This window comes from Puniceibacterium confluentis, from assembly GCF_007923445.1.
In the GTDB taxonomy this organism is placed as follows: domain Bacteria; phylum Pseudomonadota; class Alphaproteobacteria; order Rhodobacterales; family Rhodobacteraceae; genus Puniceibacterium; species Puniceibacterium confluentis.
The window spans coordinates 1-55,755 of the sequence record NZ_VOJI01000005.1 but is presented as its reverse complement, the minus strand read 5'-3'; the positions used below and the strand labels follow the sequence as shown (position 1 = coordinate 55,755).

Sequence of the window (55,755 nt, the reverse complement as noted above, 5' to 3'; positions counted from 1 at the left end):
CCGGGTGATCGAAGGCTTCATGGCTCAGACCGGCGATGTGCAGTTCGGCAAGGACGGCGCGGATGCCGGCATGGCCGGCATGGGCGGATCGGATCTTCCGGATGTGGCTGCGGAGTTTTCCGACATTCCGTTTGCACGCGGTGTGGTCGGCATGGCGCGTTCGCAGGATCCGAACTCGGCCAATTCGCAGTTCTTCATCATGTTCGCGCCCGGCGACTTTCTCAACGGGCAGTACACGGTTGTCGGCGAAGTGACGGACGGCATGGACGTGGTCGATGCGATCAAGCTGGGCACCGGTGGCAATGGCGCCGTGGTCGGCGCGCCCGACCGGATGGTCGCGGTACGCGTCACCGACTAGGTCGTCGCAGCCATGGCGGCGTCCCGTTGGGGGCGCTGCCCCGTCGCCCCGTTGAGGGCGACTCCCCGGGATATTTTTTGCCCCAACGAAGCAGGGGGCAAGAGCCGGACCTCGCGACGCTGTCACGATGGCGTGCGCCACCCTGTTCAGACCGCCCTGACTTGGGCACACTCTCCACCTGACTTCGGGGAGGATGCAGGGATGTTCAAGGCGCTTCTGATTTTTCTGACGATTTTGACCGGCGCGGTGGCACAAGCCGAACCGGCGTATTGGCAACAGGAATGGCCACGGACAGATTTTGAGCGCAACAGCGTGAAAAGCTGGGCGGAGATCATCTCGGGCGGGCCGGGCAAGGATGGTATTCCGGCGCTGACCTCCCCGGGATTTCATCCGGTTGCGCAGGAACGCCGGCTTGAGCCGCGCGAACCGGTGATCACTCTGGCGCTGGGCGGCCAGACCCCCCGGGCCTATCCGATCCGCTATCTGACCTGGCACGAGATCGTCAATGACACCGTCGGCGGCGTGCCTGTGGCGGTCACCTACTGCCCGCTGTGCAATTCGGCGATGACCTTTGACCGGCGCGCGGGTGGCGGCGTGCTGAGCTTTGGCGTCACCGGCAAGCTGCGCAATTCCGACATGATCATGTACGACCACGAGACCCAGAGTTGGTGGCAGCAGGCCATCGGCACCGGCATCGTCGGCAAGATGACCGGGACCGAGCTGAGGCAACTGCCGAGCTGGATGGAAAGCTGGGCCGAGTTCAGGCAAGCCAACCCGCAGGGGCTGGTGATGGATGAACCCGCCTACAACCGGAGCTACGGCACCAATCCCTACCGCAACTACGACAGTTCCAAGCGGCCTTTCCTGTATTCCGGTGCGCCGCCACCGCACGGCATTGCGCCACTGGAACGGGTGGTGCGGGTCGGTGACCGGGCCTGGCCGATGACGCGGCTGGCGCGCCTGGGCACATTGCGCGAAGCCGGGGTCGAGATTTCATGGACTGCCGGGCAGGCGTCGGCGCTGGATTCCGCGACCATCGCCAAGGGGCGTGACATCGGCGCGATCCGTGTGCGCGACGGACGCGGGCGGGATGTTCCGCATGACGTTCTGTTCGCCTTTGCCTTTCACGCCTTCTGGCCCGACGGGCAATGGATGCTGGGCCGCTAGCTGCGCGGTTGCGGCTTTGGGACCATCGGTTGCGGTTGATGCGATCTGGCCGCGAGGGACAGGTTTTGCGGCGGATTGCACGCGGGGCGCGGCTATTCGGCGAATTGTGTCGTCGCACGGCATCGTCGGTGGACAGGATGCCAAGGAGGCGCGCGCACGGCGGATCGCGGCGGTGATCCTAGCGCGATAGCCCCGGCGCCGCTGCTGCCTGGCATCCGCCTGAAACAACCAGTGATCCTGGTCTCCGCGCGGGGGCCGCCAGCGCAGTTCGAACCGCCCTGTTTCGGAGCGGATCAGCCGGTTGCGCCACTCTTGCCGCACTGCGGCGCACATGTCCTGCGGAAGGTCACGCGGCAGCAGGCGGCGTGGCCACACCAGCCAGACAGCCGTCACCCGAGCCTCGCTTGTTTCCATGTGGCGTCGCCCGGGCAGTCCCGGCAAAGTGGCGGCAGTTCATCCAATTGCAGATCAACCCCCGGACAACTTCATGGTGGGTTAATGACGACAACGCCCCGTCAGTGTCCGCCGCTTGTGCCGCGCCCGCGCTTTGCGTTCACCGCAGCGCTGCTGCCGGCCCCGGTGCTGGCACCGCCCTTTGCGCTGCTGGCGCTGGTGGAGGTGATGCCGGGAACGCGGTGCATCAGGCCCGCGCGTGTGACCGGTGGCAGCGTCGCGACAGTGAGTATTTGGAAAGAGAAGAAGCCGGACCCCGGTGCCATGTCTTCCGGCAACGGTGTCGGGATGGCGGGCGGAGGCCGGGCCCCCGCCCCGCGATGTTTCAGTCGGTCAGTTTGACCAGCGCATGGCGTTTCTTGCCGGCACTCAGCTTGAGCGGTTGCGCCAGCGTGGCGCTGTCGAGAATCAGGCCGGCATCGGTCAGTGGCGCATCGTCGAGCCGTGCACCGTTCTCGGCGATCAGACGTTTGGCCTCTTTGCCGGACTTCGCCAATCCGGCGCGCACCAGAACCTGCACGATGGAGATGCCTTGGGACACCTCACCCGGGCTCAGTTCGAGGGTGGGCAGGTCGTCTCCCGTGCCGCCGTGTTCGAACACCTCGCGCGCGGTCTTCTCGGCAGTGGCGGCGGCCTCTGCACCGTGGCACAGGGTGGTGACGGCGTTGGCCAGCACGATCTTGGCTTCGTTGATTTCCGCTCCGTCAAGGGCGCCCAGACGGGTGCACTCGTCCACCGGCAGTTCGGTGTAGAGCTTCAGGAAGCGGCCGACATCCGCATCGGTGCTGTTGCGCCAGAACTGCCAGAACTCGTAGGGGCTGCGCATGTCGGCATTCAGCCAGATCGCACCATCGGCGGTCTTGCCCATCTTCTTGCCGTCCGAGGTGGTCAGCAGCGGGGTGGTCAGGCCGTAGATCTCCTGATCCAGCACCCGGCGCGTCAGGTCGATGCCGTTGACGATGTTGCCCCACTGGTCCGAGCCGCCGAACTGTACCGCGCAGCCGTAGCGGCGGTTGAGCTCAAGAAAATCATAGGCTTGCAGGATCATGTAGTTGAATTCGAGAAAGCTCAGCGACTGTTCGCGGTCAAGCCGGGACTTCACCGATTCAAAGCTCAGCATCCGGTTGATCGAGAAATGCCGTCCGATGTCGCGCAGAAAATCGAGATAGTTCAGCTGATCCAGCCATTCGGCATTGTTGAGCATGAGCGCCGGTGTCTCGGCCCTCTCGTAGTCGAGATATTTGGCGAAAACCTGTTTGATCCCGGTGATGTTGTCGTCGATCTGTGCGGCTGTCAGCAACGGGCGTTCGTCGGCGCGAAAGCTGGGGTCGCCCACCTTGGTGGTGCCGCCGCCCATCAGGGTGATCGGCTGGTGGCCTGTCTTTTGCAGCCAGCGCAGGGTCATGATCTGGATCAGGCTGCCGACGTGCAGCGATTTCGCCGTCGCGTCGAACCCGATATAGCCCGGCACCACGCCCTGCATCAGCGCCTCGTCAAGGCCCTGATAATCGGTGCAGTCGGCCAGAAAGCCACGCTCCATCATGACATGCATGAAGTCCGATTTGGGATGGTAGGTCATGGTTGGTCCCCTTTAAGAATGCGGGTAGCTATAAAGCGCGTTCCGAAAAGTGGGAACCGGTTTTCGGACCAAAACGCGCGTGAGGAAAAAGAGCGCGTTCCGAAAAGCGGGAACCGGTTTTCGGATCAAAACGCGCGTGAGGAAAAAGAGCGCGTTCCGAAAAACGGGAACCGGTTTTCGGATCAAAACGCGCGTGAGGAAAAAGGACGCGTTCCGAAAAGTGGGAACCGGTTTTCGGATCAAAACGCGCGTGAGGAAAAAGGGCGCGTTCCGAAAAGCGGGAACCGGTTTTCGGATCAGAACGCGGGACGACGGGATCGACGTTTTTGGCAAGGAAAAAGAACATGTTGGGCAAGGATCCGGTCTGGGCGCTCGGGGCGATGTCGGGGACGTCACTGGACGGCGTGGATGCGGCGTTGTTGCAAACCGACGGCGAGCGGATTGTCGCCTTTGGTGCCACCGGCTACCGCGCCTACAGCGATGGCGAACGCGAGGTGCTGCGCGCCGCCCTGGGCCGCTGGCCGGGCGAGGGGCTCGAGGCGGCACTGCGGGTGGTGCAGTCCGCGCATGTCGAGGTGCTGAGCCGGTTTCCCGGCGCCGGTGTCATCGGCTTTCACGGCCAGACCCTGGCCCATGAGCCCGAGGGCCGCGGAACGCATCAGCTGGGCGACGGGGCGGCGCTGGCCACGGCTTTGGGGGTTCCGGTAGTCTGGGACTTCCGCACTTCGGACGTGCGGCTGGGCGGGCAGGGCGCGCCGCTGGCGCCTTTTTACCATTTTGCCTGTGCCAAGTGGATCGGCGCCTCCGACCCCGTGGCCTTTCTGAACCTCGGGGGCGTCGGCAACCTGACCTGGGTCGACCCCGCGCGGGCGCAGCCCGAGGACGCGGGTGCCCTGCTGGCGTTCGACACCGGTCCGGCCAATGCGCCGATCAATGACCTGATGACGCAGCGGCGCGGGCTCGACTGCGACCATGACGGGGCGCTGGCGGCGACCGGGCAGGTGGTGGACGGGGCGCTCGAACTGTTCCTTGAGGAAAGCTATTTCCTGAAGATGCCACCCAAGTCTCTGGACCGGGATGATTTTTCCCTGATGCTGGATCTGGTGCGCGAGCTGGACGATGCCGATGCGGCGGCAACCATGACGGCGATGGCGGCAGCGGCGGTGATGCGCGGCATGGAGCATTGTCCGACACCGCCCGCGCGCCTGCTGGTGACCGGGGGCGGGCGGCACAATCCGGTGATGATGGCGATGTTGCAGGCCGGACTGGATTGCGAAGTGGCTCCGGTCGAGGCGGTGGGGCTGGACGGCGACATGCTCGAAGCGCAGGCCTTTGCCTATCTCGCGGTGCGGGTGGCACGCGGGCTGGCAACGTCATGCCCCAGCACGACGGGGGTGCGGGCTCTGGTCGGCGGCGGAGAGATCAGCCGACCCTGAGCGGACCGGCGGGGACGGTTCCGCGGTCAGCCGCCGGTATGGCTCATGTGGCGGGACACACGGCCATCCACCGACTGGCGCGAATAGTCGAAATCGTGCCCCTTCGGTTTATGCCGGATCGCGTCGCGAATGGCGTCTTCCAGCGGAGCGTCGGACCCGGGATGGTTGCGCAGGGCAGAGCGCAGGTCGGCGTTGTCCTCCTGCCCGAGGCACATGAACAGCTCACCGGTGCAGGTCAGCCGCACCCGGTTGCAGCTTTCGCAGAAATTGTGCGTCAGCGGCGTGATGAAACCGATTTTCTGGCCGGTCTCTTCCAGCCGCACATAACGTGCCGGTCCGCCGGTGCTTTCGGGCAGGTCGGTCAGGGTGTAGTGCTGACCCAGCGTTTCGCGCAGATCGGAAAGTTTCCAATACTGGCCCAGCCGGTCCTCGTTGCCGATGTCGCCCATCGGCATGACCTCGATCCAGGTCAGGTCCATGTCACGGCTGGCGCACCAGCTTGTCAGCGAGACCAGTTCGTCTTCGTTGAAGCCCTTGAGCGCCACCGTGTTGATCTTGACCCGCAGTCCGGCGTTTTGCGCCGCATCTATGCCGCGCAGCACCTGTGGCAGGCGCCCCCAGCGGGTGATATCGGCAAATTTCTGTTGATCCAGCGTGTCGAGCGAGATGTTCACCCGCCGCACCCCTGCCGCATACAGGTCAGTGGCAAAGCGTTCCAGCTGCGACCCGTTGGTGGTCAGCGTCAGTTCCTTCAGTGCGCCCGAGTCCAGATGCCGGGTCATGGCGCGGAAGAAGGTCATGATGTCGCGGCGTACCAGCGGCTCTCCGCCGGTGATGCGCAGCTTTTCCACCCCGAGACGGACAAAGGTCGAACACATGCGGTCCAGTTCCTCGAGCGTCAGCAGCTCTTTCTTGGGCAGAAAGGTCATGTTTTCCGACATGCAGTAGACACAGCGGAAATCGCAGCGATCGGTGACCGACACGCGGAGATAGCTTATGGGGCGCTGGAACGGGTCTATCAATGGGGCTGTCATGTCACAGAACCTAGTATTCCCGCACGCAATGAGCAAGTATCCTGCACAGAGTTATGCTGAGACAAAGGTCGGGGACGATAGATGATGAAATGGCTTATCCTGACGGCAATGCCGCTGGCGCTTGCCGGATGTGGTGACGGAATTTCCTTTAAGCCCAAAGAGGTGGCGCCGCCGGTGCAGGCGGCCGTGCCGACCCCGGACCCCGCACCCGCCGTCGCGGCAGCGCCCGTGCGCAAGCCGCCGACCGCGGCCCGCACCGCGGCGCAGTTCGATGCGACCACAGCCGAGGAACGCGCGCAGGCAGCGGCCCCGGCCAAGCCCGCAGGCGAAAAGTCGCTGGGCAGCACTGTCGCCTCACTGGGCGATCCGGCGCGCGTCGGTTTCTGGCTCGAGACGCCGCTGGTCAAGGCCGCAGGCAAGGGACGGGTGGTCTACAATGGCAAATCCGCCAACGTCGACCTGATCCCGATCGCCGGACCCGCTACCGCAGGCAGCCGGATCTCGTTGTCGGCGATGCGCCTGATCGAGGCACCGCTGACCGATCTGCCGACGCTTGAGGTCTTTGCCGACGGCTGAAGTCCCGGTGCAAGGCGCCGGTTGTACCGCCGGATTTCGAGTATTTGCAAAGAGAAGAAAGCCTCAGGTCGGCGGCAGATGGCGCTGTGCCTCTTTCAGCGCGTAGGCTTTCATCTGTGGTCCGTGTTCGGCCAGAAACGCGCGGGCGCGGTCGGGGGCGTGTTTCGACAGATCGCGCAGCCACCATGCCACGGCTTTCTGCAGGATGCCGTTCCTGGCCGTGGTATAGCCTGCTGCCCAGCCGAGGATGCGTTCGCGCGCCGCAAGGTCCTGATCCGATGGAAAATTCTGCTTGGTCCAGGGCAGGGTGATCACCAGTGCGGCGCGGCGGGTCCACAGGTGCGGGCTCTGGGTCCAGAGTTCCACCTGGTCCAGCCGACGGGGATCGGCCAGCAGCCGCCGCTGTCCGGCCATGCAGGCGTGATCGGCGATGGCCCAGCTGTCAAAGTCGGGCACCCAGGACTGGATCAGCGTCCAGACATCCGCGTCCTCGCGGATGCGGGCCTGGGTCAGCACCTTGGCAGCGGCGAGCCGGGCCTCGAACACGTCGGTCTGCCAAAGGTCCCGCGCCAGCGCAACACGCGCGGGAATGTCGAGATCCTGCCGCCAGACAGCGGTCAACGCGTTGATCGCCGGATTGGGCACCCCGAGATAGGTGCGGGGCATCTTGTGATAACCGGCCATCTGTGCCGCGCGCCCGGGTTGGGCGGCGGCCTTCAGGGCGTCCAGCGCTGCGTCAGGTGTCATCGGTTCAGGTTCGCCTCGATGCCGGTGGGCGCCCCGTCTATGGTGGTGCGGTTGCGCTCGGACCAGTAGGTTTCGACCCCGTCGGGGCCCTTGTCTTCCGCCCATGACTTCAGGGTGTCGCGATCTGCGACATGGTCGAAGAACGGGATGGAATAGCCGCAGGAGGTCTGCACGGTCTCGACCGTCAGGTCATAGATCTGTCGCGAGCCCGGCCGCGCGCCGAACAGCGCGATCCGCGCCTCCCACTCCGGGTGGTTGCGGTGCAGTGTCCTGGCAGTGCCATAGGCCCGCAGGATCATCGGCCGAGTGGTGAAGGAACACCACATCAGCGTCATCCGGGGATCCTGCGCCAGGTGACCGGCGGTTTCGTTGCCCGAACCGGTGAAATTCAGCCAGAGAATGCGGTTCTCGTCGATCACCCGCAGCGAATCCATCCCCTTGGGCGAGATGTTGACCCGGCCCGACGGCCCGGCAGTGCCGGTGAAGAACACATGCTGCGCGGTTATGAAGGCGCGGTGATCGGATCCGATCCGGTCAAACTGTTTGGCCATCTGCGACTTCTCCCGGGGTGTGACAGTCTATTCGACGGTGACGGATTTCGCCAGATTGCGCGGCTGGTCGACATCCGTGCCCTTGGCGACGGCGGTGTGATACGCCAGCAACTGGGCGGGAATGGCATAGAGCAGCGGGCTGAGAACCGGGGGCACCTCGGGCAGGATCACCGTTTGCCAGACATCCTGCCCGGCCTCTGCGGCACCCGCCGCATCGGTGATCAGCAGCACCTTGCCGCCACGGGCCATGACCTCCTGCATGTTCGACACCGTCTTGTCGAACAGGGTGTCGCGCGGGGCCATCACCACCACCGGCACCGATTTGTCGATCAGGGCGATGGGGCCGTGCTTGAGTTCGCCCGATGCATAAGCTTCGGCGTGGATGTAGCTGATTTCCTTGAGCTTCAGGGCGCCTTCGAGCGCGAGGGGATACATCAGTCCCCGGCCCAGGAACAACACATCGCGCGACTCGGCGATGCGGCGTGCGGCCTTGCGGATCACACCGCCCCGGTCGAGTGCCACGTTCAGGATGCCGGGCAGCGCCCGCAGCGACGCCAGAGTGTCGGACAGGGCTTCGGGCGACAGGCGGCCGCGGTCCGCCGCCGCCTTGAGCGCCAGCAGCAGCAGCACGTTCAACTGGCAGGTGAACGCCTTGGTCGAGGCGACACCGACCTCGACGCCGGCATGGATCGGCAGGGCAAGGTCGCTTTCCCGGGCGATCGAGGATTCGGCAACGTTGACCACCGAGACGATCCTGTCGGCCTTTTCGCGGCAATAGCGCAGCGCGGCCAGGGTGTCGGCGGTCTCACCCGACTGGCTGACAAACAGCGCGACGGTGTTGGCGGTGATCGGCGGCTCGCGGTAGCGGAATTCCGAGGCGACATCGACTTCGACCGGAAGGCCGGCCAGCTGTTCGAACCAGTATTTTGCGGTCAGGCAGGCATAAAAGGCGGTGCCGCAGGCCACCATGGTCATCCGCTCGATCTTGGTGAAATCGAGCGGTTCGCCGGGCAGGATGATGCTGTCGCCGTCGAGATAGCCGCGCAGGGCATCGGCCAGAACGGTGGGTTGTTCGGCGATTTCCTTGGCCATGAAGTGTTTGTAGCCCGCCTTGTCGATCCGGGCCGCATCCATCTGAATCTGCTTGATTGCGCGGTTGGCCAGCCTGCCCTTCGCATCGCGGATTTCGACCGATGTGCGGGTGATCACCGCGCGGTCACCTTCGTCAAGATAGGTGATCCGGTCGGTCAGCGGTGCCAGCGCGATGGCATCCGAGCCGACGTACATTTCTCCGTCGCCATGCCCGATGGCCAGAGGCGAGCCGCGCCGCGCCGCGATCATCAGATTATCCTGGCCTTCGAACAGGAATACCAGGGCAAAGGCGCCGTTGAGCCGGTCGATGGTCTTGCCCGCCGCCTCGACGGGGGACAGCCCTTCGGACATGTGGTGCTGGGTCAGCATGGCGACCGTCTCGGTGTCGGTCTCGCTGCTCGGGGTCAGGCCATGCGCGGCCAGTTCGGTGCGCAGTTCGCGGAAATTCTCGATGATGCCGTTGTGCACGACAGCGACAGGGCCCGCCTGGTGGGGGTGGGCATTGATGGTGGTCGGCGCGCCGTGGGTGGCCCAGCGGGTATGGCCGATGCCGGATTTGCCGGCCAGCGGTTCGTGCACCAGCAGATCGCTGAGATTGACGAGCTTGCCCACCGCGCGGCGCCGGTCCAGCTGACCGTCGTTGACGGTGGCGATCCCGGCGCTGTCATAGCCGCGATACTCCAGACGTTTTAGCGCTTCGACCAGTGTCGGAGCGACTTCGTGGTTACCAAGGACCCCTACAATACCGCACATCAAATAACCCCTTTTCGCAGGTTTTCTTTCTTTTTCTTCAACATTTCGAACAATCTTTTTGCGTGACCGTCTTTGGTCACCTGCGGCGCGCGCGCCAGTGCAAGCGCGCCGTCCGGCACGTCGCGGGTGATCACCGAACCGCTTGCGGTCAGGGCGCCGTCACCGACGGAGACCGGGGCCACCAGCATGGTGTTGGACCCGATGAAGGCGTCCGCGCCGATGGTGGTCCGGTGCTTGAACACGCCGTCATAATTGCAGGTGATCGTGCCTGCGCCGATGTTGCTGCGCTCGCCGATGTCGGCGTCACCGATATAGGTCAGGTGGTTGGCTTTGACGCCTTCGGCAAGTTGCGCGTTCTTGACCTCGACAAAGTTGCCGACGTGCACATCTTCGGCCAGTTCGGCTCCGGGGCGCAGGCGGGCAAACGGCCCGACCACCGCGCCGCGGGACACATGACAGCCTTCAAGGTGCGAAAAGGCGCGAATGCGGGCGCCGGATTCGATGGTGGCGCCGGGACCGAAAACCACATTGGGCTCGATCTCGGCGTCGCGTCCAATCACCGTGTCGAACGACAGAAACACCGTTTCGGGCGCCTGCATGGTCACGCCGTCCGCAAGCAGCGCGGCGCGGGCGCGGGACTGAAACGCGGCCTCGGCGCGGGCAAGTTCGGCGCGGGAGTTGATGCCCAGCGTCTCGGATTCGTCGCAGGTGACGGCGGTGGCGGACAGGCCGCGGGCGCGGGCGATGCCGATGATGTCGGTCAGGTAATGTTCTTCGCCGGCGTTGTCGTTGCCGACGGCGTCGATCAGGTCGAACAGAGTTTCGGCCTGTGCTGAAATCACCCCCGAATTGCACAGGGTGATCGTGCGCTCGTCGACCGATGCGTCCTTGAACTCGACGATCCGTTGCAGCGACTCGCCCTGCATCACCAGGCGGCCATAGCGGTCCGGGTCGGTGGCCTCGAAGCCCAGCACAACGACGTCATGCTGTGCCCGGGCGACAGCCATCGCCTCGAGCGAGGCGTGGCTGATGAACGGCGTGTCGCCATAGAGCACCAGCACGTCACCGTCGAAACCGTTCAGGGCGGGCCTGGCCTGCGCCACGGCATGGGCGGTGCCCAGCTGTTCGGTCTGGATCACCACTTCGGTGTCGGGGTCGTGCGCCTGCGCGGCGATGCGTACCCGGTCGGCGCCGTGACCCGCCACAACGATGATGCGCTCGGGCGACAGAGCGATGCCTGACTGCATCGCATGCAGCAGCATCGGTGCGCCGCCGATCTTGTGCAGGACTTTGGGCAGGTGCGATTCCATCCGTGTGCCTTTACCTGCGGCCAGAATGATCAGTGCGATGCTCATGCCATTTCTCTTTGTTATTTTCCCGCCACCGTTTTATCGGTCCTGTGGCGCAGGGCAAGGTGAGTGTGGTTCACGTTGGATTGCGGGTTATGACAGGTCCAGCAGGGCGGCGGGAGTTTTTATGCGTACAGTGATCTTCGACCTAGACGGAACGCTGGCCGACACCAGCGGCGATCTGATCGCCGCCGCGAACCATTGCTTTGTGGCAATGGGGGCGGGTGAGGTGCTGGACCCGGTCACCGATGCGGCGACCGCCCTGCGGGGCGGGCGGGCCATGCTGACGCTGGGGTTGACGCGCATGGGCCGGATCGACGAGGTGGTGGTGGACCGCTGGTATCCCGAACTGCTGAGCGCCTATGGCGCGGCGATAGACGTGCATACGGTGCTGTACCCCGGCGCGGTCGAGTCGATCGAGGCGCTGCTGGCCGGCGGCTATCGCACCGGAATCTGCACCAACAAACCCGCCGCTCTGGCCGAGATGCTGCTGCAACGGCTGGGGGTGCGCAACCTGTTCGGATCAATGGTTGGCGCCGATACGCTGCCGGTGCGCAAACCCGACGCCGCGCCCTACGTCGCGGCGGTGACTGCGGCGGGCGGCGCCGTTGGGCAAAGCTGCCTGATTGGCGATACCGCGACCGACCGCAAGACCGCTGCGGCCGCGGGGGTGCCCTGTGTGCTGGTGACCTTCGGACCGTCAGGCGAAGACATGGCGGCGCTGGAGCCAGAGGCGCTGATCGGACATTTTGACGAACTGCTGCCGGTTGTGGGGCGCCTGCTGGCATAGCGGTGCCCTGTTCGGACCCTCGGCCGATTCTGTGCTGATTCTTCAGAGGGGCCTTGCAGGATGCGCCTGCGGTGCGGGCGCGCGGATCAGCCCCGGGTGTCGGGCAGCGAGATATTCGCCACCTGTTCCGCGATCGGATCGGTCGAAAGCGGATGGGTATCGGCGGCATATTCCTCGGGCGCGCGCATTTTCTGCCAGCGGCCGTGCCGGTAAACCTCGATTCCTGAAAAACCGGATTTGTAGCCCATTTTGGGTGATCCGGGCACCCAGTAGCCCAGATAGACGTAGGGAAGACCGGTTTCCCGGGCGATCGCCACGTGGTCCAGAATCATCCAGGAGCCCAGACTTTGCTGCGCCAGGTCCGGTTCGTAAAAGGAATAGACCATCGACAGCCCGTCATCGAGCACGTCCGTCAGGCAGACAGCCGTCAGCCTGCCCTCGGCGTCGGAGTACTGAACGACCCGGCTGCGGATCGGCGTTTCCTCGATCATGGCCGCAAATTCAAAGACATCCATGTCGGCCATGCCGCCATCCGCATGGCGGTGGTCCAGATAGCGGCGGAACAGGCTGTACTGATCCTCGGTGGCCCAGGGGCTGGCGGCGTAGCGCTTGAGATAGGCGTTGCGCTTCATCGTGCGGCGCTGGCTTTTGCTGGGTCTGAACGCCGCGACGTCGATCCGTGCCGACAGGCAGGCGGCGCAGTCGGCGCAGGATGGCCGGTACAGCACGTTCTGCGAACGCCGGAACCCCTGCTTGGACAGGCTGTCATTCAGCTTTTCCGCCTGTTCACCCTGCAGGGCGGTGAACAGTTTCCGCTCCATCCGCCCGGCAAGATAGGGGCAGGGCTGAGGCGCGGTCACATAGAACTGCGGCGCAAGAGGCAGCGAGTGGCGCATGAAGATCTTGTCCTGACGAAGGTTTTGCAAAAACTTAGCAACAGATGGCGGGCAGGCCAAGCCCCGCTGAAAGTCTCGGCTTTCGTGGCCACCTGAACCGGTTGCCCGATGACCGGAACGCGCAAGCGCCCGGCAGTGTGTGCCGGGCGGAAGTGCATCGCTGTGCGGGTCTAGCCGCGGCGGTTGATCATCACCGTTCCCAGGGCCATGTCGGTGACACCCTGACCACGTTCGGTCGCGCACATGAAGATCACCGAGGCAAGTTGCACCGGCATGAAGGAAAGCGAGAGCGCATATCCCAGCGTGTGCAGAAAGGCCTGGCCAAGATTCAGGCGCGCGCCCGCTGCATCGCGCAGTTCGATCGACATCAGGCGCATCCCCCAGGTGGCGGAGCCGTTGGCGATGGTGATCGTGCGGTACATGAAGCTGAGCACCAGATACAGCGGCGCCAGAAAAAACAGACCGATGAAGGCGGTGAACACCACGACGGGCACCAGAAAGGCCGCAACGACGAGAACGTCGACGACCCATGCCAGGGCACGTTTCACCGCGACATCGGCATAGAATTCCCGGTTCTGCACCGGATCAGGCAGGTAAGAAGCAGTGCTGTACATGGTGTCCTCTCGGTATCTCGATATATATTGGCACGGCCCCTGTCGGGACCATGCCGTCGTGATTGCCGTGATCAGGCGTCGGCGTCGGCGTTGGTCGCCTTGGCACGTGCGGCGCGGTCGTCCATGAACTGGTCAAACTCGGCCTTGTCCTTTGCATCGCGCAGCCGCTTGAGGAAGGCTTCGAAGTTTTCCTGTTCCTCCTCGAGGCGGCGCAGCGTGTCGGCCTTGTAGGAATCGAACGCCGAGTTGCCGCTGGATTTCAGGTGACCGAAACCGGTGGTCTTGAAGGCCTTGCGGCAGGAAGTGCTGAACATTTTCTTGCTCCAGAACATGTAGAAGAGAAGGGCGAGGCCGACCGGCCAGAAGAAGATGAAGCCAAGGACCGTTGCCGCGATCCAGGCAAACTTGCCCCGTTGGTCAAGCCATGCTTCGGCGCGCGAAAACCAACCGGCGTTGGCGGGAAGCGCGGCAGTGTAGGTGGCAGATGTCATGTTGGTCTCCGTTGTCTGCGTTGTCATGTGAATGTCTTTCACATCGAATAGATCGGGACGCAGGCCGGAGTCTTCAAGGGGTGATGTGAAGGTATTTTACATTTTGCGGCCGCGCGCCTGCGGTGGGTCTCTGTCAGGCGGTAAAGTGCGCCTGGTCCGCCCCGGTCAGGCGTTCCAGCGTTTCAGGATCCAGCGCAAAGACATGCCGGGGCGTGCCGGCCGCCGCCCAGACCACCTCAAAGGCACACAGGCGCGGGTCCAGCCAGGCGCGGATCGGGTTCAGGTGTCCGACAGGGGCAACGCCGCCGATGGCAAATCCGGTCTGCGCGCGAATCAGTGTGGCATCCGCCTTGCCCAGGGCTTCGCCCGCGACTGCGGCAGCGAGATCGGCATCCACCTTGTTGCCGCCCGCCGTCAGGAACAGCAGCGCCTCGCCCGACACCTCGCCGCGAAAGATGATCGATTTGGCGATCTGGTCCAGCGCGCAGCCCACTGAATCGGCCGCCTCCTGTGCGGTTCGCGCCTGCCCCACCTCGCGGATATCCGGCGTGATTCCGGCGGTGGTCAGCGCGGTGCGGACACGGGTCAGGCTTTTGCTCATGGTCGCGGCTTTCGTCTGGGGGGCATCGGCGCAGTGCTATTGCAGCCAGCGATGGCAGACAAGGCGTCTGCCCATTGCGCTTGTCCCCGGCTCATGGCCAAGTAGGCGCCATGGCCTTTGAACATCGCATCACCCGCACACCCCGCCCCTACGAGACGGATCAGGCCGCCGATGCCCTGCAGGCGCTGCCCTGGGCCAGCGGTCCGGTCGCGGATCTTCTGTCGGGAACCGCAGGCTGCAGCCCGTTCCTGCGCGGTCTCATGATCCGCGAAAGCGACTGGCTGGAGGGGGCGCTGAACGACCCCGAAGCAGCGGTGGCAGCACTGTTCGCAGCGCTGGGCGCGGCGCCGCTGGACCAGGTGGCCAGCGATCTGCGCATCGGCAAGCGGCGCATCGCATTGCTGATCGCGCTGGCCGATCTTGGCGGTGTCTGGCCGCTGGAAACCGTGACGCGCACCCTCAGCGACTTTGCCGATCTGGCCTGCGCCCGGGCGCTGCATGGGGCAATGGCACAGGAACTGCGGCGCGGCAAACTGCCCGGCCTGACCGAAGACGACCTGGACTCTGCCGGCGGCATGGTGGTGCTGGCGATGGGCAAGATGGGCGCCAGAGAGCTGAATTATTCTTCGGACATCGACCTGATCTGCCTGTTCGACGACAGCCGTTACAAGCGTGACGATTTCCACGAGGCCCGTGCCGGGTTCATTCGGGCCACCCGGCGGATGGCGGCGACGATGAACGATCCGACCGGTGAAGGGTACGTGTTTCGCACCGACCTGCGACTGCGCCCCGACCCGTCGGTGACGCCGGTCTGCATGGGGATGGAGGCGGCAGAGCGCTATTACGAAAGCCTTGGCCGGACCTGGGAGCGCGCGGCCTACATCAAGGCGCGCCCCTGTGCCGGCGATCTGCAGGCGGGGGCGCGGTTTCTCGACGATCTCCGACCTTTCGTGTGGCGGCGACATCTGGACTTTGCCGCCATCCAGGACGCCCATGACATGCGCCTGCGAATCCGCGCGCACAAGGGGTTGGGCGGTGCGATCACCCTGCCCGGGCACAACATGAAACTGGGGCGCGGGGGCATCCGCGAGATCGAATTCTTCACCCAGACCCGCCAGATCATTGCTGGCGGGCGGGATCCGGACCTGCGGGTGCGAGGCACGGTGCAGGGGCTGGAACTGCTGGCGCAAAGGGGCTGGATCACACCAGAGGTGGCGGGCGAGCTGACCGCGCATTACCGCCATCACCGGGAAGTCGAACACCGGCTGCAGATGATCCATGACCAGCAGACCCATGATCTGCCGGACCAGCCGGACGGTTTTGCCCGGCTGGCCTGTTTCATGGACATGGACGAAGCCGCGCTGCGCCAGGATCTGACATGTCGGTTAAGCGCGGTGCACGAGTTGACCGAGGGTTTCTTTGCCACCGAGTCCGGGCCCGCGCCGGAACCGACCCTGTTGGAGGACAGCGCCGTCATTGCCCGCTGGCCGCGTTATGCGGCGCTGCGTTCAAACCGCGCCGTTGAAATTTTCAAGCGACTCCGTCCCGAGATCCTGAGCCGTCTGGAACGGGCCGCCAAGCCCGAAGAGGCGTTGCTGGCCTTTGACGGCTTTCTTGCGGGATTGCCCGCCGGGGTACAGCTGTTTTCCCTGTTCGAGGCCAACCCGCAGTTGATTGACCTGATGGTGGACATCACCGGCACTTCGCCGGATCTGGCGCGGCATCTGTCGCAGAATGCACAGGTATTTGACGCCGTGATCGGCGGCGGGTTCTTTGCCGACTGGCCGGGGCGCGACGCGCTTGCGGCGGATCTGGCTGCCGTGTTCGAGCGTGAGGAAGATTACGAACGCAGGCTGGACGCCGCCCGGCGCTGGAAGAACGAATGGCACTTCCGGGTGGGCGTCCACCTGCTGCGCGGTCTGACCGATGCCGACGAGACCAGCGTCCATTATGCCGATCTGGCCTCGGTGACCCTGGAAGGCCTCTGGCCGGTGGTGCAGGCGGAATTTGCCCGCAAACACGGGGCCGCGCCGGGGCGGGGGGCGATTGTTCTGGGCATGGGGTCGCTGGGCGCGGGTCGGCTGCACACACGGTCTGACCTTGATGTCATCGTGATCTACGACCCTGACGGCGTCGATATGTCCGAGGGCGCACGACCGCTGCAAAGCCGGGTGTATTATGCGCGGCTGACCCAGGCGCTGATCACCGCGCTGACAGCGCCCATGGCACAGGGCAAGTTGTACGAAGCCGATATGCGGCTGCGCCCATCCGGCAATCAGGGGCCTGTGGCGACCAGCCTTGCCGCCTTTCGCGCCTACCAGTCCGAAGATGCCTGGACGTGGGAACATCTGGCGCTGACCCGGGCGCGGGTGGTGGCGGGCCCCGCGGATCTGGCGGCCGATCTGCGCCGATTCCGGGCCGACCTGCTGGCGCGGCCGCGCAATCAAGCCGATGTCCTGCGCGACGTGGCCGAAATGCGCACCCGGATCGCCGGGGCAAGGGGCAACGGTGCGCCGTGGGATCCGAAGCTGGGGCGCGGCCGGATGCAGGAGATCGAACTGGCGGCGCAGGCCGGCGCGCTGCTGTCGGGCAGGGCACCGATGGGATTGGCCGATGGCATGGCCGCGGCGGTGGATCAGGGCTGGCTGGACGCGCGGGCGGCGGCGCATCTGTTGCAGACCCACGCCCTGTGCTGGAGCCTTCAGGTCGGAGCCCGTCTGATCAGCGATGCCGAGCTTGATCCCGAAACCCTGGGCGCGGGGGGCTGCGCCTTCCTGCAGTCCGTCACCGGCACCGACGGCATGCAAGAGCTTGCGGCAACGCTCGAACGCCTTACTCTGCGCGCGGCGGAGATTCTGGATGCCGCATTGCCACAGCCGGAGGAGTCGACATGATCAAGGGTGACGCAACCGACCCCAAGGGGCTGATCAACGAAGCCTATCGGATCAACGGCATCACCTACGAGGAATGCCGGTCGATCTTTCTGGACTGGGCACTGGCGGTGCCTGTGGACGCGGACACGGCGACGATGATCCGCGCTCTGCTGGACCGGCATGGCGAAGACGGCCACCCGATGACCCAGGTGCTGCGCGAGGGTCTGATCGGCATGGCCGCGCCGCGCCGCCGTGGTGGCTGGCGCAGCCGCGCACGCTGAGTCCGGCTTTCGGGCGATATCGGGTATCGCGTGTTCCGTTACAGGCCCGCCGGAAACGGTCAGCCTGCGCCCCGTGATCCTTGATTTGCCGTTCCTGCCCGCTGGCGCAGCCTCAGTGTCACGCGGCACCCCGTCGCCGCGCCGCGCGGCCGGCCCGCGGATCCTCAGACCTCAGCGCAGGCATCCCATGCGTCCTTGACGCCGGAGCCGACGTGAATCTGTCCGCTTGACAGGTAAATGGAACGTTCTTATTGCTTACTGGAACGTTCCAAAATTGAGTCGGGAGGATGCCGCAATGACGACCTGGGGTTTGATAGGGGCCAGCACCATCGCCGCTGAACACATGATCGGCGCTTTCCGCAGCAATGGCGGCCAGGTCGCATCGGTTCTGAGCGCGGATGCGGAGCGTGCGGAGCGCTACGCCGAGGCACATGGCATCACCCGGGGCATGACGTCGCTGGATGAAATGCTGGCGGACCCCGGGCTGGACGCGGTCTACATCTCGACCACCAACGAAAAGCATTTTGCCCAGGCGATGGCCGCGATTGCAGCGGGCAAGCATGTGCTGTGTGAAAAGCCGCTGGCAACGACGATCGGCGATGCCGTGACCATGGTGCAGGCCGCCGAGAACGCCGGCGTGGTCTTTGCCACCAACCACCACCTGCGCCATGCCGGGTCGCACATCGCAATCCGCGATGCGGTCCGGGCGGGCAGGATCGGTCGCGTGCTCAGTGTTCGGGTCCACCACGCGGTGATGCTGCCCGAACACCTGCGCGGCTGGCGTCTGACCAGTGCCGAGGCCGGTGGCGGCGTGATCGCTGACATCGTGGTGCATGACGCAGACACCGTGCGGTTCCATCTCGGCGAAGACCCGGTCGATGTTGTCGCCATGTCCGCCGAATCCGGGTTGGGGCAGGGGGTCGAGGACAGCTGCATGTCGACCTGGCACATGCCGTCCGGCGTGATGGTGCAGACGCACGAAAGCTTTACCCATCAGTATGCCGAGACCGGCCTGCAGATCTTTGGCACCGACGGCGCGATCATTGCCCGCAACGTGATGACCCAGCGCCCGGTGGGCGAGGTCGAGATCGTGACCGGGGCGGGGCGCGAACCGCTGCCCTACGCGGATCACGGGCTGTACGACCACGCCGTCAAGCTGTTCGAGACTGCCGTCGCGGGCAAGGGCCGCCCCGGTGCCGACGGCGTCGATGGCGTCAAATCCCTGGCCGTGGCCGAGGCGGTGGCGCAGGCGGCCCGCACCGGTCAGCGCACAACCGTCGACTACAGGGGGTTCTGAATCATGAGCAAGATCGTCACCGGCGCCGAAGCCGCTGCCCGTATCGCCGACAATGCCGTTGTCTCCGTGTCCTCCTCTTCGGGGCTGGGCTGTCCCGACGCGGTGCTGAAAGCCATCGGCGCGCGTTTCCGCGCCGAAGGCCATCCGCGCAATCTCACCACGCTGCATCCCATCGCTGCCGGGGACATGTATGGCATCAAGGGCGTCGATCACATCGCGCAGGACGGGCTGTTGTCGACCATCATCGCCGGATCCTACCCGTCCGGGCCGTCCACGTTGCCGATGCCGGCGATCTGGCACATGGTGGTGGACAACCGCGTCGCCGCCTACAACGTGCCGTCGGGCATCCTGTTCGACATGCACCGCGATGTTGCTGCCCGTCGCCCCGGTGTGCTGACCAAGGTCGGGCTTGAGACCTTTGTCGACCCCGAGTTGCAGGGCTGCGCGATGAACGACAGGGCCGCGCAGGCGCCCATCGTCAGCCGCGTCGAGTTTGCCGGCGACACCTGGCTGCATTTCCCGAACATCGTGCCCGACGTCACGATCCTGCGCGCCACGACCGCCGACGAACACGGCAACCTGACCTATGAGCATGAGGGCGCCTACCTTGGCGGGCTGGATCAGGCCATCGCCGCGCGCAACCATCGCGGGCTGGTGATTGCCCAGGTGAAGCGGGTCACCGCGAACGGATCGCTGCGCCCGCATGATGTCCATGTGCCCGGGCATCTGGTGGATCTGATCGTCGTCGACCCGGACCAGAAACAGACCACCGAGACGCAGTATGATCCGGCGATTTCGGGTGAGGTGATGCGGCCCTGGTCGTCCTTCGCGCTGGCCGAGCACGGCGTGGAAAAGGTGATCGCGCGGCGCGCGGCGATGGAGCTCAAGCGCGGCCAGACCGCCAACCTCGGCTTTGGTATCTCGGCGATGGTGCCGCGCATCCTGCTCGAGGAAGGCCACGCACAGGCCGTCACCTGGGCGATCGAACAGGGCGCCGTCGGGGGGATGCCGCTGACCGGTTTTGCCTTTGGCTGTGCGTCCAATGCGGATGCCTTCATGCCCAGCCCGAACCAGTTCACCTACTTTCAGGGCGGCGGCTTTGACGTGTCCTTTCTGTCGTTCCTCGAAGTCGACGTGCAGGGCAACGTGAACGTGTCGAAGCTGGGCAAGAAACCGTATCTCACGGCCGGGTGCGGCGGCTTCGTCGACATCACCTCCCATGCCCGCAAGATCGTCTTTTCCGGCTATTTCGAGGCGGCAGCCGGGCTGGAGCTGACGGATACCGGGTTGATCGTCACCAAGCCGGGCAAGTTCACCAAGATGGTGGCCGAAGTCGAACATGTGACCTTTGCCGGTCGGCGGGCGCTGCGGACCGGGCAGGAGGTGGTTTACATCACCGAGCGCTGCGTGATGCGGCTGACCGATACCGGGCTGGAGGCCTATGAAATCATGCCGGGGATCGACGCCGAGCGCGACATCGTCCAGGCGTCCGAGGGGCGGGTGCGGGTGGCTGCGGACGCCACGACCCTGCCCCTGTCGCTGCTCGGGGCCGGGCCGATGGGGCTGAAGCTATGAGCGGTGTGGACCTGAGCATCGACGGCGCGGTCGCAACGCTGCGGCTGGACAATCCGGACAAGCTGAATGCCTTTACGCCGGACATGCTGGCGCAGCTGGACCAGCATTGCGCCACGCTGGAACGCGAGCGCTCGGTGCGCTGCGTCATCGTGGCCGCGCAACCGGCCAAGGCGTTTTGCGCCGGCGCCGACATCATCGCCTGGGGGGCGCTCAGCCCCTTTGACTTCGCCCGCCACTGGGTCCGGGACGGCCACCGGATCTTTGACCGGCTGGCCCGGCTGTCCCACCCCACCATCGCGGCCATCGGCGCCCATGCCTTCGGCGGCGGGCTGGAACTGGCCACAGCCTGCGATATCCGGGTGATGGCCCCGCGCGCGACGCTGGCGCTGCCGGAAACCCAGGTCGGCATCGTGCCGGGCTGGTCGGGCACACAGCGCCTGACCCGCCTGTTGCCGGAGCCGGTGGTCAAGGAAATGGCACTGTTCGGGCGCCGTCTGAGCGCCGAACGGGCCTGTGCCCTGGGGTTTGCGGCAGAGGTCAGTGACGACCCCGAGGCCACGGCCCGCGCCATGGCGGGCAAACTGGCCGGGACCAGCCCGATGGCCACCGAAGTCGCGAAATACCAGATCCATGCCGCCGTCGGCGAAGACCGCTCGGCGATGATCGAAGCGCTGGGCGGGGCCATGATCGGCGCCAGCGCAGACAAGGCCGAAGGCGTCGATGCCTTTGCCAACAAACGTACTCCAGAATTTCCGGGACGCTGAACCATGAATGACCTCACCCTGATCAATGCTGCCTCCGTGACCCTGCCGGGACCGTTTGTCGGCCGCCACCTGATTGATGGCGCGTGGCAGACCAGCGCTGCAACATTCGAGCGCCGCTCGCCTGCGCATGGCACACTGGTCAGCACTTCGGCCAAAGGTGGCGCGGCTGAGACCGACGCTGCGATCGCCGCCGCGCGCCGGGCGTTTGACACCTCGGGCTGGGCCGAGACCTCGGGCAAACACCGCGCGACGCTCCTGCTGAAGGTCGCGGACCTGATCGACGCGCGGCGCGAAGAGATCGCGGTGATGGAAGTGCTGGAAAGCGGCAAGCCGATCTCGCAGGCGCGCGCGGAAATCGCGGGCGCGGCGGACCTGTGGCGCTATGCTGCGTCCCTGGCACGCACGATGCACGGGGACAGCCACAACACGCTGGGTCCGGACATGCTGGGGGTGGTGCTGCGTGACCCGATCGGCGTGGTGTCGGTCATCACGCCGTGGAACTTTCCCTTCCTCATCGTCAGCCAGAAGCTGCCCTTTGCGCTGGCCGCTGGCTGTACAGCCGTGGTCAAACCCTCGGAGATGACGCCGTCCACGACCGTGATGCTGGGGGAAATGCTGATCGAGGCGGGCCTGCCCGCAGGGGTGGTCAACATCGTGCTGGGGTTCGGCGATCCGGTCGGTGCGCGGATGTCGACGCACCCGGATGTGGACATGGTGTCTTTCACCGGCTCGACCGGGGTCGGCAAACGGATTGCCGCCGCCGCCGCCGGGACGCTCAAGAAACTGTCGTTCGAGTTGGGGGGCAAGAACCCGCAGGTGATCTTTGCGGATGCGGATCTGGACGCCGCCGCCGATGCGATCACCTTCGGCATCTACTTCAACGCCGGGGAATGCTGCAACTCCGGCAGCCGGATCATCGTGCACGAGGATGTGGCGCAGGCGCTGACCGACAAGATTGTCGCCCTGTCGCGCAGGGTTTCCTTTGGTGACCCGATGCATCCCGACACCCAGGTCGGTGCCATCATCTCGCCCGAGCATCAGGCCAAGATCGCGGGCTATGTCAGCGATGCCAAGGACGGGGGCGCGACCATCGCCCTGGATGGCGGGGCACTGGATCTGGACGGATTGCCGGGGCAGTTCTACGGGCCGACCGTGGTCACGGACGTGACGCCGGACATGGCCATCGCGCAGGACGAGGTCTTTGGACCCGTGCTTGCGGTGCTGCGGTTCCGCGACTTCGATGAGGCGCTTGCTCTGGCGAACGGCGCGACCTACGGCCTGTCGGCGGGGGTCTGGAGCCGGGACATGCACACGTGCCTGCAATTTGCCCGCCGGGTGCAGGCCGGCACCGTCTGGACCAACACCTGGATGGACGGCTTTCCGGAAATGCCCTTTGGCGGCGTCAAGCAAAGCGGGCAGGGGCGGGAACTGGGGCGCTATGGGCTTGAGGAGTTTACCGAGCTCAAGACCCTGACCATGAAGGTGACACCGGGCCGCGACCCCTGGGTTCGGGGCTGACCCCGTGACCGGGCCGGATATCATCGTTGTTGGATCGGGCATGGGCGGGGCCACGCTGGCGGCCGCGCTCGCCCCGACCGGGCGGCGGATCCTGATCCTCGAGCGCGGCGAACATCTGCGCGACAGTCCCGAGGCACGGGATCCGGGCGCGATCTTTGCCCGCGGGCACTACCGGCCCAGGGAAAGCTGGCTGGACGGGGCTGGAACCCCCTTCAATCCCGGCAATTTCTACTATGTCGGCGGCAATACCAAGATGTACGGCGCGGTGCTGTTCCGGTTCCGCGAAGCGGACTTTTCCCCCATCGCCCATCTGGGGGGGCGCAGTGTCGGCTGGCCGGTGTCCTATGGCGATTTCGCGCCTTATTACGACCGCGCCGAAACGCTGTACCAGGTGCGTGGCGCCGTTGCGCAGGACCCGAGCGAACCGGCGCATTCCGGCGGATATCCGCACCCCCCGGTGCCGCACGAACCGGTGATCTCCGATCTTGCGGCCCGGTTGAGCGCGGCGGGGCTGCATCCCTCGCCGCTGCCTCTGGGGGTCGATCTGGACCGCTGGCTGGCGCGCGGCGCCACGCCCTGGGACGGGCACCCGGACACCTGCGGCGGCAAGATGGACGCCGAAACCTGTGGTCTGGCCGAGGCGCTGAAACATCCCAATGTGACCTTGCAGACCGGCACGCATGTGGACCGGCTGCTGGCCGGTGCCACCGGGCGGATCACCGGGGTCGCAGTCACCCGCAACGGTGTTGGCGAAACGCTGACCGCGCCGGTGGTGGTGCTGGCGGCAGGGGCGGTGAACACCGCTGCGTTGCTGCTGCGCTCGGCGGACGCGCTGCATCCCGCCGGGCTGGCCAACAGGTCTGATCAGGTGGGGCGCAACTTCATGAACCACAACGCCTCGGCGATGCTGGCGCTGCATCCGTTGCGCCGCAACCCGTCGGTCTATCAGAAGAGCCTGACACTGAACGATTTCTACCTGCGGGGCGGGCCGGACGACAAGCCGCTGGGGAATGTGCAGCTGCTGGGCAAGATCTCGGCCCCCATCCTGGCATCGCAGGCGGGCATCCCGCAGGCCGTCGCCAGGTGGATCACCGACCGCAGCATCGACTTCTACCTCATGTCCGAGGATCTGCCAAACCCGGACAGCCGGGTGACGCTGCGCGGCGGGCAGATCTGTCTCGACTGGAAACGTTCGAACTGGGAGGCGCATATGGCACTTGTCGCCAGGATGAAATCGGTCCTGCGCCGCGCGGGGTTTCCCGTGGTGCTGTCCAAGGCCTTTGACCGGCGCACGCCGTCCCATCAGTGCGGCACCGCCCGCATGGGGCTGGACCCGGCGCAGTCGGTGACGGATGTCCGTGGCCGCACCCATGACCATCCCAACCTCTTCATCGCCGATGCCAGCGTGCTGCCGACCTCGGCGGCGGTGAACCCGTCGCTGACCGTGGCCGCGCATGCGCTGCGCTGCGCCGAAGCCGTCTCGGTGGGCCGGACATGAGCCGTCATGCGCTGATCACCGGTGGCCAGCAAGGCATCGGGCTGGGCATCGCCACGGCGCTGGCCGACGCCGGCTGGCGGGTGACAATCACCGCCGAAGTCGCGCCCGCGTCGGATACGGTGCGCGCCGCCCTGTCACGACTCGGCCCCGAAGCACGCTATTTCCGTCACGATGTGGCCGATCCCGACGGGATCGGCGCGCTGCTGGCGCAGGTGGGGCCGCTGAACACCTATGTCTCGAATGCCGGCGTGCCGGCACGGCTGCGCGGCGACATGCTCGACATCGCGCCGGAGAATTTCGATTTCACCCTGAACATCAACCTGCGCGGCGCCTTTTTTCTGGCGCAGGCGGTGGCGCGGCAGATGCTGGATCGGGCCGCGGATCCCTACCGGTCGATGCTGTTCGTGACCTCTGCCAGCGCCGAGATGGTGTCGGTCGAGCGGGCGGAATACTGTATCTCGAAGGCCGGCGCGTCGATGATGGCCAAACTGTTCGCGACCCGACTGGCGTCGGCCGGGATCGGGGTGTTCGAACTGCGCCCGGGCATCATCACCTCGCCGATGACGGCGGCGGTGCAGGACAGCTATACCCATCGGATCGAAGCCGGGCTGGTGCCCGCCCGCCGCTGGGGCACGGCGCAGGACATCGGCTCGGCCGTTCTGCCGCTGGCGCGCGGCGACATGCAGTTTGCCACCGGCGCGGTCATCCCGCTGGACGGTGGACTCTCCATCCCCAGACTTTAAGGCAGTCAACATGGCACAGACCTACGATTTCATCATCATCGGCGGCGGCTCAGCCGGCTGCGTGCTGGCGGCGCGACTGTCCGAGGGTACGGCAAACGTCCTGCTGCTCGAGGCCGGGGGGCGCGATTGGCATCCGTTCTACAAGATGCCCGCCGGCTTTGCCAAGATGACCAAGGGCATCGGAAGCTGGGGCTGGTACACAACGCCGCAAGAGCATCTCGGCGGGCGCCGGTTGCGCTATACCCAGGCCCGGGTGATGGGCGGCGGATCGTCGGTCAACGCGCAGATCTACACCCGTGGCGCGGCGCAGGATTATGACGAATGGCGGCAGTTGGGCTGTGACGACTGGTCTTACGAGGACGTGCTGCCGTATTTCCGCAAGGCAGAAGACAACGACACCTATGAGGATCGCTATCACGGCAAGGGCGGTCCATTGGGGGTGTCGCAGCCCGCGGCCCCGCTGCCGATCTGCGAAGGATATTTTGAGGCGGCGGCGCAGCTCGGCATTCCGCGCAACCTGGATATGGCCGGGGAAAAGCAGGACGGAGTGGGCTATTACCAGCTGACCCAGCGCAATGTGCGCCGCTCCTCGACCTCGGTGGCCTATGTCGATCCAGTGCGGCACCGCAAGAACCTGACCGTGCGCAGCGGTACGCAGGTGCAGCGGATCATCGTCGAAAAGGGCCGCGCTACCGGTGTCGAACTGATCGGCGGCGAACAGATCCACGCCAGCAGCGAGGTGCTGCTGTCCTCGGGGGCCATCGGTTCGCCGCGTCTGCTGCAACTGTCGGGCATCGGTCCGGCAGAGCATCTGCGCGCAGTGGGCATCAAGGCGATTCTCGATCAGCCCGGCGTCGGCGCGGACCTGCAGGATCACCTGGACCTGTTCACCATCTGCGAATGCCGTGGCGATTACACCTATGACAAATACGCCAGACCCCTCTGGTCGGCGGTGGCCGGGCTGCGATACCTGTTCAACCGCTCCGGTCCGGTTGCGTCGTCGCTGTTCGAGACGGGGGGCTTCTGGTACGCCGACGAAAACGCCCGCTCGCCGGATATCCAGTTCCATCTCGGCCTGGGTTCGGGGATCGAGGCGGGGGTGGATCACATGCCGCACGGCGGTGTGACGCTGAATTCGGCCTACCTGCGGCCGCGCTCGCGCGGGACGGTGCGGCTGGCCTCGGCGGACCCGACGGCCGCGCCGCTGATCGACCCGAACTACTGGGCCGACCCCCATGACAGGGAAATGTCGATCCGCGGCCTGCGCATGGTGCGCGAGATCATGGCGCAGGAGGCGCTCGAACCCTACGTGCTGGCGGAACGTCTGCCGGGGCCCGATCTGACCAGCGACGCGGATCTGGCGGCCTATGCCGCCGCCCATGCCAAGACCGACCACCACCCGGCGGGCACCTGCCGGATGGGCGCGGACGCTGCTGCCGTGGTCGACCCGCGGCTGCGGTTCAACGGCATCGACGGACTGCGGGTGATCGACGCCAGCATCATGCCGCGTCTCGTATCCGCCAACACCAACTCAACCGCCATCATGATCGCCGAGAAGGCCGCCGACATGATCCGCGAAGATATCGGAGCCTGACCCATGCGCCTGCCAAAATCCGACGGAACCCTTGCAGACTACGCCCTGACCGGAACGCCGCTGATCCCGCGGGCACCGCATGTGCCGTTGACACGGACAGCTTTTGCCGCAGCCCATGTGATCTCGGACCCGCTGCGCGAACGCGACCCCTGGATCGGGCGTCCGGCGGTTGATTGGGATGCGACACTGGCGTTCCGGCACACGCTCTGGGATCAGGGGCTGGGTCTGGCCGAGGCGATGGACACGGCGCAGCGCGGCATGGGGGTCGACTGGCTGACCGCCAGGGAACTGATCACGCGGACGATGACCGAAGCGCGGGCCCATCCGCTGAAACCGCGCGTGGCCTGTGGAGCCGGAACCGACCACGTGCCATTGGCCGAGCTGCGCAGTCTGGATGCGATCCGGGCGGCCTATGAAACCCAGATGGCCGCGATCGAGGCGGCGGGCGGCCAGCTGATCCTGATGGCGACGCGGGCGCTGCCTGCGATCAACGCCGATGCCGATGGCTATCTGAAGCTGTACGGTCAGTTGCTGGATCAGGCAAAGGAGCCGGTGGTGTTGCACTGGCTGGGCGACGCCTTTGACGCAGCGCTGGGCGGCTACTGGGGCAGCTCCGACGTGGCGACGGCAACCGAAACCGTGCTGGAGCTGATCAACGCCCATGTCGGCAAGGTCGACGGCATCAAGATCTCGCTGCTGGATCAGGCACATGAAGAGGCATTCCGCAAACGCCTGCCCGCGGGTGTGCGGCTCTATACCGGGGATGACTTCAACTATGCCGCCCTGATCGAAGGGGACGGCGCGCATTATTCCCATGCCCTGCTGGGCATTTTCGCGGCCATTGCCCCCGCCGCGTCGCGCGCGCTCGAAGCACTGGCAATGGAGGATCTGGACCGCTACCATGCCCTTCTGTCCCCCACAGTGCCGCTGAGCCGCGAGATTTTTCGGGCCCCGACACAGTTCTACAAGGCGGGCATCGCCTTTTTGTCGTGGCTGAACGGCACCCAGAAGCATTTCATCATGCCGGCGGGCTTTCAATCCACTCGTCCGATCGCGCATTATGCGGAAATCTTCCGGCTGGCGGATCAGGCAGGCTTGCTTGCGCGCCCCGACCTTGCGCAGAACCGGATGACGACCTTGCTGGCCCTGCATGGAATAGACTGACATGAGCCCACGCCGACCCACCATCCTGGACGTGGCCCGTGCGGCCGGCGTGTCGAAATCCACCGTCTCGCTGGTGGTGCGCGGCAGTCCGACGGTGCGCGAGGAAACCGCGAAACAGGTGCGCGCGGCGATGGCCGAAACCGGCTATGTCTACAACCGCGCCGCCGCCAACCTGCGGGCCTCTTCGGTGGGGTTGATCGGGCTTGTGATCAACGACCTGCGCAACCCGTTCTTTACCGAGTTTGCCACCTCGGTGCAGATGGCCCTGTCCGCGCAGGGCTATGCCACGGTGATCTCGAATTCGGACGAGGACGGCGCGTTGCAGGCGCAGATGGTCGGCTCGATGATCGAACACGGAGTCTCGGCCTTTGTGATCTCGCCCGCATACGGGCAGGAGGCCGAGACCTTCGAACAGATCGCCCGCGCCGGCATTCCCTGTTTGCAGGTGCTGCGGCAGGTCGACATGCGCGGCGATCTGTTCCCCTTTGCCGCCTTTGACTATGCCCGGGGCGGGCTGCTGGCGACCCAGCATCTGATTGCGCAGCAGGCGCGCAACATCGCCTTTGTCGGCGGTCTGCCGGACCGCGCGGTCACCACCGAACGGATGACCGGGTATCTTGAGGCGCTGCGCGGCACCGGCATGGCGCCGCGCAGCTTTCCCGGCCGCACGTCGCGCGCCTTTGGCGCCGAGATGGCCGCGCTGCTCAGCCGCCGCCATCCTGAAATAGATGCGGCTGTCTGTTTCAATGATCAGGTGGCGCTGGGCATGCTGTCAGGTTTTGCGCGTCAGGGCCGCACCGTGGGGACGGATTTCCGCATCGTCGGCTTTGACGATATCGAAGACTGTGGCCAGGTCTGGCCCCGCCTCAGTTCGGTCGCCTGCGACATCGCCCAATTTGGCCGCGACACCGCCGCAGCTCTGCTGGACTGGGTGGAAACCGGCCAGCACCCACCGCCGATGCGGCGCGCACCGGTGGCATTGGCCGCACGGGAATCCAGCCTTGGTTTTGGATCTGAAGGAAAAAGTCCATGATTCGCCACATCGTTCTGCTCAACCTGCCACCGGAACATGACGCCGCCATCCTGCTGGAAGCGCTGGGTCTGCTGGACGGGCTGGTCGCCAAGGTGCCGGGATTGCTGGCGTTCGACCACGGGCCGAACCACGATTTCGAGACGAAATCGCAAGACTACCCCTATGGTTTTGTGGTGACATTCGCCGACAGGGCGGCACATCTGGCCTATGAGGCGCATCCCGATCACCAGCGCGCCGGCGGGCTTCTGGTATCCCTCTGTTCCGGCGGTTACGACGGGATTTTTGTCGCCGATCTGGCCGTCGGTGACAGCCCGGGCCACGCCACCTAGTGCAGTCTTTCCAGCCGGTCGGCATGGCGTTGCAGCGCCTCGACCAGATGGCCCAGGCTTTCCAGCCCGTGTCCGGTCAGAAGCGGCATCAGCCGCTGCATCACTTCGGCGGCCATCAACGCCTGTGACAGCCCGCCGCGCGCCGGTGCCGCGGGCAGTGTCACGCCCGTCCGCCCGGCAAGCGCCCGCAGACTGTGGTCCGCGCCGTCACCAAACAAGAGGGCGGAAAGCAGCACCAGATCAATCTGCGGCAGATCCCAGACCAGACCGGTGCTGGCATCGTGGCGGCGCAGAAAGGCCATGCGCAGCGGCGCGTTATGGGCGACGATGACCGCGTCGGTTGCAAAGGTGTGAAACTGCTCGATGGCGGTCAGGATTGTCGGGCGTGCCTCCGGCGCTGTGCCCGCGCGCATCCCGCGCCCGCTTGCATCATCATGGCCGGTCGCTCCGATGCGCAGGTCCAGCACCTCGCGCCGCAGGATGCTGGAGCCGACCATCCGCACCGCCCCGATCCGCAGCACCTCGTCGCGGTGCGGCAAAAGCCCGGTGGTCTCTGTCGACAGCACCACAAATGTCAGGGCATTCAGCGGTATGTCCTCGGCCCTGACCGGGGTCTGCGCTGCGATCAGGTCAAAGTCATAGACCAGCGGGCCTGGCACAGGGCTGTCCGCGCGCGGTGCTGCCTCGTCCAGGACGACCAGCGCTCCGCCATCTTCGAGAGGGCGCATTCGCGCGTCGATGCGCGTGCCGACCGCCCCCGGGACGGCGGCAAAGCGGACCTCGAGCCCGGTGCGCTGCATCCGGGCCCGCGCGCCGGCGATCAGGTCGGGGTTGAAATAATCGCTCAGCGGCGCGTTCAGCCGGGGCGGGCCGCTGCGTGACAGCAGTTCTGCCGCCTGACTGTCGTACAGCAGAATCCGATCCGCCGCGTTGATCATCAGGATGGCGACCGGAACCTCGCGCAGCACCCGGGTCAGTTGAAGTTTCTCTGCTTCCAGCTCGGCCAGACGGCCGGTCAGCCTGCGTGTCTCGTGTTGCGCGGCCGTCTCCTGGACTGGTCGGCACGGTTCGGACAGGTCGGTTTCGCCGGACTGCGGGGGCGCGGTCGGTGGATGTTCCAGCGGCTTGGCAATGTGCTCGTCAAGGTAGATCCACGCGGCGACACTCAGCGCGAGGATCAATCCGGTGCCGGCCAGCCCGGTCAGCGCCAGCCCGGTCTCGACGCTGGTTTCCGCGGCTTTGGCGGCCCCGAACCAGAGCACGGCCTGCAAACCGCCGACCAAAGCCAGCGCGAGGGCCGCAAATATCAGAAAGATCCGAAACCTCAGGCCGTCGCGGTGTGTCACCATGTGCAGCGCCGCCGGGGTCGGCCGGGGATCGCTGTGATGTGATCCCTTGATGTCTGCGGGACAGCCCAGAAAAACGACATTTTTCTCCCTCTCGGCTGTCCGGCCACTGGTGGCCGCGCGTTTCGTGCAGAGTTGCGCATTATGCCACCCGGCGTCCATGCCAGATGCAGTTTTTTGGCAGGAACCTGTCAGAAAATACAGGTCCTCTGGTGCGGCGCTGTGCATTTTCCGGGACTTGGCAGCCCCGCAATGCAACCGGGCGCAGCCCTGAAACAGGGTGCGCCCGGTGTTTTCGGGGCCGTGTGGAGGTGTCAGCCCCGGGTGGCGGTCACAATGGCGTCCAACCGCTCCGCGACATCGGCGATCGCGCCCATGGCTGGAACCCGGTGCAGCGCGCCCCGGTCAGCGTAATACTGCGCGAGCGGCGCCGTCTGGGCGTGGTAGGCCGCGAGTCGGCTGCTGACGGTTTCTGCGGTGTCATCGGCGCGCCGGATCATGTCGGTGCCACCGCAGCTGTCGCAGATTCCGGCGGTTTTGGGGGCCTTGAAGCTGTCGTGGTAGCCTTCGCCGCAGCCCGCACAGGTGAAGCGCCCGGAAATCCGGGTGACCATTTCGCCGTCATCGACCTCAAGACTGATGGCCGCGTCGATCTTCTGCTCGCGCTCGGCCAGCAGCAGGTCCAGGGCTTCGGCCTGTCGCGTGGTGCGCGGAAAGCCGTCCAGGATCACACCCTGTTCGGTGTCGCGATCCGCCAGACGGTCGCGCAGGATGGCGATCACGATGTCATCGCTGACCAGGCCGCCGGCCTCCATCACCGCCTTGGCCCGGTTGCCGGCGTCGGTGCCCTGTTTCACGGCGGCGCGCAGCAAGTCGCCGGTCGAAAGCTGCACCATGCCGAATTTTTCCTCAATCATCCGGGCCTGCGTGCCCTTGCCGGCGCCCGGCGGGCCCAGCAGGATCAGGACGGGGGCCGCAACGGCGAGAGTTGTTTCAGCCATCGCCATTACGCCCGGTTCATGCGGTTGTTGATGAGGTCGTCAACGACCGACGGGTCTGCCAGGGTCGAGGTATCCCCCAGCGCACCAAAGTCGTTTTCGGCGATCTTGCGCAGGATACGGCGCATGATCTTGCCCGAGCGGGTCTTGGGCAGGCCCGGCGCCCACTGAATCAGGTCCGGTGAGGCAATCGGGCCGATCTCGTTGCGCACCCATGTGCGCAGTTCCTTCCTGAGCTCTTCGGACGGCTCGACCCCGTTCATCAGGGTGACATAGCAGTAAATGCCCTGACCCTTGATGTCGTGCGGATAGCCGACCACGGCGGCCTCGGCGACCTGGGCATGGGCGACCAGCGCCGATTCCACCTCGGCAGTGCCCATGCGGTGGCCCGATACGTTGATCACATCGTCGACGCGTCCGGTGATCCAGTAGTCGCCATCCGCATCGCGGCGGCAGCCGTCGCCGGAAAAGTAATAGCCCTTGTAGTCCGAAAAGTAGGTCTTTTCGAACCGGTCGTGATCACCCCAGACGGTGCGCATCTGACCCGGCCAGCTGTCCTTGATCGCCAGCACGCCTTCAGCGGGCGACTCGGCGATTTCCGCGCCGGTTGTTGGCTCCAGCACCACCGGCTGCACGCCAAAGAACGGCTTCATCGCGGCACCGGGTTTGGTGGCATGAGCACCGGGCAGGGGGGTCAGCAGGTGGCCACCGGTTTCGGTCTGCCACCAGGTGTCGACGATGGGGCAGCGCCCGCCGCCGACCACGTCGTTGTACCAGTTCCAGGCTTCGGGGTTGATCGGCTCACCCACGGTGCCCAGCAGGCGCAGCGAGGACAGGTCGCATTTGGTGACAAACTCCTTGCCCTGACCCATCAGCGCGCGGATCGCGGTAGGTGCGGTGTAGAACTGCGTCACCTTGTGCTTTTCGCAGACCTGCCAAAAGCGGCTGGCGTCGGGCCAGGTCGGCACCCCTTCGAACATCAGGGTGGTGCCGCCGTTGGCGAGCGGGCCGTAAACGATGTAGCTGTGCCCGGTGACCCAGCCCACATCGGCCGTGCACCAGTAGACGTCGCCGTCGTGGTAATCAAAGGTGATCTGGTGGGTCATTGCGGCATAGACCAGGTAGCCGCCCGAGGTGTGCACCACACCCTTGGGCTGACCGGTCGAGCCGGAGGTGTAGAGGATGAACAGCGGATCCTCTGCATTCACCTCGGCCGGAGCGCAGGTCGTCGCCGCGTCCTGTGCCAGCGCGTTGTAGTCAAAATCGCGGCCCTCGGTCCAGGTGGTCTGACCACCGGTCCGCTTGACCACAAGGCATTTGACCTGATCGCTGGCGTCCCGCAACGCCTTGTCGGCATTCGCCTTGAGCGCGGTCTTCTTGCCGCCGCGCGGGGCCTCGTCAGCTGTGATCAGAACCTTTGCACCGCAACCGTTGATGCGGGCGGACAGGGCGTCGGGGGAAAAGCCGGCAAAGACGATGGAGTGGATTGCGCCGATGCGGGCACAGGCCAGCATGGCATAGGCCGCCTCGGGGATCATCGGCAGGTACAGGATGACCCGGTCGCCCTTTTCGACGCCGAGATCGCGCAGCACATTGGCCATGCGGCAGGTGTTGTCATGCAGCTGCTGATACGTGATGTGCTGTGCGGCTTCCTTGGGGTCATCCGGCTCCCAGACGATCGCGGTCTGGTTTGCGCGGCTGGCAAGGTGGCGATCAATGCAGTTGGCGGCAACGTTCAGCGTGCCGTCGGCGAACCAGTTGATCTTGACCTGCCCTAGGGTGAAGTCGGTGTCCTTGACCTGGGTGTAGGGTTTGATCCAGTCGATGCGTTTGCCGTGCTCGGACCAGAAGGCTTCGGGGTCCTTGATGCTGGCCGCGTACATCTCGTCATACTTCGCCGCATCGACATGGGCGCGGGCGATGGTTTCGGATGTGGGGGGATAGGTTTTATCAAGCATTTCAGGCTCCTCCAGTTTGGGGGCAAAGAAGACGGCCCGGCCCCCGATTGCAAGACACCTTTAGTCGTACGGGGGGCCGGGTTCCGGGGGGCATGTCAGATGGCCAGATATTCGGCGCGAAGTTGTTCGTTTTCAAGCACTTCTGAGGCTGTGCCATCAAAGACGATGGACCCGGTGTCCAGGATTACCGCCCGGTCGGCCAGTTGCAGCGCCCGTACAGCGTTCTGTTCGACGATGATCGTAGTCATGCCCTGCTCTTTGACGATGCGCAGGGTCTTTTCGATCTCGTCGACAATCACCGGAGCAAGACCTTCGTAGGGTTCATCCAGCAGCAGAACCTTGATGTCGCGCGCCAGTGCCCGGGCGATGGCCAGCATCTGCTGCTCGCCGCCCGAGAGGGTCACGCCCTCTTGCTTGCGCCGCTCGCCAAGGCGGGGGAACAATTCGTAAAGCCGATCCAGTGACCAGCCGATCGGCGGTGCGATCTGCGCCAGTTGCAGGTTTTCCTCGACGGTGAGACCGGGGATGATGCGGCGGTCTTCGGGGACCAGACCCAGACCTGCCATCGACGCCTGATACGACGACATCTTGTGCAGGGGCTGGTGGTCCAGCCAGATTTCGCCCTTGTTCACCTGCGGGTTGGCCAGCCGCGCGATAGACCGCAGGGTGGTGGTCTTGCCCGCGCCGTTGCGCCCCAGCAGGGCGAGGATCTCGCCCTCGTGGACGTTGAAGCTCACGCCCTGGACGATGTAGCTTTCGCCGTAGTAGGCGTGGATGTCCCAGACCGACAGAAAGGCCGGGGCGGTTTCCGCGTGGCTGGCATGCTTGGAAAAGTCGGGTTTGACGTTCATGGCTGTGTCCTCCCTTTAAGCCGACTCGCCGAGATACGCTTCGCGTACCTTGGGATGGCCCTTGATGTTTGCCGGCGTGTCCTCGACCAGCGGTGTGCCCTGGGCCAGAACGGTGATCCGGTCGGCCAGCGAAAACACCACGTGCATGTCGTGTTCGATGATGCACATGGTTATGTTGCCGCGCGCCTTGATGTCCTTGAGCAGGTCGATGGTGTTGTTGGTGTCCGCCCGCGCCATGCCGGCCGTCGGTTCGTCCAGCAGCAGCAGACGCGGCTCCTGCACCAGACACATCGCCATTTCCAGGCGCCGCTTGTCGCCGCGCGACATCGAGGCCGCGTGCATGTCACGCTTGTCCAGCATCTTGACCTCGGCCAGCATCTCTTCGGCCCGTGCGCGCAGCGCCTTTTCGCTGAACACCGAGGCAAGTGCGTGCATCCGGAACGATCCGTCGCGTCTGGCGAGGCAGGGGATCATCATGTTTTCCATCACCGTGAGATCGCCGAAGATCTCGGGGGTCTGGAACACGCGGGAGATGCCCATCTGGTTGATTTCGTAAGGCTTGCGTCCCAGCACCGACTGCCCGTCGAACATCACCGATCCGGTGTCCGGGATCAGCTTGCCGACCAGGCAGTTGAGCAGGGTGGACTTGCCCGCGCCGTTCGGGCCGATGATCGCGTGCACCGTGTTGTCGGCGACCGAAAGGTTGACGTTGCCGAGGGCCTGGAGGCCGCCGAAGCGCTTGTTGACGTCTTTGACTTCGAGAATGCCCATGACGTGCCTCCTTATTCTGCGGGTGTCTTGGCGGCGGACGGGGTACCGTCAACAGCCTTCTTGCGGCGGAACATCTTGCCGATCTTCTGGCCGCCTTCGACCAGACCGCCGGGCAGGAAGATGACCACGGCCATGAACATCAGGCCCAGGGTCAGCGACCAGCCCTTGCCGACAAAGGGGTGGACGATGGTCACCATCAGATCCTCGAGCCCGTCGGGCATGAAGGCGAACCAGCTGTGCAGGACGTTGTCGTTGATCTTCGAGAAGATGTTTTCGAAGTACTTGATGAAGCCTGCGCCCAGAACCGGGCCGATCAGCGTGCCGGCACCGCCGAGAATGGTCATCAGCACCACCTCGCCAGAGGCCGTCCACTGCATCCGCTCGGCGCCCGCCAGAGGGTCCATCGAGGCGAGCAGACCACCGGCCAGACCGGCATACATGCCCGAGATCACAAAGGCCGCCAGGGTGTAGGGACGGGCGTTGAGGCCGGTGTAGTTCATCCGCTGCTGGTTGGATTTCACCGCCCGCAGCATCAGCCCGAACGGCGAGCGGAAGATGCGGATCGCGAGGTAAAAGGCCACAAGCATCAGCACCGCGCAGAGGTAGTAGCCGGCGTTGAACTGGAACAGCCAGGGGCCAAGCTGCATTTCCGCGGTCGAGCGCATCTCGATCCCGAACAGCGATGTCACCGGAATGCCGCCATCGGCCGACACCGACGTGCCGAGGATGCGCGGATCGCTGAGGCTGAGTTGCAGGCCGGTTTCACCATTGGTGATCGGGGTGAGCACCGAATAGGCCAGCGCAAAGGACATCTGCGCGAAGGCCAGCGTCAGGATCGAAAAGTAGATGCCGGAGCGGCGCAGACTGACGAACCCGATGATCAGCGCGAAGACCCCCGCGACGATGACCGACAGAATGATGGCCGGAATGACGTTCATGCTGAGCAGTTTGAACATCCAGACCGCCGAGTAGGACCCGACCCCCAGAAAGGCCGCGTGGCCAAAGCTGAGGTATCCGGTGAGGCCGAACAGGATGTTGAAACCGATGGCGAAGATCCCGAAGATCACAAAGCGCTGCATGAGATCGGGATAGCCCGCGTTGAACTGCGCCATGCCCGATCCCGCAGGAAAGGGGTTGAGGATGAAGGGGGCGAACATCGTCAGAACGGCGACGATAAGCAGCAGGGTGGTGTCTTTTTTATCGAGTCCGAACATGTCTTATTCCTCCATCACGCCTTTGCGGCCCATCAGGCCACGGGGGCGGGTCAGCAATACAACGATCGCGACGACATAGATGATGATCTGGTTGATACCGGGGATCAGGTCGATGACCTGGGTCATCGAGGCAAAGCTTTCGAGGATGCCCAGCAGGAAACCTGCCAGCACCGCCCCGGGCAGCGACCCCATCCCGCCGACCACGACGACCACGAAACTCAGCACCAGGAAGTCCATGCCCATGTGATAGTTCGGCGCGTTGATCGGGGCGTACATCACCCCCGCCAGTCCCGCCACGGCGGCGGCGAGGCCGAACATGATGGTAAAGCGCTTGTCGATGTTGATGCCCAGCAGTCCCACCGTCTCGCGGTCGGCCATACCGGCCCGGACCACCATGCCGAAGGTGGTGAACTGCAGGAAGGCGAAGACTGCACCGATGATCAGGGCGGCAAAGCCGAAGTAGACCAGGCGCCAGTAGGGGTAGATGATCACGTTGGGATCAAAGCCCAGCAGGGTGCCAAAGTCGAACGAGCCGCGAAACACCATCGGCGCGCCGGTCTGGATCGGGTTGGCGCCATAGTAGTACTTGATCACTTCCTGCAACACGATGGCCAGGCCAAAGGTCACCAGGATCTGATCGGCGTGGGGGCGCTTGTAGAAATGTTTGATCAGTCCGCGTTCCATCACGAAACCGATCAGGATCATGATCGGAATGGCGAACAGGATCGCAATGGGCACGGACCAGTCGATGATTGTGGCGCCGAATTCGGGGCCGAACCAGTGTTCGACATAAGGTGTGCTGATCTTTGACGGATTGCCAAGGAAATCGGTCTTGGTCGGATCCACTGTCTCGAAGCTGATTGACAGGATCCGTTGCACCGTGACCGCGCAAAAAGCCCCGATCATGAAAAGTGCGCCGTGGGCAAAGTTGACCACGCCCAGCGTGCCGAAGATCAGTGTCAGGCCCAACGCGATCAGCGCGTAGGCCGAGCCCTTGTCGAGGCCGTTCAGAATTTGCAGAATTATGGCGTCCATGGTCCCACCCTTTTGCGGTTAACATGTGGGGAAGCACCCCGCCCGTAAGCGGGCAGGGTGCGGGTCAACCGGTCACACAGGGGTGCCATGTGGCCGGTTACTGTCCGGGGGTTATGCGCCCGGGTTGCAGGATCCCAGCGCACCGCCCGCAAACATCGGGTGGTCGGGCGCATAGGTGACCTGCTCGGTCGGCGTGACTTCGACGATCTCAACCAGGTTGAATTCGTCCTCGGGGTTTTCGGCACCCTTCACGACCAGAACATCCTTGAAGCACTGGTGATCGTCGGCGCGGTAGAGTGTCGGACCGTTGCCCAGGCCGTCGAATTCGAAACCGGCAAGGGCTTCGCCGAGGGCGCAGGGGTTGAAGGTGCCGGCACGGGCTGCGGCATCCGCATAAAGCAGGGTCTGCGCATAACAGGTCTGCGCGGCCTGCGACGGCGGGAAGCCGTACTTGTTGCCGAAGGACTGCACAAAGGCGTTTGTGCCCGCGTACTTGGCGCCCATCTGGTTTTCGAGCTTCCAGTCCCAGTTCTGAGACCCGACGATGCCCTTGATGTTCTGACCGGCACCCTTGGCCATCAGCTCGGAGTAGAGCGGCACGACGATTTCGAAGTTTTTGCCGTTCACCTGCTTGTCGCGCAGGCCGAACTGTACCGCGTTGGTGAGCGAGTTCACCATGTTCCCGCCGTAGTGGTTCAGGACCAGAACATCTGCGCCGGAATTCAGAACCGGCGTGATGTAGGACGAGAAGTCCGTGGCGGCCAGCGGGGTGAGGACGTTGTTCACAGTGGTCCAGCCAAGCGCTTCGGTCGCGGCCTGGATCGATTCCTGCTGGGTCCAGCCCCAGGTGTAGTCTGCGGTCAGGTGGTAGGCCGCACGATCGTCGCCATAAAGGTTCTTGAGCACGGGCGCGAGTGCCGCCGCCGACATGTAGGCGTTAAAGAAGTGACGGAAACCGTTGGCCTTCTTGTCCTTGCCCGTGGTGTCGTTCGAGTGGGTCAGACCGGCCATGAAGATGACGCCGGCTTCCTGGCAGAGACCCTGCACAGCAACCGCCACACCCGAGCTGGAACCGCCCGAAATCATGATGGCGCCGTCTTTTTCGATCATCGACTTGGCGCTGGCGCGGGCCGCGTCCGATTTGGTCTGGGTGTCGCCGGTGACAAACTGGACTTTCTTGCCCAGGATGCCGGTGCCGTCGAGAACCTTTGAGGAAAAGGTCGACAGCATGCCGCCGTCGCCTTCACCGTTCAGGTGTTCGACAGCGAGTTCAAAGGCACGCAGCTCGTCCGCGCCTTCATCGGCATAGGGGCCAGACTGCGGAACGTTGAAGCCCAGCGTGACGGTGTCGCCGGTGGGCGCGTTGGTGTAACCGGAATGTGCCGCAGCCGACAGATAGGTCGGCAGGGCAAGACCTGCGCCGGCGACAGCGCCGGTCTTGATCACGCCACGGCGTGTCAGGTTCATTTTGGACATTAGCATCCTCCCATGTGGTGAAATGCGAAACCGGGCTCCTCTTCCCGATGACGCGTGCACTGTTACGTGCAAATTCAATATGCGCGAAAAGTCGAAAACCTCGCAACAACTGCTTTGAATTCATCGAAAATCTTGTAAAGTAATCCACAAGTTTCCGTTACGTCCTGTAAAGTTTTTTATGTTGCGGTGCAGAAACACGTTGAAAGCGAAAGGAAAACCCGGTGGCGCGTGACACTCTCACCGGCAGCCGGATCCGCGAGCGGCGGATCATGGCCGGGCTCAAGCAGGCGGATCTAGCCCGGGCCGCGGATATTTCCGCCTCGTATCTGAATCTGATCGAGCACAACCGGCGCAGAATCGGTGGAAAGCTTCTGCTGGTTCTGGCCGGTATTCTGGACGTCGAGCCGTCGCTGCTGACCGAAGGAGCCGAGGCCACCTTGATCGCGGCGCTGCGCGAGGCGGCGTCGGATCCGCGCGGCGGTTTGGCCGAACTGGACCGCGCCGATGAATTCGCCGGGCGGTTTCCCGGCTGGGCGGGTTTGCTTGCCGACAGCCGCCGCCGCATCGCGACGCTGGAACGGACGGTCGAGACCCTGACAGACCGCATGACCCACGATCCACACCTCGCGGCCTCATTGCACGAGATGCTGTCCACCGTGACCGCGATCCGCTCTGCGGCGTCGATCCTGGCGGAACCAGGAGAGATCGAGCCCGAATGGCAGCAGCGGTTTCACCGCAACATCTATGAGGACTCCGCGCGTCTTGCGGATACCAGCCGATCACTGGTGAGCTACCTGGAAGCGGCGGGCGACAGCACATCCGGGTCCAGTGTGCCGCAGGAAGAAGTGGATGCGCTGCTTGACGCACAGGGGCACCACATCCCGGCGCTCGAACGGGGCTCGGCCACGCCCGAGCAGGTCGTCGGCGAGATCGCGGCGGCAGCCTCGGAACCGGCCCGCGAGCTGCTGTTGCGCTGCCTGAGGCAATACGAATCGGACGCCGCAGAACTGCCGCTGGCGACGCTGACCGGGGCGGTGGCGCAAATCGGGCCCGATCCGATCATGCTGGCGCGCCGGTGCGGCGTCGATGCAGGGCTGGCGATGCGCCGGCTTGCCAGTCTGCCGCCAGAGGTTCTGCCCGATCCGGTGGGGCTTGCGATCTGCGATGCCTCCGGCACCCTGACCTATCGCAAGCCTCTGGCGGATTTTGCGATGCCGCGCTTCGGGGCGGGCTGTCCGCTGTGGCCGCTGTATCAGGCGTTGAACCGGCCGATGATGCCGCTGGCCCGCGATGTGGCCCAGCCCGGCCCGGCACAGCGGGTCTTTGCCGCCTACGCGATGGCGCAGCCCGCGGGTCAGGCGGGGCTGAACCGCGACCCATTGTTTCAGGCGCATATGCTGATCGTGCCCCGTCCGGGCGTCGGCACGGACGAGGTCCTGCCGGTGGGCTCGACCTGCCGGATCTGCCCGCAAACCGACTGCGAGGCCCGTCGCGAGCCGTCGATTTTGGGGCTTCGGGCGCAGATCGGCTTTTGACAGGCGGTGGCGCAGAGGTGATAAAGAACCAAAGGCCGCCAAGATGCGACAGAAAGTTGCGCAGTGCCTGTCAGGGGAGGGAATACGGGCATGCCAAAGCAGGTCCTGGTGATCGAGGATGAGCCGAACATCATCGAGGCGATCAGTTTCATTCTGTCGCGCGACGGCTGGACTGTGCGCACCCATTCCAACGGTGTCACTGCGGTCGACACCGTGCTTATGCGCAAGCCCGATGTGGTGATCCTTGATGTGATGCTGCCCGGCAAGAGCGGCTACGATATCCTGCGGGAACTGCGCGAAATGCCCGAAACCTCCGCCCTGCCGATCCTGATGCTGACGGCGCGCGGACAGGCCAAGGACCGGGAGCTGGCCGAACGGGCCGGCGTCAGCCACTTCATGACCAAACCCTTCAGCAATGCCGAGGTTCTGGACGCGGTCCGCGCCCTGGTCCCGCCGGTGGGCGGCGCGACATGACCGACCGGGGCGAGAGCGGGCGCGACGCAGGTGCGGCACCCGAGCGGATCAAGTCGCCGCTGTTCCTGCACCGGGATTCCTATCGGCGGCGCCGGATCATGGATGCCGCGCGGTTCCTGCCGGTGCTGGGGCTGCTGCTCTGGTCGGTGCCGCTGTTGTGGTCCGCCGCGCCAGAGGGGGCAGTTTCCAGTTCCGCCGCGCTGACCTACATCTTTGGCGTCTGGGCCATCCTTGCCCTGGCGGCCTTTGTCCTGTCGCTGTACCTGGGACGTGGAGAGGATGAACCCGGGAGCGGGGGATGATCACGCTCAACGTGCTGATCGCGGTCTGTCTGACCTATGTGGCGTTCCTGTTCGCCGTCGCCTTTGTTGCCGAACGCTCGGCCCTGCGGGGGCGGGTGCGTTGGCTCAAGGCGCCGATGGTCTACACCCTGTCGCTGTCGATCTACTGCACCGCCTGGACGTTTTACGGCGCGGTCGGCTCGGCGGCCCGTTCGGGGTTCGAGTACCTGACGATCTACCTTGGTCCCAGCCTTGTGATGGTGGGCTGGTGGTGGGTGCTGCGCAAACTGGTGCGGATCGGGCGCAGCCAGCGCATCACCTCGGTCGCGGATCTGATCTCGTCGCGCTATGGCAAGTCGAACCTGCTGGCCATCTGCGTCACGGTTCTCGCCGTGGTGGGCACCACCCCCTATATCGCGCTGCAACTTCAGTCGGTCACCCTCAGCTTCGAGGTCTTCGCCCAACCCGGGGTGCTGTCACCCGAGGAAGGCGCGCGCAGCTACACCGCCCTCTGGGTCGCCTTCGGTCTTGCCACGTTCACGGTGATATTCGGCACCCGCAACCTGGATGCCAATGAACGTCATCACGGCGTGGTCATGGCCATCGCCGTCGAGGCGGTGGTCAAGCTGGCGGCCCTGATGGCGGTGGGCATCTTTGTGGTCTGGGGGCTGTCGGGGGGCGCCGCGCAGACACTGGCCCGCATCGACGCCTCGGAACTCGGCCAGTGGCGGATGGACGGCGGGCGCTGGGCGGGGCTCACCCTGCTGTCCGCGGCGGCGTTCCTCTGCCTGCCCCGGATGTTCCAGGTGCTGATTGTCGAAAGCGATGACGAAGGCCACCTGCGCACCGCAAGCTGGGCCTTTCCGCTGTACCTCATGCTGATGAGCCTGTTTGTCGTGCCGATCGCGGTCGTGGGCCTGGACCTCATGCCCAGCGGTTCCAACCCCGACCTGTTCGTGCTGACCGTGCCGCTGGCCATGGGGCAGGAGGGGCTGGCGGTGCTGTCCTTTCTCGGCGGGTTCAGCTCTGCGACCTCGATGGTCATCGTCGCGGCGATTGCCCTGTCCACCATGGTGTCGAACCACATCGTCATGCCGATCTGGCTGCGGTTCACCGGCGGCGGGGCCAGCGTGTCGGGTGACGTGCGCCACGTCGTGCTGCTGTCGCGGCGGCTGTCGATCGCCGGGGTCGTGGCACTGGGCTATGTGTACTATTCGCTCTCGGGCGGGGGCACGGCGCTCGCCACCATCGGACTGGTGTCCTTTGTCGGTCTGGCACAGGTGCTGCCTGCGATGTTGGGAGGCATTTTCTGGCGGGGCGCGACACGCACCGGCGCCATGGGCGGGCTGATCACCGGATTTGCCATCTGGCTGTACACCCTGTTCCTGCCCAGCATCGGCACCGGCGCGCTGCCCGAGGCGGTCATGTCGCAGGGGCCGTTCGGCTTGGGGTGGTTGCAGCCACAGGCGTTGTTCGGGATCACCGGGCTGGATCCGCTGATGCATGCGCTGCTGTGGAGCATGGCGCTGAATGTGACGGTGTTTGTCGGCCTGTCGCTGACCAGTTTCCCGTCGCCGCTGGAGCGGTTGCAGGGCGCGCAGTTCGTCAACATCTTCGACCACTCCGGCGGCCCGCGCAGCTGGGCAGGGGGCGTGGCGCAGACCGAGGACCTGATGATCATGGCGCAGCGCATCCTCGGCGCTCGCGAGGCGCAGGCGCTGTTCGAGCGCGAAGCCCGCCGTCAGGGCGCCCGCGGGACGCTGCCCGACCCGAATCCTGGGTTTCTGGAGACGCTGGAAAAGGAACTTTCCGGCTCGGTCGGGGCCGCCACCGCCCATGCGATGGTCGGGCAGATCGTCGGCGGCACCTCGGTCTCGGTCGAGGATCTGATGGCGGTGGCCGATGAAAGTGCCCAGCTGATGGAATACTCCGCCCGGTTGGAGGCACAGTCGGACGAGCTGAGCCGGACCGCGCGTCAGGTGCGCGAGGCCAACCTGAAACTGACCCGCCTTTCGGTGCAGAAAGATGCGTTCCTGACCCAGATCAGCCACGAGTTGCGGACACCGATGACATCCATCCGGGCATTTTCCGAGATTCTGCGCGACAGCCCGGGTCTGACGGCGGCAGAGCAGAGCAGATACGCCTCGATCATCCATGACGAGGCGATCCGGCTGACACGGCTGCTGGACGACCTGCTGGACCTGAGCGTGCTCGAGAACGGCCAGGTCAACCTGAACCTGCGCCAGGGGTTGCTGGGGCAGGTGCTTGACCGGGCCGCCGCCGCCGCCAACGATGGTGGGCTGACGCTGCGCATCCGACGCGATCCGCGCGCCGAAGAGATCATGTTGATCACCGATCTCGACCGGCTGAGCCAGGTGTTCATCAACCTCATCGCCAATGCCCGCAAGTATTGCGACGCCACAAGCCCCGAGTTGACCATCGAGGTCCGCGAAGACGCAGAGCTTTTGGTGATCGACTTCATTGACAACGGCACCGGCGTCGGCATCGAGGCGCGCGACATGATCTTCGAGAAATTTGCCCGGGTGAGTGACCGGCAGGCCGGCGGCGCGGGTCTGGGGCTGGCCATCAGCCGCCAGATCATGACCCGCCTCGGCGGTGAAATAGCCTATCTGCCCGGCCATGCAGGTGCAGCATTCCGGGTGACCCTGCCGCGGAAACTTGCGATGGCCGCGCAATAAGACATTTGGTTAAAGCCCTTGGTAACCAAATCTGTTCATAAACTTTAAGAGAGACAGCCGAGAAACGGGCAGAATGCGCTATGGGTGAACCGGCACGACAGGATGTTCTGGGCCAGAAGGCCAGTGCCTCGCGCCGGGCGCTTGAATCGCGCGCCATGTCGCCGGCCAAAGCCTTGCGCCGGGCGTTGTCGCGCACGTCGGACACGCTCTGGGATCTGCCGCTGGTCACGCAGGGCGTCCAGCAGGAAGTGCTGGATCAGGATGGCAGCCTTGAACTGCTTGCCCCCGGGGCGCTGGTGCTGTTGCTCGAGGGGCCGGACGGTGTGCGCGGGCTTGCCTCGGTCGATCGCGAGGTCATGACCGCCCTGATCGAGGTCCAGACCATTTCCAGGGTCACGCGCATGCCGATCGAGGACCGGGCCCTGACGCCCACCGATGCCGCGATGATGGCGCCGCTGATCGACGGCACATTCGAACGGTTCGAGGCCAATCTGGCGGGCCATCCGGATCTCGGACAGCTCGGCGGCTATCGCTATGGCGCTCTGGTCGAAGATGCCCGGACCGCTGGCCTGCTGCTTGAGGCGGCATCGTTCCGCACCTTTCGCATCACGGTTGATCTGGCCACCGGGACGCGCCGGGGCGAGATACTGTTCATTCTGCCGGTGCGCGCGGCGGAGGTTGCCGAAGCCGCGCCCGACTCTGCGCAACCTGGCCGTCACGAACAGCGCATGATGCTGGTGCCGGCAAGGATCGAAGCGGTGCTGGCCCGCATCAGAATGCCGCTCAGCCGCGCGAGCGCGCTGCGCCCCGGCGATCTGCTGGAACTGCCCGTTTCGGCGTTGAACAGCGCCGAGCTGATCGTGGGGCGGGGCCATGGGCTGGCTTTTGGTCGGCTGGGGCAGATGAACGGGTTCCGCGCAATCCGGCTTCAGCCGCCAAAGACCCTGAGCCAGGATCCGGGAACGACCGTGACCGCTGCGGCAGAAACGCCGACGCCGCCAGCACCACAGCAGGCCGCTTTGGCCCGGAACGTGGTGGCGGGACCGATGGCACAGTCCACCCCACCGGACGACATCGGGGACTTGCCGGACCTGCCACCGCTGGATTTTGACTAAGAATTCAGCAGCGGCGACGAGTTTTCCGCTGATCCCGGCGGGGCGGGTGACGATGGTGGCGACTATTCACCGGGCGCCGGGTGGAGTGACCCGTAACCCGACCACACCCCCAGGGGCCGGAGCCCGCCCGGGAGATCGTGACCGCAGTCAGCCCCGGCTCAGACTGTCCAGTGTCGGGCGCAGGCCTTCAAGGTCATAACCCGCCGCTGACACGCTCCGCAGGATGGTGTCGGTGTCCTGCTTGCCCGCCTGTCCAAGCGCCCAGACAACCGAACAGCGTGTCCCCGAGGCGCAGTAGGCCAGAACCGGGCCATCGGCGGCCTGCACATAGGCCATCTGCTGCGCAATGTTTTCGGGAGTCATCGTCTGATGCGTCAGGGGCAACACCCGAAAGGTGAGCCCCGCCTCAGTGACGGCAGCCTCGATCACGTCGGCCTGAAAGCTCCGCGGCACCTCGCCGTCGGGGCGGTTGCAGATCACGGTTGTGATCCCCGCCTCTTTGAGGGTCGCGACATCCTCGACGCTGATCTGCGGCGAGACGTGGTATTTCGGGGTGATCTGACGGATGTCCATACGCTTCAATTACTCTGCCGGAACGGTGCTGTCCAGATAGGAGCGGGCCCTGGGGGCCAGCCACATTCCGGCCAGCATCGCCAGCACGAAAACCACGAGCGGCGCGCCGCCATAGCTGAGCGCCGCGATGGCGGGACCAGGACACAATCCGGCAAGACCCCAGCCCATTCCGAACATCACCGACCCGGTGACAAGCCTGCGGTCGAGCCGGGGCGTGGGCGGCGCGGGAAAGCGGCCGCCTGCCAGCGGTTCGGCGCGGCGCTGCGCCAGTCGCCAGGCGAGGGACATCGGCACGATGGCACCGCCCATCACAAAGGCCAGCGTCGGATCCCAGTTTCCGAAGATGTCGAGAAACCCCTGAACCTTGGCCGTGTCCGTCATGCCGGACAGATGCAGGCCGATGCCGAAAAGGCTGCCTGCGATGAAGGCAAAAAGCATACGCATGTCAGACGATCCCCAGCAGATGGCGGAACAGCACCACGGTGAAGACCCCGGCGGCGATGTAGATACAGGTGGCGACGAGACCGCGCAGGCTCAGCCGTGAAATACCGCAGACGCCGTGCCCCGAGGTGCAGCCGTTGGCGAGGCGTGTACCGATACCGACCAGCAGTCCGGCGATGACCAGAACCGCAAGATTGCCGGTGATATGGGTCGCAACCGCGCCAAACATCAGCGTCAGCAGAAATGGGAGAGTGACGACGCCGGCAAGAAAGCTCAGCCGCTCTCCACCGGTGGCGTGGCCCGATCCGTCGACAAGGCCGCCGATGATGCCGCTTGCCCCCATGATCCTTCCGTTGGCCAGCAGATACACCGCCCCGCCAGAGCCGATGAGCAGTCCGCCCAGCAGACCCCAGATCCAGTCAATTTCCATGTCGTGTCCTTCGATCGTTGATCCCGGTAGGCGGGCAGGTGACCAGCATTGGCAAGAGCGTCGTGAAGAAATTTACGCGTATAAGTTGCGGAGTGTCAGGTGCCGGATGGCGATCCCCCGGCGAACCAGAAGACCAGCCAGCCTGGCCGAATCTGAAGGTTTCCTATGGCTCCTGCCGTTACGGATCCGGTTCTGGTTGCTCTGCGGCATCTGCTTGCAACCGCTGATTATATGGCGATGCGCGAGATTTCGAGAAACATATACAGTTGCATGAATGTGTTTCAACCCCGCTGCACATGTTTTCAGCACGTAAGTAAAATTATAGGCAAAACACTGCCGCTGCTGAGGCAGTGCGACAATAAATCTGCGACTAAAGTCTTGATCGACTCGCCGTCACAGCGCAAACTGCTACACACGTAAAAGGAGTGCGGCCGGAGGAGGCGGCCGGACTTCTGAACCGATGGACAGGGGGCCGGGCCGCCAGCCTTTTGCCACGTCCCGGCTGCATCGCGGCAGCTGGACAATCGGCAATGGCGCGCCAGTTCGACCGGCTCTTGTTCGAACGACTGCCACGTCCTGGGGAGGGTATACATGAGCAGACAAACTTTGGAGCGCCGCATCGAGGCGCTGGAATCCGATATTTCCGGGGCTGATGCTCAAACGCGGCATGAGATGATTGCGCGTTTGAAACGTGTGGTGCTGACGTTGGACATCGGACGCCCGGCGGCGCAGCGCAGGGCCGGACGCAGCAACCAGATCAGCCGGGATGAGTTGGCAGAGGACATCTTTGACAACATGCCGATCTGACCGACGGGCGTGCCCGGCGTCAGAATGCTTGCCTAACGCCGCCCTTTGACATCTAATGTTCTGCAAACGCGTGATTTAATCGCGGGATCCGAAGCCTGGGCCTGACCGCCCGGGATCAGAGGAGGCAGGTGCATGAGCGAGTCAGTGATCTACACCGTTCGTGATGGCGTGGCGTTTCTGGCCGTATCCAATCCGCCGGTCAACGCCCTGTCCCATGCCGTGCGCAAAGCCTTGCGCGCGGCGCTGGACCGGGCGGCGGCCGAGACCGGGGTTCAGGAAATTGTCCTGATCGGGCAAGGCCGCAGCTTTCCGGCCGGCGCGGATATCAATGAATTCGACACCAAGCCCGGGGATCCCAGCATCGCCGAGCTTTGTGCTTGTGTCGAAGCCAGTGAAAAGCCGGTTGTCGCGGCGATTCACGGCACCGCATTGGGCGGCGGATTCGAACTTGCGCTTGCGGCCCACTACCGGGTTGCCCATGCCGCTGCCCGGGTCGGTCTGCCCGAAGTGCGGCTGGGCCTTTTGCCCGGTGCCGGAGGCACGCAACGGGTGCCGCGGATCCTCGGCGCAAAGCTCGCCCTGGACATGTTGCTGAGCGGCCAGGCCTACCCGGTCAGCGCCGCGCCGGGGCAATTGTTCGTCGACGTGCAGACCGAAGGGGATCTGACGCAGGCGGCGTATGATGTTTGCCACCGTTTGCGCCGCGAGGGCATCGGGCCAAGACGCAGCCGGGACATCCGCAAGGGGTTGGCCGACCCGCTGGCGTATCAGGCCGAGGTGACGCTCCGACGCAGCCAGGCGGACGCTCAGCCCGAGCAGGCGCGCCGCGAAATTGTCGATGCGGTCGAAGCGGCTCTGCTGCTGCCGTTCGACGCCGGGTTGGCCTTTGAACAGGACTGTTTCGAACGCCTCGTCGCATCGGACCAGTCCAAGGCGCTGCGGCACAGGTTCTTTGCCGAGCGCCGGGCCGGTAAATTCCGGTATCTTCAGGACGCAAAGCCGCCCGAGATTGGCAGCATCGCGGTGCTCGGGGGCGGCCCGCTTGCGGTTCAGCTGGTGGTGTCCGGTTTGCAGGCGGGTCTGACCGTCTGCTGGGGCACCCGTGATCCTGCGCCATTGCGCGATGGAGTTGCACAGGTGCACAAGGCATTGCGCCAGTCTGTGTCCCGCGGTGCGCTGTCCCAGGTCCGGGCCGATGACTGTCTGGCCCGACTGCGCCAGGGGGGCAGCGCCGAGATGGCCGCAGAAGCGGACATGATCCTGCACGCGGCCCGGGGGCAGGGCGATGTCCCCGCGCCGCCGGAAACGGTGCGCGCGGTGGTCATGCCCGGACGCGTCGACCAGTTGGGCTTGCGCTTTGCGCGTCCGCTGGGCGGCACCCGTCTGGTCGAAGTGGTGCAGGGCCCGGAGGCCACGCCACAGCAGGTCGCCGCCGGTCTTGGCCTCGCGCGGCGTCTGGGCAAGGTGCCGGTTCAGGTCCGGTCATCCGGCGCCAGCGTTCTTGACCGGCTTTGGGCGACCTACCACCGGGCAGCGGATGCGCTGGTCGACATCGGCCACAGCCCTTATGCAGTGGACGCGGCGTTGCGATCCTGGGGGTGGGCGCAGGTGCCGTTCGAAATGCGCGATGCCGTCGGTCTCGGGGCGCTGGCGGCGCAGCCCCGTGCAGGCGGGGGCGTGAACTGGTCCGCCGTAATGATGGACATGGGACGCGGGGGGCGGGAAGTGCTTGCCGGGTTTTACGCCTATCCCGACATGGCGACGACACCGGTGCATGATCGACAGGTGATTGATCTGATCAACGAAAAGAGGGGGGCAACAGCGGTTCCGGACCCTGACGGCATTGCCGATCTGATGGTCGCGGCCCTGGCAAACGAAGGCGCGCGGATGATGGCCGAAGGCATGGTTTCGCGCCCCGGCGACGTTGATGTCGTGGCGATGCTGGGGCAGGGGTTCCCACGCTGGCGCGGCGGGCCGATGAAAGCTGCGGGGCTGTTCGGTCTGGCACGGCTGCGACGCATGCTGCGGGATGTGGAGCATCCGGACACGGACTTCTGGACGCCACAGCCGGTATTTGACCAGCTCATCAAGAACGGTCAGGACTTTGACGCGCTGGACCGTGCCTAACCGAGGAAGATCCCGAGGATCACCATCATCAACCCGATCACTGACAGGCCAAGTGCGCCAAAATTCCAGGGCAGAACCTTCTGCACGGCGCCGCGCAGAGCCTCGTCGGACAGGCCCGCACGGCGGGCACGGGCCACCTTGACGATGCACCAGACAAGACCGGCAAGACCCAGCATCGACAGCGCGGCCCCCGACCAGATGAGACTATCCATAATGCTGCCTTTCGCCTGCGGAACACCAGTCGCGGTAATTCATTGCCACGTCTGCCGCAACCCCTTGATGGGCCCGGCACTGCGCGCTATCGAAGGGCCAACCCGCCAGGAGAGAGCAGATGAGTGACGAACAGGCAGATGCAACATACCGTGTGACAGCCGATGAACTGCGCCAGTTTATTGAGCGTATCGAACGGCTTGATCAGGAAAAGAAGGACATCGCCGAGCAGCAGAAAGAGGTGATGGCCGAGGCAAAGGGCCGTGGCTACGACACCAAGGTCATCCGCAAGGTGATTGCCCTGCGCAAGCGCGAACCCGATGACATTGCCGAGGAAGAGGCCGTCATGGAAATGTACAAGCAGGCGCTTGGCATGGCTTGAAACGGCCTGTTCAGGCCCGTTGTTCCAACTATGGCCCGGGTGTTCGGTCGCATCGGGCCGCTTGGCGTCAGCTTCCGAACCGGCGCCTTTCATCGTCCAGCGTGCGCGGCGGCTGGCGTGCCGCCCGCAGGCTGGTGGCGATGTCCTCGCCCGCCGTTGCACCTGATGTGATCCGCGCCATGCTGTAGGTCGGCACCTGGCTGACACCCTCAAGCGCGGCGCGTGCAAGCGATTGCACCGCCAGCATCAGCCCCTGTGCGGCCAGAACCCCTGTCCCGGCGGCCGGCGTCCCGCTGGCAATCTGGGCGCAGGCTTCGCGGCTTTGCGAAATGTATGTCCGGCAGATCAGCGGTCGGGCGTCATAGGCGCGGCAGGTGCGGGTCAGCGGATCCAGCGCGGCGCAGGCCCGAGGATGCCAGTCCCGACCGTCCGGCGCGCCGACCACGGGCGCCAGCGCCGCGTGCAACTGCCGGGCCTCGGCCTCGGCGATGACTCCGCCGTCACGTCCCGACAGGATGCAGCAAAAGGCGCAGCCTGCCGCACAGGCCGCCGACTCCAATGGCCCTCCGGGCCGGGTGGCCAGCTGCTGCAGATCGGAGCCTGCGATGCGCAACGCCGGCACACCGCTGCGCAGGGTCCGGACCAATTCGTCAAACGGCACGGCGTGGGCGGCGGCGGTGTCGAGATAGACCAGAAGCAGTTTGCGCGCCCGTTCCGTCAGCGCGGTCTCGCCGCCCCTGAGCCGCACCGACGAGATGCGCGCGCGCAGCGAAGAATGATCGTTTGGTCTGGCAGCGGTGCGTTTCATGTTTCTGACTATGGCCGCGGCGTCGTGAATGGCAAGGTCCGGTCATCGGTGCCTGGCCCGCAGCCCGCGGAAACATCCCGCCATCAAGCAATCGGGCACTGCGTCCTGCCTTCACCGGGGGCAAATATCCCGGGGGGCAGCGCCCCCGGACCACTTATGTCACGGGGTGATCAGGGTGACGTCGGGAATGTCGCCGATGTCCTGCATGTCTTCCTCGTAAATTTCGGTGAGCCTGTCCACGTAGGCCGCGTCCCATCCGGGCAGATCGAGCTCTTCTTCGATGGCATCCTGAATGGCGAACTTGTCGAGGAAGGCCACCATGACCCGGCGCTTTTGCCTTTCCGAGATGTCGGGATGGTCCTTGAGATAGGCGCGGAACCGGTGCATGCCTTCCGGAGACATGATGTCCTGAAGCAGATCGAACGCGCCGCTGATCTTGCGGTCAGGCGCGACTCCGGCCATGTCCCGCAGCAGCTGGCCCCAGATCAACGGCGTGTCTTCGTTGCTCCACAATGTGATCGGCAGGGTCGGATGGGCCGCACGCAGACGCCGGATCAGATGTGACCAGCGAAGGTGCAACGGGTCGACCCCGTTGAGAAAGTCGGCAAGACGGTCATCCGGGGTCTGGTGAAACACCGCCGGAATGAAGGTCGCCGGATTGCGCAGCCCGAGAAACAGCACGATCCGATCGCCGCGAAAGAGTTGCTGCATCGCTGCGATCCGTGCCTCGGCATGGCGATAGAAGCGGCCTCCGCCGAACACCAGTTTCGGCACCGAAAACAGGTTCTCGTGGCTAAGAACCAGCCTGTCCACGGCATCGGGATCGGTGCTGAGGATGGCATCAAGAAGCACGTCGCGCGCCTGCTCGGTCGGACCCTGAGGGCCCAGCGAGTTGATCGCTTCGGACAGCAGCCGCCGGTAACGGCCGGGTCCGGGAACCGCCACACCGTCCGCGCGGAAATCGTCGGCGTTGCGCAGCAGACCCTTGAGCAGCCTGTCGTCGTCCGTGGCGTGAACGCCAGTGTGTAGGATCACCTGCATCGGGGGTCTTTTTGTTGCCTGAGCCCTGCACTATAAGCCGTTTCACGCCATGTGAAACCGCTTTTGCACCGGAGCCGTCTGCCCATGTCCGCGACCGATACACCCGCGCGCCCGCCGCTGGACGCGCGGCGCTTTTCCCGGCTCTTGCCGAGTCCGTGGTCGCTGGGGGCCGTGCTGATCGCGGCCACCGTCGTGGCGCCGATCCTTGCCGTTGTCTGGATCGCGTTCTTTCCCTCGGACAACATCTGGCCGCACCTGATTTCGACCACGCTGCCACGCTACCTGCAAAGCACGGCCATCCTGATGGCGTCGGTGGGGGCACTGGCGGCGGTGGTGGGCACCGGCGCCGCCTGGATGGTCTGTCGCTACGACTTTCCGGGGCGTCGCTGGCTGGAATGGCTGCTGCTGCTGCCGCTGGCGATTCCGGCCTATCTGGGGGCCTATGCGCTGGTGGATTTCCTGGAATACGCCGGCCCGGTGCAGACGCTGTTGCGCGCCACCTTCGGCTGGACGTCGGCGCGCGACTACTGGTTCCCCGAAGTGCGCTCGATGGGGGCCGCGGTTCTGGTGCTGGGGGCGGCGCTCTATCCCTATGTCTACCTGCTGGCACGCGCGGCCTTCCGCGAGCAGTCGGGCAGCGCCGAAGAGGTTGCCCAGTCGCTGGGGGCAGGGGCCTGGGGGCGGTTCTTTCGCGTCGGGCTGCCGCTGGCGCGACCGGCCATCGCCGCCGGGGTGGCCATCGTGATGATGGAAAGCGTCAACGATTTCGGCACGGTCGATTATTTCGCGGTCCAGACCCTGACCACCGGCATTTTCAGCGTCTGGCTGCAAAGCGGCAATGCCGGCGGGGCTGCGCAGATCGCCTGCGTGGTTCTGGTGCTGGTTATCTTGCTGGTCACGCTGGAAAAATCCAGTCGCCGACGGATGCGGTTCTTCAACCTCTCGTCGCGCCACCGTCCGGTGCTGCGCCGGCGCCTGACCGGCGGTGCGGGATGGTTGGCCATGGGCCTTTGCGCCGTGCCGTTCCTGGCCGGATTCCTGCTGCCGGCCGGGGTGATCCTCGGGCACGCGCTGGACAATGCCGCCCTCTGGAGCGATCCGGCGCTGATCGCCGCGATGCGCAACACCCTGACCGTCGGCGGCATCGCGGCGCTGATCACCGTGGCGGGGGGGATTTTCCTGGTCTATGGCGTGCGTTTGTCAGGCCGTCAGATACCGCGGTTGCTGCTGCCGATCACGACCATCGGCTATGCGGCGCCGGGAGCGGTGCTGGGGATCGGCATCCTCATCCCGCTGGCCGGAGTTGATCACGCGATGGCGGATCTGGTGGAACGTCTGACAGGCTGGGATATCGGCCTGGTGCTCACCGGGTCAGCCTTTGCGCTGGTGCTGGCTTATTGCGTGCGCTTCTTCGCCATCGCTCAGGGTGCGGCGGATGCGGCGATGGGCCGGGTTTCGCCCAACCTGGCGCTGGCCGCGCGGTCGCTGGGCCGCTCCCAGGGGCAGACGCTGGGGGCGGTGTACTACCCGCTGATCCGGGCCTCGGTCGCCTCGGCGTTGCTGCTGGTCTTTGTGGATTGCGTCAAGGAGCTGCCGGCGACACTGCTGCTGCGGCCGTTCAACTTCGAGACCCTTGCGACCCGGGTACACGAGCAGGCCAGTCTGGAAAACATCGGAGGCGCTGCCCCTCCGGCAATCCTGGTCATTCTCGTCGGCCTCTGCGCGGTCGGACTTCTGGCGCGCGCAAACCGGTAAAAATTCTCTTGCACAGGGTTTGCTGTCTGAGTATTGCTGCCGCCAAAGTGCCCCTATAGCTCAGCTGGTAGAGCAACTGATTTGTAATCAGTAGGTCCGCGGTTCGAGTCCGTGTGGGGGCACCATTTAATTCTCGCAAGCGATTGATTTTGCTAGAGAATTGCTGAGGCCACATTTGGTTGATCCCCCCAATTATCCACCCTATGAGCGTTGATGCCTGCCGGATTGAACGACTGTATCGAATCCCCCAGGCTGTGCGATTGTCGGCCCAGCCGCAGACAACACTTGCGCGTCATGGTTCTCGGCAAGTCATCGGTTTTCCTCGCGTAGTGACCGGAAATAAATCGGTGCGCCGCGTCTCTTAGCGCAACTCGGACCAAAAAAATCCAAAATGCGTTCTCTTTTATAGTCGGGAAATTCGCAGCTCACGAATGAAGCGTCGGCCCCCCTTGAATTGCCTAATGAGGGAAATTTATCCGCCGCGTTCGGCCCGCCATCGCGCCCACCGTTTTTGCTGGGCTTCAGCCACCCGTGCCTTACCCTCGGGCGTCAGGGGGCCTGTGCTTCGTCCGCCGTGAAAGCGACAGCGCCGCCGCCCAGGTTCGGACAATGCACGGCAAGGCGTGCCCTTCAGGGTTTTTGCTCTGCACCGCACGCGGCGCGATGCTTTGGGCATGGGCCCCGATTTTAGTAAATCCCCACCCCGCTCGCGCATAGGGTGCAACAAAAAAAACGCGCAGGCCGCAACCCACCCACCGCCCCCTGATACCCAAGCCCGAGCGCAGCCAACAGGCAGCGCGGTGACCATCCGCAAAGGTCGAGCTGTGGTGTCGCTTCCCAATATCGCACCGCCGTTTCGCCTGTGCCAGCTTTGAGCGCCAGTGCCCGCCGCGACAGTCCGAGCCGTTCGCGGTGTTCCTTGAGTTCGGCCCCGGTCACGTTTTTGCCCTCGCGTTTGTCGGCTTGGTCAGGTCTTTGGCCACATCGGTTCCAGCGTATGATGTGCCTTGTGTCTGGACGCCCAACTATGGGCAGCCCGGCGATAACAAACATATCACGCCTTGGCCAATGCGGCTATCACTTGGCGAACCGCCCGCCCTCAACGATGCGGGCCTGCCCCAGCGCGGTAAGGCTTTGCAGCAAAGGCTGCACGGTTGTGGCGCGGCCCCGTTTGAATTGGCGGGCCACCTGTTCGGGGGTTGCCTCGCCTAGGTCGGACAGGGCTTCGCGGACGGCGGCGATCTGGTCTGGCAGGGATTGGGGAAAGGCGGGTTTGGCGGCAGTGTCGCGGGGGTCAAGGTCCATCGCGCCCTGGGTGTCGCGGGCTTCGGCGGCGTGGCCTGCCGGGTTCTGATACTCGGGGCGTAGCCAGCGGACGATGCCCTGGGCCTCTTCCGCCGCGCGGGCGCGGTTTAGGTTCACCAGGCGGTGCAGGATGTCGTCGTCGGACAGGTCGGCGGGCCAGCCATAGGCTTCGGCCACCGCGGCGTCGATGCGGTCGTGAATGTCGCGCAAAAAGCCGATCAGGCCCTGATCATAAATCTCGCGATCCCTGCCTTCGACCCGTTCGCCGGTCCTGTCATTGGCACGCAACTTTTCGAGCACGTTGTACATCTGGGTCAGGGTCAGCTTGGGGTGCGCGGCCTGCTGCGCTTTGCGAAAAGCGTCAAGCTCTTCGCAAAGGGCGCGGAGATGGATTTTCTGTTGCTCGGTGAGGGTAGGGAAGGGGAAGGAGCCGAAGGTAACGGACTTGTTGTACCTTGGTCGATCCTCCAGCGTGCCGCCTGACTTCAAAGCCCATAACAGGTGAGATTTAGACGATAGTACGGTTAAAATAGAACTGTCATCCAATCGGCGTTGTTGCGCAACTCGCGCTTGAGGGGTGACAGCCCCTTGCCCCACTGACGTCATGCCACACGGACGATCTCGGCGGTGCCGAGGGCGTTGAAGCGGTTCATAAGGGCGATGCGGATGTGGATTTCGGCGGTCTGGCGGTCGGGGTCTCTTGCCATGATGCGCTCGCCGAAGGCTTTCAGGCAGCGCATCCTCGCCTCGATGCGGCTGCGGGCGTGGTATCCCGTCCAGCGTTTCCAGAAGGCCCTGCCGTTCGATGATGGCCTTGCGGCAGCGGCGCGTGTCACAGGCGCCGTCGGCGGTGACGCTGGCGATCTGCTCTGCCTCTGGGATCTGGCCGAGCAGATCGGGCAGCACGGGACTGTCGCCGTCGCGGCTGGGGGTGAACTCCACGGCACGGATGCCGGATGTGGCCGGG

Annotated in this window: 53 protein-coding genes, 1 tRNA gene and 1 pseudogene (1 of these 55 only partly in view); 27 read left to right on the top strand and 28 right to left on the bottom strand. The window is 64.9% G+C overall.

Annotation, left to right across the window (positions count from 1 at the left end):
- Together FOY53_RS07435 and FOY53_RS07430 are read left to right on the top strand one after the other, a co-directional pair.
- Positions 1-358 carry the 3' portion of a peptidylprolyl isomerase gene (locus FOY53_RS07435; RefSeq protein ID WP_146587322.1) on the top strand. The gene continues 194 nt to the left of window position 1, outside the view, so 358 of the gene's 552 nt are visible here — the last part of the coding sequence; its start codon lies off the left edge, out of view; it ends in the stop codon at positions 356-358.
- A gap of 201 nt (positions 359-559) precedes the next feature.
- Positions 560-1,525: a DUF3179 domain-containing protein gene (locus tag FOY53_RS07430; protein WP_146587319.1), complete on the top strand. Its 966-nt coding sequence runs from the start codon at positions 560-562 to the stop codon at positions 1,523-1,525.
- A gap of 778 nt (positions 1,526-2,303) precedes the next feature.
- Here the strand turns inward: FOY53_RS07430 and tyrS are convergent.
- Together tyrS and FOY53_RS07420 are read right to left on the bottom strand one after the other, a co-directional pair.
- Entirely contained in the window at positions 2,304-3,557 is a 1,254-nt protein-coding gene (gene tyrS, locus FOY53_RS07425) for a tyrosine--tRNA ligase (RefSeq protein WP_146587317.1), read from the bottom strand.
- Positions 3,558-3,585: 28 nt separating this feature from the next.
- On the bottom strand, positions 3,586-3,903 hold the full coding sequence (locus FOY53_RS07420; protein WP_146587315.1) for a hypothetical protein: 318 nt from the start codon (positions 3,901-3,903) through the stop codon (positions 3,586-3,588).
- Here FOY53_RS07420 and FOY53_RS07415 point away from each other — a divergent pair.
- Entirely contained in the window at positions 3,902-4,993 is a 1,092-nt protein-coding gene (locus FOY53_RS07415; protein ID WP_146587313.1) for an anhydro-N-acetylmuramic acid kinase, read from the top strand. The two genes, FOY53_RS07420 and FOY53_RS07415, sit on opposite strands and share 2 nt — an antisense overlap.
- A gap of 26 nt (positions 4,994-5,019) precedes the next feature.
- Here FOY53_RS07415 and moaA read toward each other — a convergent pair whose 3' ends face one another.
- Positions 5,020-6,027: a GTP 3',8-cyclase MoaA gene (moaA, locus tag FOY53_RS07410; protein ID WP_146587311.1), complete on the bottom strand. Its 1,008-nt coding sequence runs from the start codon at positions 6,025-6,027 to the stop codon at positions 5,020-5,022.
- Between the two features lie 84 nt (positions 6,028-6,111).
- On the opposite strand from moaA, the gene FOY53_RS07405 reads away from it, so the two are divergent.
- Entirely contained in the window at positions 6,112-6,603 is a 492-nt protein-coding gene (locus FOY53_RS07405; protein ID WP_146587309.1) for a hypothetical protein, read from the top strand.
- Between the two features lie 63 nt (positions 6,604-6,666).
- Here the strand turns inward: FOY53_RS07405 and FOY53_RS07400 are convergent, their stop codons facing one another.
- The 4 genes from FOY53_RS07400 to glmU are packed head-to-tail and all read right to left on the bottom strand — an operon-like array spanning position 6,667 to position 11,101.
- The gene (locus FOY53_RS07400; protein WP_146587306.1) at positions 6,667-7,350 is read right to left on the bottom strand and encodes a DNA alkylation repair protein; all 684 of its coding nucleotides are present in this window, start codon (positions 7,348-7,350) and stop codon (positions 6,667-6,669) included.
- Positions 7,347-7,901 (bottom strand): pyridoxamine 5'-phosphate oxidase family protein, encoded by a 555-nt coding sequence (locus FOY53_RS07395; RefSeq protein WP_146587304.1) that lies wholly within the window; start codon positions 7,899-7,901, stop codon positions 7,347-7,349. The genes FOY53_RS07400 and FOY53_RS07395 overlap by 4 nt, the downstream gene beginning before the upstream one ends.
- Before the next feature lie 27 nt (positions 7,902-7,928).
- The gene (gene glmS, locus FOY53_RS07390) at positions 7,929-9,746 is read right to left on the bottom strand and encodes a glutamine--fructose-6-phosphate transaminase (isomerizing) (RefSeq protein WP_146587302.1); all 1,818 of its coding nucleotides are present in this window, start codon (positions 9,744-9,746) and stop codon (positions 7,929-7,931) included.
- Positions 9,746-11,101, bottom strand: coding sequence for a bifunctional UDP-N-acetylglucosamine diphosphorylase/glucosamine-1-phosphate N-acetyltransferase GlmU (gene glmU / locus FOY53_RS07385; RefSeq protein ID WP_146587300.1), 1,356 nt, complete (start codon positions 11,099-11,101; stop codon positions 9,746-9,748). The genes glmS and glmU overlap by 1 nt, the downstream gene beginning before the upstream one ends.
- A 121-nt stretch (positions 11,102-11,222) precedes the next feature.
- On the opposite strand from glmU, the gene FOY53_RS07380 reads away from it, so the two are divergent.
- Positions 11,223-11,885 (top strand): HAD hydrolase-like protein, encoded by a 663-nt coding sequence (locus FOY53_RS07380; RefSeq protein WP_146587298.1) that lies wholly within the window; start codon positions 11,223-11,225, stop codon positions 11,883-11,885.
- Positions 11,886-11,971: 86 nt separating this feature from the next.
- Here the strand turns inward: FOY53_RS07380 and FOY53_RS07375 are convergent, their stop codons facing one another.
- The 4 genes from FOY53_RS07375 to FOY53_RS07360 form a co-directional block, all read right to left on the bottom strand.
- Positions 11,972-12,781, bottom strand: coding sequence for an arginyltransferase (locus FOY53_RS07375; RefSeq protein ID WP_146587296.1), 810 nt, complete (start codon positions 12,779-12,781; stop codon positions 11,972-11,974).
- A gap of 170 nt (positions 12,782-12,951) precedes the next feature.
- A complete protein-coding gene (locus tag FOY53_RS07370; protein WP_146587294.1) occupies positions 12,952-13,395 on the bottom strand; it encodes an RDD family protein in 444 nt (147 codons plus the stop codon).
- 71 nt (positions 13,396-13,466) lie between these two features.
- Positions 13,467-13,886, bottom strand: coding sequence for a DUF2852 domain-containing protein (locus tag FOY53_RS07365; protein WP_146587292.1), 420 nt, complete (start codon positions 13,884-13,886; stop codon positions 13,467-13,469).
- 133 nt (positions 13,887-14,019) lie between these two features.
- Complete coding sequence (locus FOY53_RS07360; RefSeq protein ID WP_146587290.1) at positions 14,020-14,487, bottom strand: YbaK/EbsC family protein; 468 nt, start codon at positions 14,485-14,487, stop codon at positions 14,020-14,022.
- 110 nt (positions 14,488-14,597) lie between these two features.
- Between FOY53_RS07360 and glnE the strand changes: the two genes are divergently transcribed.
- The 12 genes from glnE to FOY53_RS07300 all read left to right on the top strand — a co-directional run bounded on the left by glnE (position 14,598) and on the right by FOY53_RS07300 (position 29,156).
- A complete protein-coding gene (gene glnE, locus FOY53_RS07355) occupies positions 14,598-17,381 on the top strand; it encodes a bifunctional [glutamate--ammonia ligase]-adenylyl-L-tyrosine phosphorylase/[glutamate--ammonia-ligase] adenylyltransferase (protein WP_146587288.1) in 2,784 nt (927 codons plus the stop codon).
- On the top strand, positions 17,378-17,641 hold the full coding sequence (locus FOY53_RS07350) for a hypothetical protein (protein WP_146587286.1): 264 nt from the start codon (positions 17,378-17,380) through the stop codon (positions 17,639-17,641). Before glnE ends, FOY53_RS07350 begins: the two co-directional genes overlap by 4 nt.
- A gap of 295 nt (positions 17,642-17,936) precedes the next feature.
- Positions 17,937-18,938 (top strand): Gfo/Idh/MocA family protein, encoded by a 1,002-nt coding sequence (locus tag FOY53_RS07345; RefSeq protein WP_146587284.1) that lies wholly within the window; start codon positions 17,937-17,939, stop codon positions 18,936-18,938.
- A 3-nt stretch (positions 18,939-18,941) separates the two neighbouring features.
- Positions 18,942-20,513, top strand: a complete 1,572-nt coding sequence (locus FOY53_RS07340; protein WP_146587281.1) for an acyl CoA:acetate/3-ketoacid CoA transferase — start codon at positions 18,942-18,944, stop codon at positions 20,511-20,513.
- The gene (locus FOY53_RS07335) at positions 20,510-21,277 is read left to right on the top strand and encodes an enoyl-CoA hydratase/isomerase family protein (protein WP_146587279.1); all 768 of its coding nucleotides are present in this window, start codon (positions 20,510-20,512) and stop codon (positions 21,275-21,277) included. Before FOY53_RS07340 ends, FOY53_RS07335 begins: the two co-directional genes overlap by 4 nt.
- A 3-nt stretch (positions 21,278-21,280) precedes the next feature.
- Complete coding sequence (locus tag FOY53_RS07330; protein ID WP_146587277.1) at positions 21,281-22,795, top strand: aldehyde dehydrogenase family protein; 1,515 nt, start codon at positions 21,281-21,283, stop codon at positions 22,793-22,795.
- A 4-nt stretch (positions 22,796-22,799) separates the two neighbouring features.
- A complete protein-coding gene (locus FOY53_RS07325; protein ID WP_222435230.1) occupies positions 22,800-24,293 on the top strand; it encodes a GMC oxidoreductase in 1,494 nt (497 codons plus the stop codon).
- Entirely contained in the window at positions 24,290-25,036 is a 747-nt protein-coding gene (locus FOY53_RS07320) for a 3-ketoacyl-ACP reductase (RefSeq protein ID WP_146587275.1), read from the top strand. The genes FOY53_RS07325 and FOY53_RS07320 overlap by 4 nt, the downstream gene beginning before the upstream one ends.
- Before the next feature lie 10 nt (positions 25,037-25,046).
- Positions 25,047-26,630: a GMC family oxidoreductase gene (locus tag FOY53_RS07315; protein WP_146587273.1), complete on the top strand. Its 1,584-nt coding sequence runs from the start codon at positions 25,047-25,049 to the stop codon at positions 26,628-26,630.
- 3 nt (positions 26,631-26,633) lie between these two features.
- Positions 26,634-27,794 carry a dihydrodipicolinate synthase family protein gene (locus FOY53_RS07310; RefSeq protein WP_146587271.1) on the top strand — a complete coding sequence of 387 codons (1,161 nt, stop codon included), beginning with the start codon at positions 26,634-26,636 and terminating at the stop codon, positions 27,792-27,794.
- A gap of 1 nt (position 27,795) precedes the next feature.
- Positions 27,796-28,827 carry a LacI family DNA-binding transcriptional regulator gene (locus FOY53_RS07305; RefSeq protein ID WP_146587269.1) on the top strand — a complete coding sequence of 344 codons (1,032 nt, stop codon included), beginning with the start codon at positions 27,796-27,798 and terminating at the stop codon, positions 28,825-28,827.
- Positions 28,824-29,156: a Dabb family protein gene (locus FOY53_RS07300; protein WP_146587267.1), complete on the top strand. Its 333-nt coding sequence runs from the start codon at positions 28,824-28,826 to the stop codon at positions 29,154-29,156. Before FOY53_RS07305 ends, FOY53_RS07300 begins: the two co-directional genes overlap by 4 nt.
- On the opposite strand, the gene FOY53_RS07295 is transcribed toward FOY53_RS07300, so the two are convergent.
- The 8 genes from FOY53_RS07295 to FOY53_RS07260 form a co-directional block, all read right to left on the bottom strand.
- Positions 29,153-30,505, bottom strand: coding sequence for a 3'-5' exonuclease (locus FOY53_RS07295; protein ID WP_146587264.1), 1,353 nt, complete (start codon positions 30,503-30,505; stop codon positions 29,153-29,155). The genes FOY53_RS07300 and FOY53_RS07295 overlap by 4 nt on opposite strands.
- 311 nt (positions 30,506-30,816) lie before the next feature.
- On the bottom strand, positions 30,817-31,509 hold the full coding sequence (locus FOY53_RS07290; RefSeq protein WP_146587262.1) for an adenylate kinase: 693 nt from the start codon (positions 31,507-31,509) through the stop codon (positions 30,817-30,819).
- Entirely contained in the window at positions 31,509-33,458 is a 1,950-nt protein-coding gene (gene acs, locus FOY53_RS07285) for an acetate--CoA ligase (protein ID WP_146587260.1), read from the bottom strand. Before acs ends, FOY53_RS07290 begins: the two co-directional genes overlap by 1 nt.
- A 95-nt stretch (positions 33,459-33,553) precedes the next feature.
- Positions 33,554-34,309, bottom strand: a complete 756-nt coding sequence (locus FOY53_RS07280; protein WP_146587258.1) for an ABC transporter ATP-binding protein — start codon at positions 34,307-34,309, stop codon at positions 33,554-33,556.
- A gap of 15 nt (positions 34,310-34,324) precedes the next feature.
- The gene (locus FOY53_RS07275; protein ID WP_146587256.1) at positions 34,325-35,080 is read right to left on the bottom strand and encodes an ABC transporter ATP-binding protein; all 756 of its coding nucleotides are present in this window, start codon (positions 35,078-35,080) and stop codon (positions 34,325-34,327) included.
- An 11-nt stretch (positions 35,081-35,091) separates the two neighbouring features.
- A complete protein-coding gene (locus FOY53_RS07270) occupies positions 35,092-36,294 on the bottom strand; it encodes a branched-chain amino acid ABC transporter permease (RefSeq protein WP_146587254.1) in 1,203 nt (400 codons plus the stop codon).
- A 3-nt stretch (positions 36,295-36,297) separates the two neighbouring features.
- A complete protein-coding gene (locus FOY53_RS07265) occupies positions 36,298-37,329 on the bottom strand; it encodes a branched-chain amino acid ABC transporter permease (RefSeq protein ID WP_146587252.1) in 1,032 nt (343 codons plus the stop codon).
- Positions 37,330-37,440: 111 nt separating this feature from the next.
- Complete coding sequence (locus tag FOY53_RS07260) at positions 37,441-38,805, bottom strand: substrate-binding protein (protein ID WP_146587250.1); 1,365 nt, start codon at positions 38,803-38,805, stop codon at positions 37,441-37,443.
- 221 nt (positions 38,806-39,026) lie between these two features.
- Between FOY53_RS07260 and FOY53_RS07255 the strand changes: the two genes are divergently transcribed.
- From FOY53_RS07255 to FOY53_RS07235, 5 genes are all read left to right on the top strand, one after another.
- Entirely contained in the window at positions 39,027-40,340 is a 1,314-nt protein-coding gene (locus FOY53_RS07255; protein ID WP_146587248.1) for a helix-turn-helix domain-containing protein, read from the top strand.
- Between the two features lie 90 nt (positions 40,341-40,430).
- The gene (locus FOY53_RS07250) at positions 40,431-40,814 is read left to right on the top strand and encodes a response regulator transcription factor (protein WP_146587246.1); all 384 of its coding nucleotides are present in this window, start codon (positions 40,431-40,433) and stop codon (positions 40,812-40,814) included.
- A complete protein-coding gene (locus FOY53_RS07245; RefSeq protein ID WP_146587244.1) occupies positions 40,811-41,116 on the top strand; it encodes a hypothetical protein in 306 nt (101 codons plus the stop codon). Before FOY53_RS07250 ends, FOY53_RS07245 begins: the two co-directional genes overlap by 4 nt.
- Positions 41,113-43,794, top strand: coding sequence for an ATP-binding protein (locus FOY53_RS07240; protein ID WP_146587242.1), 2,682 nt, complete (start codon positions 41,113-41,115; stop codon positions 43,792-43,794). Before FOY53_RS07245 ends, FOY53_RS07240 begins: the two co-directional genes overlap by 4 nt.
- 80 nt (positions 43,795-43,874) lie before the next feature.
- Positions 43,875-44,909: a FliM/FliN family flagellar motor C-terminal domain-containing protein gene (locus FOY53_RS07235; protein WP_146587240.1), complete on the top strand. Its 1,035-nt coding sequence runs from the start codon at positions 43,875-43,877 to the stop codon at positions 44,907-44,909.
- Between the two features lie 147 nt (positions 44,910-45,056).
- On the opposite strand, the gene FOY53_RS07230 is transcribed toward FOY53_RS07235, so the two are convergent.
- The 3 genes from FOY53_RS07230 to FOY53_RS07220 are packed head-to-tail and all read right to left on the bottom strand — an operon-like array spanning position 45,057 to position 46,353.
- Positions 45,057-45,482 carry a protein tyrosine phosphatase family protein gene (locus tag FOY53_RS07230; RefSeq protein ID WP_146587238.1) on the bottom strand — a complete coding sequence of 142 codons (426 nt, stop codon included), beginning with the start codon at positions 45,480-45,482 and terminating at the stop codon, positions 45,057-45,059.
- A gap of 9 nt (positions 45,483-45,491) precedes the next feature.
- Positions 45,492-45,926 carry a YeeE/YedE family protein gene (locus tag FOY53_RS07225; protein ID WP_146587236.1) on the bottom strand — a complete coding sequence of 145 codons (435 nt, stop codon included), beginning with the start codon at positions 45,924-45,926 and terminating at the stop codon, positions 45,492-45,494.
- 1 nt (position 45,927) lies between these two features.
- Complete coding sequence (locus FOY53_RS07220; RefSeq protein WP_146587234.1) at positions 45,928-46,353, bottom strand: YeeE/YedE family protein; 426 nt, start codon at positions 46,351-46,353, stop codon at positions 45,928-45,930.
- Between the two features lie 591 nt (positions 46,354-46,944).
- On the opposite strand from FOY53_RS07220, the gene FOY53_RS07215 reads away from it, so the two are divergent.
- Together FOY53_RS07215 and FOY53_RS07210 are read left to right on the top strand one after the other, a co-directional pair.
- Positions 46,945-47,160 carry a hypothetical protein gene (locus FOY53_RS07215; protein ID WP_146587232.1) on the top strand — a complete coding sequence of 72 codons (216 nt, stop codon included), beginning with the start codon at positions 46,945-46,947 and terminating at the stop codon, positions 47,158-47,160.
- Positions 47,161-47,292: 132 nt separating this feature from the next.
- Complete coding sequence (locus tag FOY53_RS07210) at positions 47,293-49,287, top strand: enoyl-CoA hydratase-related protein (RefSeq protein WP_146587230.1); 1,995 nt, start codon at positions 47,293-47,295, stop codon at positions 49,285-49,287.
- Here FOY53_RS07210 and FOY53_RS07205 read toward each other — a convergent pair.
- Complete coding sequence (locus FOY53_RS07205) at positions 49,284-49,499, bottom strand: hypothetical protein (RefSeq protein ID WP_186766540.1); 216 nt, start codon at positions 49,497-49,499, stop codon at positions 49,284-49,286. The two genes, FOY53_RS07210 and FOY53_RS07205, sit on opposite strands and share 4 nt — an antisense overlap.
- 119 nt (positions 49,500-49,618) lie before the next feature.
- Here FOY53_RS07205 and FOY53_RS07200 point away from each other — a divergent pair, with 119 nt between their 5' ends.
- A complete protein-coding gene (locus FOY53_RS07200; RefSeq protein WP_146587226.1) occupies positions 49,619-49,879 on the top strand; it encodes a DUF2312 domain-containing protein in 261 nt (86 codons plus the stop codon).
- A gap of 67 nt (positions 49,880-49,946) precedes the next feature.
- On the opposite strand, the gene FOY53_RS07195 is transcribed toward FOY53_RS07200, so the two are convergent.
- Together FOY53_RS07195 and FOY53_RS07190 are read right to left on the bottom strand one after the other, a co-directional pair.
- On the bottom strand, positions 49,947-50,687 hold the full coding sequence (locus tag FOY53_RS07195) for a YkgJ family cysteine cluster protein (RefSeq protein WP_146587224.1): 741 nt from the start codon (positions 50,685-50,687) through the stop codon (positions 49,947-49,949).
- Positions 50,688-50,846: 159 nt separating this feature from the next.
- Complete coding sequence (locus tag FOY53_RS07190; protein ID WP_146587222.1) at positions 50,847-51,728, bottom strand: hypothetical protein; 882 nt, start codon at positions 51,726-51,728, stop codon at positions 50,847-50,849.
- Positions 51,729-51,812: 84 nt separating this feature from the next.
- Here FOY53_RS07190 and FOY53_RS07185 point away from each other — a divergent pair, with 84 nt between their 5' ends.
- Both FOY53_RS07185 and FOY53_RS07180 read left to right on the top strand, forming a co-directional pair.
- Positions 51,813-53,483: an ABC transporter permease gene (locus FOY53_RS07185; protein ID WP_146587220.1), complete on the top strand. Its 1,671-nt coding sequence runs from the start codon at positions 51,813-51,815 to the stop codon at positions 53,481-53,483.
- A gap of 49 nt (positions 53,484-53,532) precedes the next feature.
- Positions 53,533-53,608 (top strand) — tRNA-Thr (locus FOY53_RS07180).
- Between the two features lie 347 nt (positions 53,609-53,955).
- On the opposite strand, the gene FOY53_RS24130 is transcribed toward FOY53_RS07180, so the two are convergent.
- The 3 genes and pseudogenes from FOY53_RS24130 to FOY53_RS07170 all read right to left on the bottom strand — a co-directional run.
- Positions 53,956-54,159, bottom strand: a complete 204-nt coding sequence (locus tag FOY53_RS24130) for an HGGxSTG domain-containing protein (RefSeq protein WP_369333833.1) — start codon at positions 54,157-54,159, stop codon at positions 53,956-53,958.
- Between the two features lie 401 nt (positions 54,160-54,560).
- Positions 54,561-55,277: an RNA-binding protein gene (locus FOY53_RS07175; RefSeq protein WP_246107320.1), complete on the bottom strand. Its 717-nt coding sequence runs from the start codon at positions 55,275-55,277 to the stop codon at positions 54,561-54,563.
- Positions 55,278-55,390: 113 nt separating this feature from the next.
- Positions 55,391-55,755: pseudogene (locus FOY53_RS07170) on the bottom strand (transposase); the annotation flags it as partial.

What these genes read in the sequence shown, in the direction of transcription:
- glnE (WP_146587288.1), top strand. Translation starts at nt 14,598, where the DNA reads ATGGCCTTTGAACATCGCATCACCCGCACACCCCGCCCCTACGAGACG.
- glmS (WP_146587302.1), bottom strand. Translation starts at nt 9,746, where the DNA reads ATGTGCGGTATTGTAGGGGTCCTTGGTAACCACGAAGTCGCTCCGACA.
- FOY53_RS07370 (WP_146587294.1), bottom strand. Translation starts at nt 13,395, where the DNA reads ATGTACAGCACTGCTTCTTACCTGCCTGATCCGGTGCAGAACCGGGAA.
- FOY53_RS07260 (WP_146587250.1), bottom strand. Translation starts at nt 38,805, where the DNA reads ATGTCCAAAATGAACCTGACACGCCGTGGCGTGATCAAGACCGGCGCT.
- FOY53_RS07375 (WP_146587296.1), bottom strand. Translation starts at nt 12,781, where the DNA reads ATGCGCCACTCGCTGCCTCTTGCGCCGCAGTTCTATGTGACCGCGCCT.
- FOY53_RS07225 (WP_146587236.1), bottom strand. Translation starts at nt 45,926, where the DNA reads ATGCGTATGCTTTTTGCCTTCATCGCAGGCAGCCTTTTCGGCATCGGC.
- FOY53_RS07300 (WP_146587267.1), top strand. Translation starts at nt 28,824, where the DNA reads ATGATTCGCCACATCGTTCTGCTCAACCTGCCACCGGAACATGACGCC.
- FOY53_RS07215 (WP_146587232.1), top strand. Translation starts at nt 46,945, where the DNA reads ATGAGCAGACAAACTTTGGAGCGCCGCATCGAGGCGCTGGAATCCGAT.
- FOY53_RS07400 (WP_146587306.1), bottom strand. Translation starts at nt 7,350, where the DNA reads ATGACACCTGACGCAGCGCTGGACGCCCTGAAGGCCGCCGCCCAACCC.
- FOY53_RS07315 (WP_146587273.1), top strand. Translation starts at nt 25,047, where the DNA reads ATGGCACAGACCTACGATTTCATCATCATCGGCGGCGGCTCAGCCGGC.
- FOY53_RS07220 (WP_146587234.1), bottom strand. Translation starts at nt 46,353, where the DNA reads ATGGAAATTGACTGGATCTGGGGTCTGCTGGGCGGACTGCTCATCGGC.
- FOY53_RS07350 (WP_146587286.1), top strand. Translation starts at nt 17,378, where the DNA reads ATGATCAAGGGTGACGCAACCGACCCCAAGGGGCTGATCAACGAAGCC.
- FOY53_RS07405 (WP_146587309.1), top strand. Translation starts at nt 6,112, where the DNA reads ATGAAATGGCTTATCCTGACGGCAATGCCGCTGGCGCTTGCCGGATGT.
- FOY53_RS07185 (WP_146587220.1), top strand. Translation starts at nt 51,813, where the DNA reads ATGTCCGCGACCGATACACCCGCGCGCCCGCCGCTGGACGCGCGGCGC.
- acs (WP_146587260.1), bottom strand. Translation starts at nt 33,458, where the DNA reads ATGCTTGATAAAACCTATCCCCCCACATCCGAAACCATCGCCCGCGCC.
- FOY53_RS07305 (WP_146587269.1), top strand. Translation starts at nt 27,796, where the DNA reads ATGAGCCCACGCCGACCCACCATCCTGGACGTGGCCCGTGCGGCCGGC.
- FOY53_RS07290 (WP_146587262.1), bottom strand. Translation starts at nt 31,509, where the DNA reads ATGGCGATGGCTGAAACAACTCTCGCCGTTGCGGCCCCCGTCCTGATC.
- FOY53_RS07360 (WP_146587290.1), bottom strand. Translation starts at nt 14,487, where the DNA reads ATGAGCAAAAGCCTGACCCGTGTCCGCACCGCGCTGACCACCGCCGGA.
- FOY53_RS24130 (WP_369333833.1), bottom strand. Translation starts at nt 54,159, where the DNA reads ATGCCCAAAGCATCGCGCCGCGTGCGGTGCAGAGCAAAAACCCTGAAG.
- FOY53_RS07245 (WP_146587244.1), top strand. Translation starts at nt 40,811, where the DNA reads ATGACCGACCGGGGCGAGAGCGGGCGCGACGCAGGTGCGGCACCCGAG.
- FOY53_RS07340 (WP_146587281.1), top strand. Translation starts at nt 18,942, where the DNA reads ATGAGCAAGATCGTCACCGGCGCCGAAGCCGCTGCCCGTATCGCCGAC.
- FOY53_RS07265 (WP_146587252.1), bottom strand. Translation starts at nt 37,329, where the DNA reads ATGGACGCCATAATTCTGCAAATTCTGAACGGCCTCGACAAGGGCTCG.
- FOY53_RS07195 (WP_146587224.1), bottom strand. Translation starts at nt 50,687, where the DNA reads ATGAAACGCACCGCTGCCAGACCAAACGATCATTCTTCGCTGCGCGCG.
- FOY53_RS07310 (WP_146587271.1), top strand. Translation starts at nt 26,634, where the DNA reads ATGCGCCTGCCAAAATCCGACGGAACCCTTGCAGACTACGCCCTGACC.
- FOY53_RS07380 (WP_146587298.1), top strand. Translation starts at nt 11,223, where the DNA reads ATGCGTACAGTGATCTTCGACCTAGACGGAACGCTGGCCGACACCAGC.
- FOY53_RS07430 (WP_146587319.1), top strand. Translation starts at nt 560, where the DNA reads ATGTTCAAGGCGCTTCTGATTTTTCTGACGATTTTGACCGGCGCGGTG.
- FOY53_RS07270 (WP_146587254.1), bottom strand. Translation starts at nt 36,294, where the DNA reads ATGTTCGGACTCGATAAAAAAGACACCACCCTGCTGCTTATCGTCGCC.
- FOY53_RS07205 (WP_186766540.1), bottom strand. Translation starts at nt 49,499, where the DNA reads ATGGATAGTCTCATCTGGTCGGGGGCCGCGCTGTCGATGCTGGGTCTT.
- FOY53_RS07320 (WP_146587275.1), top strand. Translation starts at nt 24,290, where the DNA reads ATGAGCCGTCATGCGCTGATCACCGGTGGCCAGCAAGGCATCGGGCTG.
- FOY53_RS07250 (WP_146587246.1), top strand. Translation starts at nt 40,431, where the DNA reads ATGCCAAAGCAGGTCCTGGTGATCGAGGATGAGCCGAACATCATCGAG.
- moaA (WP_146587311.1), bottom strand. Translation starts at nt 6,027, where the DNA reads ATGACAGCCCCATTGATAGACCCGTTCCAGCGCCCCATAAGCTATCTC.
- tyrS (WP_146587317.1), bottom strand. Translation starts at nt 3,557, where the DNA reads ATGACCTACCATCCCAAATCGGACTTCATGCATGTCATGATGGAGCGT.
- FOY53_RS07335 (WP_146587279.1), top strand. Translation starts at nt 20,510, where the DNA reads ATGAGCGGTGTGGACCTGAGCATCGACGGCGCGGTCGCAACGCTGCGG.
- FOY53_RS07420 (WP_146587315.1), bottom strand. Translation starts at nt 3,903, where the DNA reads ATGTTCTTTTTCCTTGCCAAAAACGTCGATCCCGTCGTCCCGCGTTCT.
- FOY53_RS07345 (WP_146587284.1), top strand. Translation starts at nt 17,937, where the DNA reads ATGACGACCTGGGGTTTGATAGGGGCCAGCACCATCGCCGCTGAACAC.
- glmU (WP_146587300.1), bottom strand. Translation starts at nt 11,101, where the DNA reads ATGAGCATCGCACTGATCATTCTGGCCGCAGGTAAAGGCACACGGATG.
- FOY53_RS07330 (WP_146587277.1), top strand. Translation starts at nt 21,281, where the DNA reads ATGAATGACCTCACCCTGATCAATGCTGCCTCCGTGACCCTGCCGGGA.
- FOY53_RS07295 (WP_146587264.1), bottom strand. Translation starts at nt 30,505, where the DNA reads ATGGTGACACACCGCGACGGCCTGAGGTTTCGGATCTTTCTGATATTT.
- FOY53_RS07395 (WP_146587304.1), bottom strand. Translation starts at nt 7,901, where the DNA reads ATGGCCAAACAGTTTGACCGGATCGGATCCGATCACCGCGCCTTCATA.
- FOY53_RS07190 (WP_146587222.1), bottom strand. Translation starts at nt 51,728, where the DNA reads ATGCAGGTGATCCTACACACTGGCGTTCACGCCACGGACGACGACAGG.
- FOY53_RS07210 (WP_146587230.1), top strand. Translation starts at nt 47,293, where the DNA reads ATGAGCGAGTCAGTGATCTACACCGTTCGTGATGGCGTGGCGTTTCTG.
- FOY53_RS07275 (WP_146587256.1), bottom strand. Translation starts at nt 35,080, where the DNA reads ATGGGCATTCTCGAAGTCAAAGACGTCAACAAGCGCTTCGGCGGCCTC.
- FOY53_RS07200 (WP_146587226.1), top strand. Translation starts at nt 49,619, where the DNA reads ATGAGTGACGAACAGGCAGATGCAACATACCGTGTGACAGCCGATGAA.
- FOY53_RS07365 (WP_146587292.1), bottom strand. Translation starts at nt 13,886, where the DNA reads ATGACATCTGCCACCTACACTGCCGCGCTTCCCGCCAACGCCGGTTGG.
- FOY53_RS07240 (WP_146587242.1), top strand. Translation starts at nt 41,113, where the DNA reads ATGATCACGCTCAACGTGCTGATCGCGGTCTGTCTGACCTATGTGGCG.
- FOY53_RS07415 (WP_146587313.1), top strand. Translation starts at nt 3,902, where the DNA reads ATGTTGGGCAAGGATCCGGTCTGGGCGCTCGGGGCGATGTCGGGGACG.
- FOY53_RS07230 (WP_146587238.1), bottom strand. Translation starts at nt 45,482, where the DNA reads ATGGACATCCGTCAGATCACCCCGAAATACCACGTCTCGCCGCAGATC.
- FOY53_RS07280 (WP_146587258.1), bottom strand. Translation starts at nt 34,309, where the DNA reads ATGAACGTCAAACCCGACTTTTCCAAGCATGCCAGCCACGCGGAAACC.
- FOY53_RS07235 (WP_146587240.1), top strand. Translation starts at nt 43,875, where the DNA reads ATGGGTGAACCGGCACGACAGGATGTTCTGGGCCAGAAGGCCAGTGCC.